The sequence below is a fragment of the Streptomyces sp. NPDC037126 genome, from assembly GCF_055605965.1.
In genome coordinates this window covers 55,204-107,346 of the sequence record NZ_JBVJTD010000025.1, presented here as the reverse complement: position 1 = coordinate 107,346, position 52,143 = coordinate 55,204, and the positions used below count along the sequence as shown (strand labels likewise).

The 52,143-nt window shown below is 71.8% G+C and carries 45 protein-coding genes and 3 pseudogenes (1 of these 48 only partly in view); 24 read left to right on the top strand and 24 right to left on the bottom strand.

Going from position 1 to position 52,143, the window contains the following annotated elements:
* The 4 genes and pseudogenes from ACZ7FF_RS37395 to glgB form a co-directional block, all read left to right on the top strand.
* Positions 1-440: pseudogene (locus ACZ7FF_RS37395) on the top strand (alpha-1,4-glucan--maltose-1-phosphate maltosyltransferase); the annotation flags it as partial.
* On the top strand, positions 437-2,137 hold the full coding sequence (treS, locus tag ACZ7FF_RS37390) for a maltose alpha-D-glucosyltransferase (protein ID WP_470818220.1): 1,701 nt from the start codon (positions 437-439) through the stop codon (positions 2,135-2,137). The pseudogene ACZ7FF_RS37395 and the gene treS, both read left to right, overlap by 4 nt.
* Before the next feature lie 94 nt (positions 2,138-2,231).
* Positions 2,232-3,644 (top strand): maltokinase N-terminal cap-like domain-containing protein, encoded by a 1,413-nt coding sequence (locus ACZ7FF_RS37385; protein ID WP_470818218.1) that lies wholly within the window; start codon positions 2,232-2,234, stop codon positions 3,642-3,644.
* Between the two features lie 27 nt (positions 3,645-3,671).
* Positions 3,672-5,999 (top strand): 1,4-alpha-glucan branching enzyme, encoded by a 2,328-nt coding sequence (glgB, locus tag ACZ7FF_RS37380; RefSeq protein WP_470818217.1) that lies wholly within the window; start codon positions 3,672-3,674, stop codon positions 5,997-5,999.
* A gap of 10 nt (positions 6,000-6,009) precedes the next feature.
* Here glgB and ACZ7FF_RS37375 read toward each other — a convergent pair whose 3' ends face one another.
* The 6 genes from ACZ7FF_RS37375 to ACZ7FF_RS37350 all read right to left on the bottom strand — a co-directional run bounded on the left by ACZ7FF_RS37375 (position 6,010) and on the right by ACZ7FF_RS37350 (position 12,462).
* On the bottom strand, positions 6,010-6,492 hold the full coding sequence (locus ACZ7FF_RS37375) for a CAP domain-containing protein (RefSeq protein WP_470818215.1): 483 nt from the start codon (positions 6,490-6,492) through the stop codon (positions 6,010-6,012).
* Positions 6,493-6,682: 190 nt separating this feature from the next.
* Positions 6,683-8,920, bottom strand: coding sequence for a HelD family protein (locus ACZ7FF_RS37370; RefSeq protein ID WP_470818213.1), 2,238 nt, complete (start codon positions 8,918-8,920; stop codon positions 6,683-6,685).
* Between the two features lie 186 nt (positions 8,921-9,106).
* Entirely contained in the window at positions 9,107-9,439 is a 333-nt protein-coding gene (locus ACZ7FF_RS37365) for a thioredoxin family protein (protein ID WP_470818211.1), read from the bottom strand.
* The gene (locus ACZ7FF_RS37360) at positions 9,436-9,864 is read right to left on the bottom strand and encodes a MerR family transcriptional regulator (protein ID WP_470818210.1); all 429 of its coding nucleotides are present in this window, start codon (positions 9,862-9,864) and stop codon (positions 9,436-9,438) included. The genes ACZ7FF_RS37365 and ACZ7FF_RS37360 overlap by 4 nt, the downstream gene beginning before the upstream one ends.
* 58 nt (positions 9,865-9,922) lie before the next feature.
* A complete protein-coding gene (locus ACZ7FF_RS37355) occupies positions 9,923-10,687 on the bottom strand; it encodes a DUF2127 domain-containing protein (RefSeq protein WP_470818208.1) in 765 nt (254 codons plus the stop codon).
* 101 nt (positions 10,688-10,788) lie between these two features.
* A complete protein-coding gene (locus ACZ7FF_RS37350) occupies positions 10,789-12,462 on the bottom strand; it encodes a DHA2 family efflux MFS transporter permease subunit (protein WP_470818206.1) in 1,674 nt (557 codons plus the stop codon).
* 118 nt (positions 12,463-12,580) lie between these two features.
* Between ACZ7FF_RS37350 and ACZ7FF_RS37345 the strand changes: the two genes are divergently transcribed.
* Complete coding sequence (locus ACZ7FF_RS37345) at positions 12,581-13,204, top strand: TetR/AcrR family transcriptional regulator (protein ID WP_470818205.1); 624 nt, start codon at positions 12,581-12,583, stop codon at positions 13,202-13,204.
* 73 nt (positions 13,205-13,277) lie between these two features.
* Here the strand turns inward: ACZ7FF_RS37345 and ACZ7FF_RS37340 are convergent, their stop codons facing one another.
* A complete protein-coding gene (locus tag ACZ7FF_RS37340; RefSeq protein WP_470818203.1) occupies positions 13,278-14,654 on the bottom strand; it encodes a cation:dicarboxylate symporter family transporter in 1,377 nt (458 codons plus the stop codon).
* Between the two features lie 154 nt (positions 14,655-14,808).
* On the opposite strand from ACZ7FF_RS37340, the gene ACZ7FF_RS37335 reads away from it, so the two are divergent.
* From ACZ7FF_RS37335 to ACZ7FF_RS37325, 3 genes are all read left to right on the top strand, one after another.
* On the top strand, positions 14,809-16,446 hold the full coding sequence (locus tag ACZ7FF_RS37335; RefSeq protein ID WP_470818201.1) for a sensor histidine kinase: 1,638 nt from the start codon (positions 14,809-14,811) through the stop codon (positions 16,444-16,446).
* Positions 16,443-17,132, top strand: coding sequence for a response regulator (locus ACZ7FF_RS37330; protein ID WP_470818199.1), 690 nt, complete (start codon positions 16,443-16,445; stop codon positions 17,130-17,132). Before ACZ7FF_RS37335 ends, ACZ7FF_RS37330 begins: the two co-directional genes overlap by 4 nt.
* 239 nt (positions 17,133-17,371) lie before the next feature.
* Positions 17,372-18,067 (top strand): XRE family transcriptional regulator, encoded by a 696-nt coding sequence (locus tag ACZ7FF_RS37325; protein WP_470818197.1) that lies wholly within the window; start codon positions 17,372-17,374, stop codon positions 18,065-18,067.
* 19 nt (positions 18,068-18,086) lie between these two features.
* Here the strand turns inward: ACZ7FF_RS37325 and ACZ7FF_RS37320 are convergent, their stop codons facing one another.
* Positions 18,087-19,112: an ATP-dependent 6-phosphofructokinase gene (locus ACZ7FF_RS37320; protein ID WP_470818196.1), complete on the bottom strand. Its 1,026-nt coding sequence runs from the start codon at positions 19,110-19,112 to the stop codon at positions 18,087-18,089.
* 209 nt (positions 19,113-19,321) lie between these two features.
* Between ACZ7FF_RS37320 and pta the strand changes: the two genes are divergently transcribed.
* From pta to pyk, 3 genes are all read left to right on the top strand, one after another.
* Entirely contained in the window at positions 19,322-21,412 is a 2,091-nt protein-coding gene (gene pta / locus ACZ7FF_RS37315) for a phosphate acetyltransferase (RefSeq protein WP_470818194.1), read from the top strand.
* Positions 21,409-22,620: an acetate kinase gene (locus tag ACZ7FF_RS37310; RefSeq protein ID WP_470818192.1), complete on the top strand. Its 1,212-nt coding sequence runs from the start codon at positions 21,409-21,411 to the stop codon at positions 22,618-22,620. The genes pta and ACZ7FF_RS37310 overlap by 4 nt, the downstream gene beginning before the upstream one ends.
* A gap of 99 nt (positions 22,621-22,719) precedes the next feature.
* Positions 22,720-24,150 carry a pyruvate kinase gene (gene pyk, locus ACZ7FF_RS37305; protein ID WP_470818190.1) on the top strand — a complete coding sequence of 477 codons (1,431 nt, stop codon included), beginning with the start codon at positions 22,720-22,722 and terminating at the stop codon, positions 24,148-24,150.
* 97 nt (positions 24,151-24,247) lie between these two features.
* Here pyk and ACZ7FF_RS37300 read toward each other — a convergent pair whose 3' ends face one another.
* The 4 genes from ACZ7FF_RS37300 to ACZ7FF_RS37285 form a co-directional block, all read right to left on the bottom strand.
* Positions 24,248-25,600, bottom strand: a complete 1,353-nt coding sequence (locus ACZ7FF_RS37300; protein ID WP_470818189.1) for a hypothetical protein — start codon at positions 25,598-25,600, stop codon at positions 24,248-24,250.
* A complete protein-coding gene (locus ACZ7FF_RS37295) occupies positions 25,590-26,147 on the bottom strand; it encodes a DUF6114 domain-containing protein (RefSeq protein ID WP_470818188.1) in 558 nt (185 codons plus the stop codon). Before ACZ7FF_RS37295 ends, ACZ7FF_RS37300 begins: the two co-directional genes overlap by 11 nt.
* A 116-nt stretch (positions 26,148-26,263) precedes the next feature.
* Positions 26,264-26,896, bottom strand: a complete 633-nt coding sequence (locus ACZ7FF_RS37290; protein WP_470818187.1) for a DUF6230 family protein — start codon at positions 26,894-26,896, stop codon at positions 26,264-26,266.
* Between the two features lie 622 nt (positions 26,897-27,518).
* Positions 27,519-28,490, bottom strand: coding sequence for a tetratricopeptide repeat protein (locus ACZ7FF_RS37285; protein ID WP_470818185.1), 972 nt, complete (start codon positions 28,488-28,490; stop codon positions 27,519-27,521).
* Between the two features lie 209 nt (positions 28,491-28,699).
* Here ACZ7FF_RS37285 and ACZ7FF_RS37280 point away from each other — a divergent pair, with 209 nt between their 5' ends.
* Positions 28,700-29,317, top strand: a complete 618-nt coding sequence (locus ACZ7FF_RS37280; RefSeq protein WP_470818184.1) for a TetR/AcrR family transcriptional regulator — start codon at positions 28,700-28,702, stop codon at positions 29,315-29,317.
* Positions 29,318-29,323: 6 nt separating this feature from the next.
* On the opposite strand, the gene ACZ7FF_RS37275 is transcribed toward ACZ7FF_RS37280, so the two are convergent.
* From ACZ7FF_RS37275 to ACZ7FF_RS37240, 8 genes and pseudogenes are all read right to left on the bottom strand, one after another.
* Complete coding sequence (locus tag ACZ7FF_RS37275) at positions 29,324-31,024, bottom strand: acyl-CoA mutase large subunit family protein (RefSeq protein WP_470818183.1); 1,701 nt, start codon at positions 31,022-31,024, stop codon at positions 29,324-29,326.
* 74 nt (positions 31,025-31,098) lie between these two features.
* Positions 31,099-31,440: a DUF3817 domain-containing protein gene (locus ACZ7FF_RS37270; RefSeq protein ID WP_470818181.1), complete on the bottom strand. Its 342-nt coding sequence runs from the start codon at positions 31,438-31,440 to the stop codon at positions 31,099-31,101.
* 43 nt (positions 31,441-31,483) lie between these two features.
* Positions 31,484-31,993 carry a MarR family winged helix-turn-helix transcriptional regulator gene (locus ACZ7FF_RS37265; RefSeq protein WP_470818179.1) on the bottom strand — a complete coding sequence of 170 codons (510 nt, stop codon included), beginning with the start codon at positions 31,991-31,993 and terminating at the stop codon, positions 31,484-31,486.
* A gap of 11 nt (positions 31,994-32,004) precedes the next feature.
* Positions 32,005-32,766: pseudogene (locus ACZ7FF_RS37260) on the bottom strand (MFS transporter); the annotation flags it as partial.
* Positions 32,767-32,919: 153 nt separating this feature from the next.
* On the bottom strand, positions 32,920-33,567 hold the full coding sequence (locus ACZ7FF_RS37255; protein ID WP_470818177.1) for a TetR/AcrR family transcriptional regulator: 648 nt from the start codon (positions 33,565-33,567) through the stop codon (positions 32,920-32,922).
* On the bottom strand, positions 33,564-34,325 hold the full coding sequence (locus tag ACZ7FF_RS37250; RefSeq protein WP_470818175.1) for a hypothetical protein: 762 nt from the start codon (positions 34,323-34,325) through the stop codon (positions 33,564-33,566). The genes ACZ7FF_RS37255 and ACZ7FF_RS37250 overlap by 4 nt, the downstream gene beginning before the upstream one ends.
* Positions 34,326-34,477: 152 nt before the next feature.
* A complete protein-coding gene (locus ACZ7FF_RS37245; RefSeq protein ID WP_470818173.1) occupies positions 34,478-34,771 on the bottom strand; it encodes an MTH1187 family thiamine-binding protein in 294 nt (97 codons plus the stop codon).
* Positions 34,768-35,112 (bottom strand): DUF3817 domain-containing protein, encoded by a 345-nt coding sequence (locus ACZ7FF_RS37240; protein ID WP_470818171.1) that lies wholly within the window; start codon positions 35,110-35,112, stop codon positions 34,768-34,770. The genes ACZ7FF_RS37245 and ACZ7FF_RS37240 overlap by 4 nt, the downstream gene beginning before the upstream one ends.
* Positions 35,113-35,304: 192 nt before the next feature.
* On the opposite strand from ACZ7FF_RS37240, the gene ACZ7FF_RS37235 reads away from it, so the two are divergent.
* From ACZ7FF_RS37235 to ACZ7FF_RS37220, 4 genes are all read left to right on the top strand, one after another.
* Positions 35,305-35,937, top strand: a complete 633-nt coding sequence (locus ACZ7FF_RS37235; protein ID WP_470818228.1) for an AIM24 family protein — start codon at positions 35,305-35,307, stop codon at positions 35,935-35,937.
* The gene (locus tag ACZ7FF_RS37230) at positions 35,938-36,588 is read left to right on the top strand and encodes an AIM24 family protein (protein WP_470818170.1); all 651 of its coding nucleotides are present in this window, start codon (positions 35,938-35,940) and stop codon (positions 36,586-36,588) included.
* Positions 36,585-37,391 (top strand): AIM24 family protein, encoded by an 807-nt coding sequence (locus ACZ7FF_RS37225; RefSeq protein ID WP_470818169.1) that lies wholly within the window; start codon positions 36,585-36,587, stop codon positions 37,389-37,391. The genes ACZ7FF_RS37230 and ACZ7FF_RS37225 overlap by 4 nt, the downstream gene beginning before the upstream one ends.
* Positions 37,392-37,483: 92 nt before the next feature.
* Positions 37,484-37,960, top strand: coding sequence for a MarR family winged helix-turn-helix transcriptional regulator (locus ACZ7FF_RS37220; RefSeq protein ID WP_470818167.1), 477 nt, complete (start codon positions 37,484-37,486; stop codon positions 37,958-37,960).
* Between the two features lie 53 nt (positions 37,961-38,013).
* Here the strand turns inward: ACZ7FF_RS37220 and ACZ7FF_RS37215 are convergent, their stop codons facing one another.
* From ACZ7FF_RS37215 to ACZ7FF_RS37205, 3 genes are all read right to left on the bottom strand, one after another.
* Positions 38,014-39,279, bottom strand: a complete 1,266-nt coding sequence (locus tag ACZ7FF_RS37215) for an MFS transporter (protein WP_470818166.1) — start codon at positions 39,277-39,279, stop codon at positions 38,014-38,016.
* Positions 39,280-39,423: 144 nt separating this feature from the next.
* The gene (gene meaB, locus ACZ7FF_RS37210) at positions 39,424-40,380 is read right to left on the bottom strand and encodes a methylmalonyl Co-A mutase-associated GTPase MeaB (RefSeq protein ID WP_470818164.1); all 957 of its coding nucleotides are present in this window, start codon (positions 40,378-40,380) and stop codon (positions 39,424-39,426) included.
* Between the two features lie 32 nt (positions 40,381-40,412).
* Positions 40,413-41,612 (bottom strand): acetyl-CoA C-acetyltransferase, encoded by a 1,200-nt coding sequence (locus ACZ7FF_RS37205; RefSeq protein ID WP_470818162.1) that lies wholly within the window; start codon positions 41,610-41,612, stop codon positions 40,413-40,415.
* 148 nt (positions 41,613-41,760) lie between these two features.
* On the opposite strand from ACZ7FF_RS37205, the gene mce reads away from it, so the two are divergent.
* The 7 genes and pseudogenes from mce (at position 41,761) to ACZ7FF_RS37170 (ending at position 50,688) form a co-directional block, all read left to right on the top strand.
* Positions 41,761-42,201, top strand: a complete 441-nt coding sequence (gene mce / locus ACZ7FF_RS37200; protein WP_470818160.1) for a methylmalonyl-CoA epimerase — start codon at positions 41,761-41,763, stop codon at positions 42,199-42,201.
* 207 nt (positions 42,202-42,408) lie between these two features.
* The gene (gene scy / locus ACZ7FF_RS37195; RefSeq protein ID WP_470818158.1) at positions 42,409-46,323 is read left to right on the top strand and encodes a polarized growth protein Scy; all 3,915 of its coding nucleotides are present in this window, start codon (positions 42,409-42,411) and stop codon (positions 46,321-46,323) included.
* A gap of 184 nt (positions 46,324-46,507) precedes the next feature.
* Positions 46,508-47,443 (top strand): cellulose-binding protein, encoded by a 936-nt coding sequence (locus tag ACZ7FF_RS37190; protein ID WP_470818156.1) that lies wholly within the window; start codon positions 46,508-46,510, stop codon positions 47,441-47,443.
* 281 nt (positions 47,444-47,724) lie between these two features.
* Positions 47,725-47,985, top strand: coding sequence for a DUF3253 domain-containing protein (locus tag ACZ7FF_RS37185; RefSeq protein ID WP_470818155.1), 261 nt, complete (start codon positions 47,725-47,727; stop codon positions 47,983-47,985).
* Positions 47,986-48,082: 97 nt separating this feature from the next.
* Positions 48,083-48,397, top strand: a pseudogene (locus ACZ7FF_RS37180) (ATP-binding cassette domain-containing protein); the annotation flags it as partial.
* 138 nt (positions 48,398-48,535) lie between these two features.
* Complete coding sequence (locus ACZ7FF_RS37175; RefSeq protein WP_470818153.1) at positions 48,536-49,825, top strand: ABC transporter ATP-binding protein; 1,290 nt, start codon at positions 48,536-48,538, stop codon at positions 49,823-49,825.
* Positions 49,822-50,688 (top strand): ABC transporter permease, encoded by an 867-nt coding sequence (locus ACZ7FF_RS37170; protein WP_470818152.1) that lies wholly within the window; start codon positions 49,822-49,824, stop codon positions 50,686-50,688. Before ACZ7FF_RS37175 ends, ACZ7FF_RS37170 begins: the two co-directional genes overlap by 4 nt.
* 13 nt (positions 50,689-50,701) lie before the next feature.
* Here ACZ7FF_RS37170 and ACZ7FF_RS37165 read toward each other — a convergent pair whose 3' ends face one another.
* A complete protein-coding gene (locus tag ACZ7FF_RS37165) occupies positions 50,702-51,034 on the bottom strand; it encodes an ATP/GTP-binding protein (protein ID WP_470818151.1) in 333 nt (110 codons plus the stop codon).
* Between the two features lie 221 nt (positions 51,035-51,255).
* Here ACZ7FF_RS37165 and ACZ7FF_RS37160 point away from each other — a divergent pair, with 221 nt between their 5' ends.
* Positions 51,256-52,143: the 5' portion of an LLM class flavin-dependent oxidoreductase gene (locus ACZ7FF_RS37160; RefSeq protein WP_470818149.1), read on the top strand. It continues 141 nt past the right edge of the window; 888 of the gene's 1,029 nt are visible here — the first part of the coding sequence; the start codon lies at positions 51,256-51,258; its stop codon lies off the right edge, out of view.

Here is a 52,143-nt window from a genome sequence, read left to right as displayed (position 1 = left end):
TGGACTCGGAGAAGTACCAGCTGAGGCCCCGCGACTGGGAGGCGGCCGAGAAGGAGGGCCGCACCATCGCCCCCCTCGTCACCCGGCTCAACGACGTCCGGCGGCGCAGCCCGGCCCTGCGGCAGCTGCGCGACCTCCACTTCCACCACGCCGACAAGGACGCGGTGATCGCCTACTCGAAGCGGAGCGGTTCGAACACGGTTCTGGTGGTCGCAAACCTCGACCCCCACCACACCCAGGAGGCCACGGTCTCGTTGGACATGCCGCAACTCGGCCTGGACTGGCACGAGTCCGTGCCGGTGCGCGACGAGCTCACCGGCGAGACCTACTACTGGGGCAGGGCCAACTATGTGCGCCTCGAACCGGGTCACAGGCCCGCGCACGTCTTCACCGTCCTGCGACCGTCCAACCCGCAGATCGGAGGGTCACCCACAATATGATCGTCAATGAGCCCGTACCGGACACCTTCGAGGACACTCCCGCCAAGGACCGGGACCCGGATTGGTTCAAGCGCGCCGTCTTCTACGAGGTCCTGGTCCGCTCCTTCCAGGACAGCAACGGCGACGGCGTCGGCGACCTGAAGGGCCTGACCGCCAAGCTCGACTATCTGCAGTGGCTCGGCGTGGACTGCCTGTGGCTGCCGCCGTTCTTCAAGTCCCCTCTGCGGGACGGTGGTTACGACGTGTCCGACTACACCGCGGTGCTCCCGGAGTTCGGCGACCTCGCCGACTTCGTGGAGTTCGTGGACGCCGCCCACCAGCGCGGCATGCGCGTGATCATCGACTTCGTTATGAACCACACCAGCGACCAGCACCCGTGGTTCCAGGAGTCGAGGCGCGATCCGGACGGACCGTACGGGGACTACTACGTCTGGGCCGACGACGACAAGCAGTTCCAGGACGCCCGGATCATCTTCGTCGACACTGAGGCCTCCAACTGGACGTACGACCCCGTACGCAAGCAGTACTACTGGCACCGCTTCTTCTCGCACCAGCCGGACCTCAACTACGAGAACCCGGCCGTGCAGGAGGAGATGATCTCCGCGCTGAAGTTCTGGCTGGATCTCGGCATCGACGGGTTCCGGCTGGACGCCGTGCCGTACCTGTACCAGCAGGAGGGCACCAACTGCGAGAACCTGCCGGCGACCCACGAGTTCCTGAAGCGGGTGCGCAAGGAGATCGACGACCAGTACCCCGACAAGGTGCTGCTGGCCGAGGCCAACCAGTGGCCGGAGGACGTCGTCGACTACTTCGGCGACTACCCGAGCGGCGGCGACGAGTGCCACATGGCGTTCCACTTCCCCGTCATGCCGCGCATCTTCATGGCCGTACGGCGGGAATCCCGCTACCCGGTCTCCGAGATCCTCGCCAAGACCCCCGCGATCCCGTCCAGCTGCCAGTGGGGCATCTTCCTGCGCAACCACGACGAGCTGACCCTCGAGATGGTCACCGACGAGGAACGCGACTACATGTGGGCGGAGTACGCCAAGGACCCCCGGATGCGCGCCAACATCGGCATCCGGCGGCGCCTGGCACCGCTGCTCGACAACGACCGCAACCAGATCGAGCTGTTCACCGCGCTGCTGCTGTCCCTGCCCGGCTCGCCGATCCTGTACTACGGCGACGAGATCGGCATGGGGGACAACATCTGGCTCGGCGACCGCGACGCCGTCCGCACCCCCATGCAGTGGACACCCGACCGCAACGCCGGCTTCTCGTCCTGCGACCCGGGACGCCTCTACCTGCCCACGATCATGGACCCGGTCTACGGCTACCAGGTCACCAACGTCGAGGCCTCGATGTCCTCGCCGTCCAGCCTGCTGCACTGGACGCGCCGCATGATCGAGATCCGCAAGCAGAATCCTGCCTTCGGACTGGGGTCCTATAACGAGCTGCAGTCCTCGAACCCGGCCGTGCTCGCCTTCCTGCGCGAGTACGAGGACGACCTGGTGCTGTGCGTGCACAACTTCTCCCGCTTCGCACAGCCCACGGAGCTGGACCTGAGCCGGTTCGGCGGGCGGCACCCGGTCGAGCTGTTCGGCGGGGTGCGGTTCCCGGCGATCGGCGAGCTGCCGTACCTGCTCACGCTCGCGGGGCACGGCTTCTACTGGTTCCGGCTGCGCCGGGACGGCGTATAACGGCCGCCGGGTGGGGCGGTGGTCGGTTTCCACCGCCCCACCCGGGGCACGCATCAGTAACACCCCGACGACCCGGGGAAAGGACGCGACGCCCATGGCGGAAACGGTCACCCCCTTCGGCACATCCCCGAACACCGGCACCACCGGCACGCTCCTCGAATCGCTCAACCCCTTGCTGCGCACCTGGCTGCCGAGGCAGCGCTGGTTCGCGGGCAAGGGCCGCCCGGTCACCGGGTTCACCCCCGTGGCCGCAACCGAACTGCTGCCGCCCGACGGCAGGCTGGGCCTGTACCACCTGCTGCTGCGCGTCCACCAGCCGCCCGTGCCGGGCGCGCCGCCGCACCCCGGCGACTGCTACCAGCTCCTCATAGGCGTGCGCGAGGCGCTACCGCCCCGGCTGGCGCCCGCGCTGATCGGCCATGCGGAGGAGGGCCCGCTCGCCGGACGCACGGTGTACGAGGCCCTGTACGACCCCCGGCCCGCCGAGGTGCTCCTGGAGGCGCTGCGCACCCGGGCGCACGTCGGCGGGCTGCGGTTCGATCGGGACCCGCGCCAGGAGATCCGGGAGGGTCTCGTGGCCCGGCTGCTGACCGCCGAGCAGTCCAACTCGTCGGTGGTCTACGGAGATACGTTCATCCTGAAGCTGTTGCGCCGGGTCGTGCCCGGCACCAACCCCGACCTGGAGATACCCCTGGCGCTGGCCCGCGAGGGCTGCCCCCGGGTGCCCGCGCCGACGGCGTGGCTGCACGCGGAGGCGGACGGCGAACCCGAGGGGCCGTACGTGCTGGCGGTGCTCCAGCCCTTCGTGAACGGCGCCGCGGACGGCTGGGAGCTGGCGCTGAGCGAGCTGGCCAAGGGCGAGGACTTCGCCGCCGAGGCACGCGCGCTGGGCCGGGCCACCGCCGAGGTGCACACCGCCCTCGCCCACGCCCTGCCGACGGTCACCCTCGGCCACGCCCAGCTGCGGCAGCTGGCCGACGGCATGACCGAGCGCCTGACGGCCGCCGTCCAGGCGGTACCGGCCCTGCGCCCGTACGAGGAGGGGCTGCGGTCGGCGTACACCGCGCTGGCCGACCTGGCCGCCGAGGGCCGTACCTGGACCGCCCAGCGCGTCCACGGCGACCTGCACCTCGGTCAGTGCCTGCGCTCGCCGTCCGGCGACTGGTCGCTGATCGACTTCGAGGGGGAGCCGGCCCGGCCGCTGGCCGAGCGGCGCATGCCGCAGCCCCCGGTGCGGGACATCGCGGGGATGCTCCGCTCCTTCGACTACGCGGCCCGTTCGGTGACCCCGCCCGCGCCGGGCTGGGCGCACGCCTGCCGCGCCGCCTACTGCTCCGGATACGCGGAGGTGGCCGGCCGCGACCCGCGCACGGATCCGGTTCCGCTGCGGGCCTACGAGACCGACAAGGCGGTCTACGAGGCCGTCTACGAGGCCCGGCACCGCCCCGACTGGCTCCCCGTACCGATGTCGGCGATCCGCCGTCTCGCCGCGTCCGACCCGACCTGACCCGTTCCTCCCCCGGGAGACTCGCTCGTGACGTCCAAGAAGTCAGCCACTGAGAAGAACAAGTCCGGCAAGGCCAAGGCCAGGCCCACGGTGGACAGGGCCGGCAAGAGGGCCGCCGACCGGCCGGAGGCCGCCGGCGTCCCGAAGGCCCGCTCGCCCGAGCCCGAGCCGGTGGCGGAGACCGCCGCCTCCCCCGCGTTGGACGCGGGCGACCGCGAACGGCTGCTGCACGGCACCCACCACGACCCGCACTCCGTGCTGGGCGCCCACCCGGTGCCGGGCGGGGTGGCCCTCCGGGCCTTCCGCCCGTACGCCCGCTCGGTCACCGCGGTCTCGGGCGAACTGCGCACGGAGCTGCACGATGACGGCGACGGCTTCTTCTCCGGGCTGCTCCCGCTCGCCTCGGTCCCCGCCTACCGCCTACTGGTGGAGTACGACGGCACGGTCCACGAGACCGAGGACGCCTACCGCTTCCTGCCCACGCTCGGCGAGCTGGACCTGCACCTGATCGGCGAGGGCCGGCACGAGCAGCTCTGGCGCGCGCTCGGCGCCCATGTGACCACCCACCAGGGCGTGACGGGCACCCGGTTCGCGGTGTGGGCTCCGAATGCGCGGGGCGTGCGGATCGCGGGCACCTTCGACTTCTGGGACGGCACCGCGTTCCCGATGCGCTCGCTCGGCTCCTCCGGGATCTGGGAGCTGTTCGTGCCGGGGATCGGCGAGGGCGAGCTGTACAAGTTCGAGATCACCCGCTCCGACGGCTCCCGCACCCTGCGCGCCGATCCGCTGGCCCGCCGCACCGAGGTCCCGCCCGCCACCTCCTCGATCGTGTGCGCCTCGCACCACGAGTGGGGCGACGACGAGTGGATGGCCCGCCGGGCGGGGACACCGGTGCACGAGGCGCCCTTCTCCGTCTACGAGGTGCACCTGCCCTCCTGGCGGCCCGGCCTGACCTACCGCCAGCTGGCCGAGCAACTGCCCGGATACGTCTCGGAGATGGGCTTCACCCATGTCGAGCTGATGCCGGTCGCCGAGCACCCCTTCGGCGGCTCCTGGGGCTACCAGGTGACCGGCTTCTACGCCCCGACGGCCCGCCTCGGCACCCCCGACGACTTCAAGTACCTGGTGGACCGGCTGCACCAGGCCGGCATCGGCGTGCTGATGGACTGGGTACCGGCGCACTTCCCGCGCGACGACTGGGCGCTGGCCGAGTTCGACGGGCGCCCGCTGTACGAGCACCACGACCCGCTGCGGGCCGCCCACCCCGACTGGGGCACGCTGGAGTTCGACTTCGGGCGCCGCGAGGTGCGCAACTTCCTGGTGGCGAACGCCGTGTACTGGTGCGAGGAGTTCCACATCGACGGCCTGCGGGTGGACGCCGTGGCCTCCATGCTCTACCTCGACTACTCGCGCGAGCCGGGCCAGTGGACGCCGAACGAGCACGGCGGCCGGGAGAACCTGGACGCGGTGGCCTTCCTGCAGGAGATGAACGCCACCGTGTACCGGCGCTGCCCGGGCGTGGTCACCATCGCCGAGGAGTCCACGGCGTGGCCCGGGGTGACCCGGCCGACCGACGGCGGCGGGCTCGGGTTCGGCCTGAAGTGGAACATGGGCTGGATGCACGACTCGCTGGAGTACATGAGCCACGACCCCGTGCACCGCAAGTACCACCACGACGAGATGACCTTCTCGATGGTGTACGCCTACAGCGAGAACTACGTGCTGCCCATCTCCCACGACGAGGTGGTGCACGGCAAGCGGTCGCTGGTGTCGAAGATGCCGGGCGACTGGTGGCAGCAGCGGGCGAACCACCGCGCCTACCTCGGCTGGATGTGGGCCCACCCGGGCAAGCAACTCCTCTTCATGGGGCAGGAGTTCGCCCAGGGCGCCGAGTGGTCCGAGGCGCACGGCCCCGACTGGTGGCTGCTCGACCCGTCGTACGGCGCCGAGGCCGACCACCGGGGCGTACGGGACCTCGTGCGGGACATGAACGCGCTGTACCGGGCGACACCGGCGCTGTGGCAGCGGGACACCGATCCGGCGGGCTTCGAGTGGGTCGCGGGCGACGCGGCGGACGACAACGTCCTCGCGTTCCTGCGGTACGACGCCGACGGCAGCCCGTTGCTCGCCGTCTCCCACCTGGCGCCGGTGGTCCGCCACGACTACCGGATCGGGGTGCCGGACGACGTCCCGGCCTGGTCCGAGGCCCTCAACACCGACGCGGGCCGGTACGGCGGCGGCGACGTCGTGCGCCCCGAGCCGGTCAAACCGGAGCCGCGGGGCGGCCACGGCCGCCCCGCGAGCATCCGGCTGACCCTGCCCCCGCTGGCCACGCTGTGGCTGCGGCCGGCCTAGCGGGCCCGTGTCACGCGGGCGTCGCGAAGACCTGGACCGCGTAGTCACCGGCGACACCGACGCCGGTGTCCGTGAACGAGCAGTTGAGGATGGCCTCCCTGTGGCCCCTCGTGCTGCTCATCCAGCCGGAGACGATCGTGTTGGCGTCGGTGGTCCCCCAGGACATGTTCTCGGACCCCGACCTCGCGTTGTAGCCGCTGGCCGCGATGCGCGACTGGATGGTGGAGCCGTCGGAGCCGGTGTGGTTCGTCAGCCGGTGCGCGTTCGCGTCGTTCGCGAAGGTCTGTGCGGCCTGGGTCAGCTGCGCGTTGCTGCTCAGGGCGGCGCAGCCGGCCTTGGTCCGCTCGGCGTTGACCAGTTGCAGGATCTCGCCGGACGTGGCGCGAGGGGCGGCCGACACCGCGGCGCCGGCGCCGGCTGCTCCGGCGAACAGCAGGGGCGCCGCGAGGGTGGCGGCGCACAGGCCGCGTATGAGTGTGGTGGTGGTCCGCATGGAAGTGCCCTTCGGTCGGAAGAAGCGGAGAGAGATCCCCCCGGAACTCCATGAGGTGGTGTGAAGGGTTCGCGCGGTGGCGGGGGCACGGTGAGCGAGCGCCCGCGAAACCCTGGGTCACCGGCAGTTCCTCGGAATGTGCCCGGCGCCTGCGCTCATGCCTTTCCACGTTACGCCCGTCGCGATGGGCTCACGACCCGAGGGCATCGGCCAGCGCCTTCGGCAGTTCCCCGGTGTGCAGCACCCCCAGTCGCTGGGTCGCACGGGTCAGTGCCACGTACAGGTCGCTGGTGCCGTAGCCGCCGGGCTCCACCACCAGCACCGAGTCGAACTCGAGGCCCTTGGCCTGGCGCGGGTCGAGGAGCACGACGGCGCGCGTCAGGTCGGGTTCGGCGCCGGCCGTGACGCCGTCCAGCCGGGTGGCCAGGGAGCGGTGCAGCTCGCGCGGGGCGATGACCGCCAGGCGGCCCTCGGCCGGGGTGAGTTCGGCGACCGCCTCGGCCACCGCCGCGGGCAGAGCGCCGTCGGCCCGCCGCATCCAGGGCCGCACCCCCGTGGAGCGGACCGAGCTGGGCGGCTCGAAGTCCGGGTTCTCGGCGCGGACCACGGCCGCGGCGAGCTCCATGATCTCCGACGGCGTGCGGTAGTTGACGCCGAGACGGGTGTGTTCCCAGCGGTCCTCGACATAGGGGGCGAGGATGTCCGCCCACGAACCGACGCCGGCCGCCTCCGCGGTCTGCGCGGGGTCGCCGACCAGGGTCATGGAGCGGGTCGGGCTGCGCCGCATCAGCAGCCGCCAGGCCATCGGCGACAGCTCCTGCGCCTCGTCGACGATGATGTGCCCGAACGCCCAGGTGCGGTCGGCGGCGGCCCGCTCGGCGGCGCTGCGGTGGTCCGCCTCCTCGTGCCGCTCGGCGAACCGCTCGGCGTCGATGATGTCGTGGGCGGACAGCACCTCCGAGGACTCCGGGTCGCTGTCCTCCTTGTCCTCGAACTCGAAGGTCCGCGAGGCGTAGGAGACGTCCAGGACGCCCTGCGCGTAGGCGATCTGCGTCTCGCGCTCCCGCTCGGCGCGGGACCGGGCCAGCCGGTCGTCCTCGCCGAGGAGTTCGGCGGCCTCGTCGAGCAGCGGCACGTCGGCCACGGTCCAGGCGCGGGTCACCGGGCGGCGGATCGCGTCGGCGTCCTCCTCGGGGAGGTAGCCGTCGGGCTCCGCGAGAAAGTCGGCGAGCAGCCGCCGCGGGGTGATCCGGGGCCACAACTGGTCGACGGCGGACCAGACTTCCGGGTTCTCGGCGAGTTCGTCGCGGATCTGGGTGATGTCGGAGGCGTCGAGCAGGCTGCTGCCGTCGTAGGGGTCGGTGCCCACGCGCTCGGCGTACAGCTCGGTGAGCGTGTTGAGGATGTGGCCCTCGAAGTGCTCGCGGGCCGCGTTGTGCGGCAGCCCCGCGGCCCGTGTGCGCTCGCGGGCGACGCTCACCAGGCCGTCGTCCAGCATCAGCACCTCGCGGTCGTGCTCGATCGTGACGACCGGGTCGGGCAGGGCCTGCCGGTCGCGTACGACGGCGGCGAGCACGTCGGCCATGTCGGCGCGGCCCTTGACGGCGGCCGCCCGCGGGGTGTCGGCGGCGGTGGCCTTCACTCCGGGGAACAGCTCGCCGACCGTGGCCAGCAGCACGCCGGTCTCGCCGAGGGAGGGCAGCACCTCGCCGATGTAGCCGAGGAAGGCCGGGTTGGGGCCGACGATCAGGACGGCCCGGCGGGCCAGCAGGTCCCGGTGCTCGTAGAGCAGGTAGGCGGCGCGGTGCAGCGCCACCGCGGTCTTGCCGGTGCCCGGGCCGCCCTCCACGACCAGCACGCCCCGGTGCGGCGCCCGGATGACGCGGTCCTGGGCGGCCTGGATGGTCTGCACGATGTCGCCCATCCGGCCGGTGCGGGCCGAGTTCAGCGCGGCCAGCAGCACGGCGTCCCCGGTGGGGTCCTCGTGACCGGTGCGGGTGGCGTCGCCGAGGTCGAGGATCTCGTCGTGCAGGGCGGTGACGGTGCGGTCCTCGGTGGCGATGTGCCGGCGCCGGCGCAGCCCCATCGGGGTGTGGCCGGTGGCCAGGTAGAAGGGGCGGGCGACGTCGGCCCGCCAGTCGATGAGGACCGGCGTGCGCTCGGCGTTCTCCTCGCGCAGCCCGATCCGGCCGATGTGGTGGGTGGTGCCGTCGGCCAGGTCGATCCGGCCGAAGCAGAGCGAGCCGTCGACGGCGTTCAGCGCGGCGAGCAGCCCCGAGCGCTCGGCGACCAGGATGTCCCGCTCCAGCCGGGCCTGCATGGGCTTGTCGCCCTGGGCGAGCGCGTCCGAGACCGAGTCCTCGGCCTCGCCGCGCAGCACGTCCACGCGCGCGTACAGTCCGTCGATGAATTCCTGCTCGTGCCGCAATTCATCGTCCGGAAATTCACTGTTCCACCGATCCGCGTTTGACAATTCCACTCCAGCCCAGATATACTGTGGTCACTGAACTTCTCCGCGACCTTTTTCGAATTGAAGTCGCGAACCACTGAATATACGCACAGAAATCCCCCGGGCGCAATTGCCAGGGGGATTTCTTCGTGGGCGGCGGCCGCTTTACAGCACGTCGGCCAGTTCCTCCAGGAGCCGCCGCTTGGGCCGGGCCCCCACCATCGACCGCACCGGCCCGCCGTCCCGGAAGACCATCAGGGTCGGCGTCGACAGCACGCCGTAGGCGACCGTCGTCCCGGGATTGCGGTCCACGTCGATCTGCACGACCTTCAGCCGGTCGCCCTCCTCGAAGGCGATGTCCCGCAGTACCGGCGCGAGCTGCCGGCACGGCCCGCACCAGTCGGCCGTGAACTGCACCAGTACCGGAAGGTCGGCGCCGATCACCTCGGCCTCGAAGTCGTCGTCCGTGACCTCGTCGAGGCCGCTCACCAGACTCATCGCGAAAGCCCTCCCAGTTCGCATACGGGTTCCGGACCGCCCGGAACCACTGCGTCGGCGGCCAGCTCGTCCCGGGCCTCCTCGGCCCGCCGCAACTGCCCCGCGACCGTCTCCCGCACGGCCCGGAGCTGCCCGATGAGCGCGTCCAGCTCGTCGAGCTTGCGCCGGTAGACCACCAGCGAGGCCGGACAGGAGTCGCCCTCCGGGTGCCCGGCGCGCAGACACTCCACGAACGGCCGCGTCTCCTCCAGGTCGAACCCGAAGTCCTGCAGCGTCCGGATCTGCTCCAGCAGCCGGAGGTCGCCCTCGTCGTACGTGCGGTGCCCCTTGTCGTCCCGCCGGGCCGGCAACAGTCCCCGCGCCTCGTAGTACCGCAGGGCCCGCGCCGTGGTCCCGGCCCGCGCGGCCAGCTCACCGATTCGCATGCCCACGACGGTAGGCGTTGACGTCGGCGTCAAGGCAAGCGCGGGCCCGGCGGGCGCCCTAGACGGTCACCCCCGCCGACTCCTCCACCTCCAGCAGGGACGCGCTCTGGCGTTCCTCGTCGAACTTGCGGCGGCCGCCGCGCAGGCCGAAGAGGCGTTTGGCGAGGGCGATGTAGAGGACGGCGAGGATGTTGAGGACCAGCGTGGCGATCTTCAGGTAGCTGACCTTCTCGGTGAGTTCGTAGATCTCCAGGGGCAGGAACGCGGCGGTGGCGACCACCGTCAGGTACTCCGCCCAGCGCTTGGCGTACCAGAGGCCGCCCGCCTCGACCAGCTCGATCAGCGCGTAGGCCAGCAGCAGGGCGGCCACCAGCAGCAGCGTGGAGTGCTTGTAGCCGAAGGCCTTCTGGATGGAGCCGACCACGGGCGAGTGGTCGAGGTCGTAGTGGAAGTGCCGGAAGACCGGGCGGAAGACGTCCACGTTCTGGTTGAACAGCCGCCGCACGGCGTCCTGGCTGTTGCTGAACTTCCACACCGCCACCGCGACCAGCACGATGAACACCCCGCGCACCGCCCGCTCGACGGCCAGGAAGCGGAGGATGAACAGGTCCCGCAGCACCTTGCCGCGCGGCACCAGCGGGGCGTCCCCGGCCGGCCCCGAGCCGTGCGGCTCGCCGAGCACGAAGTCCCCGCAGCGCAGACACCGCCACACGTCCCCGAGCGCGGTCTCGGCGTGCAGCCGGATCCGCAGCCGGGGATCGTCGGGCGCGTAGGTCACGTGCCCCTTGCGCGCGCAGGTCCGCCTGTCCCAGTCGATCTTCATCCCCCGTGCCTCCAAACTGACTCACACGTACTGACGCCACGCGCCGACGTGCCGTTCCGGTTGTCCGGAGCGGCACGTTAATGGATCGGGGCGCGAAGGTGTCAGCCGACCGCGCTTTCCGTCAGTTCCTTCTGCTCTTCCTTCACCTGAGGTACGGCGCTCTCGCGGCCCGGCAGCAGGACGGCCACCAGGACCGTGCCGATGCCGAGGACGACCGCGCCGACCAGGCTGGTGTGGGCGACCGCGTCGGAGAAGGAGGAGCCGACCGCGTCGGCCATCCTGCGGGCGCCGGCGGCGAGCTCGCCGGCCTGCTGCTTCAGCTGTGCGGCCTGGTGGGGGTCGCTCGTGCGGCCGGCCCTCGTGGCGAGCTGCTGCGCCTTGTCGGCGATGCCCTGGGCGACGGCGTACCCGGCGCCGACCGAGTCCCGGGCGGTGTCGAGGGCGCTCGCCGGGAGCCTGCTGCCGGCCGTGGCGTCGGAGAGGTGGTTGCCGTACGAGGTGGCGAGGAGCGAGCCGAGGATGGCGATGCCGAGCGAGCCGCCGAGTTCCAGCGAGGTGTCGTTGACGGCGCCGCCGACGCCCAGCTCGGACTCGGGGAAGGCGCCCATGATGGCGTCGGTGCAGGGCGAGAGGGCGAGGCCGATGGCAAGGCCGAGGATGATCAGGGGCGCCACGAAGTCGCCGTAGGTGGAGCCCGCCTCCACCCGGGTCAGCAGGGCGAGGGCGGTGGTGCCGCCGACCATGCCCGCGGTGACGGTGATCCTCATGCCGACGCGCGGGGTGAGCCAGCCGGTGAGGGCGGAGCCGACGAAGACGGCGCCGGCCAGCGGCAGCATGCGCACGCCGGTCTGCAGGGCGTCGTAGCCGAGGACGAACTGGAGGTGCTGGGTCAGGTAGTAGAAGGCGCCGAAGACGGCGAGGAAGAACAGGGCGACGGCCAGGTTGGAGCCCGCGAACCGGCGGCCGGCGAAGCGGCGCACGTCGAGGATCGGGCGGGGGTGGCGCAGCTCCCACAGGACGAACGCGACCAGTGCGGCGCCCGCGACGGCCGCGGCGGTGACGGCCTTGACGCCCCAGCCGAAGTGCGGGCCCTCGATGATCATGTAGACGAGCGAGCCGGTCCAGATCACGGACAGCAGGCCGCCGACGTAGTCGATGCGGTCGTGGTGCCCGGCCCTGGACGGCGGTATCAGGACGAAGGCGGCGACGATCGCGAGGGCCGCGACGGGCACGTTGATCAGGAAGGTCGAGGACCAGCCGTGGTCGCGCAGCAGCGCGCCGGCGACGACCGGTCCCGCGGCGATGGCGAGGCCCGCGGTGGCGGTCCACAGGGTGATCGCCTTGGCCCGCTCGGCCCGCGGGAAGGTCGCGGCGAGCAGCGAGAGCGTGGCCGGCATGATCAGCGCCGCGCCGACGCCCATGACGGCACGGGCGGCGATGACGGTGGCCGCGCTGTCGGCCAGGTAGCCGAAGACGGCGCCGCCGCCGAAGACGACGAGTCCGAGGACGAGCGCCCCGCGCCGGCTGTACTTGTCGCCGATGGCGCCGAGCAGCAGCATCAGCGCCGCGTAGGGGACGGTGTAGCCGTCGATCACCCACTGCAGGTCGGCGCTGGAGAGCCCGAGGTCCTTCGTCATGTCGGGCGCGGCGACCGTGAGGGCGGTGTTCGCCATCACGATGATCAGCAGGCTCAGGCAGAGCACCAGCAGCGCCCACCAGCGCCGGGGGTAGGGGCGCTCCATCTTCTCGACCGGTTCGGTCATGACGAGTCGCATGGCAGGGGTCGCCTTCCTCGGGTACGCGACAGTACTTGCACAGTGGCGTGCAATTGCACAACCATGTGCAATGTACGTCGTTGCACAGCGCTGTGCAACTCAAGGAAGGGCGTGCAGAATGACTGCCATGACCACGGGTAACCCCAGCCGCGCCGACGCCAACCGGCGCCGCATCCTCGACGTCGCCCTCGCCGAGCTGCTGCGCGACCCCGACGCCTCCATGGACCAGATCGCGCGCGCCGCCGGTGTCGTACGACGCACGGTGTACGGCCACTTCCCCAGCCGTGAGGCGCTGATCAGCACCCTCGTCGACGAGGCGGTCCAGGCGCTGACGGACGCCGACGCGGCGGTGCGCACGGGCGTGGCGGACCCGGCGGAGGCGGTGGCCCGGTCGGTCCTCGCGATCTGGGCGACCGCCGACCGCTACCGGCTGCTGATCGCCCTGGCCCAGCGCACGGTCACCGTCCAGGGCATCCGGGAACGCCTCGCGCCCCTGCGCGAGGCCAAGCTGCGGGTGCTCCGGGAGGGCCTGGAAGCGGGCGTCTTCAGCTCCCCGCTGCCCGCGCCGGCCCTGGCGTACGTGCACGAACAGATGCTGTTCGCCGTGATGGAGGCCGTGAACGACGGCCTGCTCACGGCCGAGGAGGCGGGCCGCGCCGCCACGGTCACGGTGCTGACCGCGGCGGGCGTGCCCGCCCAGCGGGCCACCGCGCTGGTGGCCGAGGTGAGTGCGCCGTCGTAGACCCGGCGCACGGACGGCCGGACGCCCGGCCCGGGGTCAGGCGGGGCCGGGCGTCCGGAGCTCGTTCGGTGGGTCAGGCCGTGACCGGCTCCTCCCGGGGCTCGGGCAGGTCGGTGACCGGCGGCCGCTCCTCGTCGAGCCGGGTCGTCTCGTCGAACGGCAGCTCACCGGCGAGCACCCGGCCGACCCGCTCCTTGTCGATCTCCTTGGTCCAGGTGCCGACCAGCACGGTGGCGACCGCGTTGCCCGCGAAGTTGGTCAGCGCCCGGGCCTCGCTCATGAACCGGTCGATGCCGACGATCAGGCCGACCCCGTCGACCAGCGCGGGCTTGTGCGACTGCAGACCGCCGGCCAGGGTGGCCAGGCCCGCGCCGCTGACGCCCGCCGCGCCCTTGGACGCCAGCAGCAGGAACAGCAGCAGCGGGATCTGCTCGCCCACCGACATCGGCGTGCCGAGCGCGTCCGCGATGTACAGGGACGCCATGGTCATGTAGATCATCGTGCCGTCGAGGTTGAAGGAGTACCCGGTCGGCACGGTGATGCCGACGACCGGCCTGCTGACGCCCAGGTGCTCCATCTTCGCGATCAGCCGCGGCAGCGCGGACTCGGAGGAGGAGGTGGACAGGATCAGCAGGAACTCCCGGGCGAGGTACTTGCACAGGGCGATGACGTTCACCCCGGCGACGATCCGCAGCAGCGCGCCGAGCACCACGAACACGAACAGGAAGCAGGTGACGTAGAAGCCGAGCATCAGCACGGCGAGGCTCTTGAGCGCGTCCAGGCCCGCGGAGCCGGTGACGGCGGCGATGGCGCCGAAGGCGCCGATCGGCGCGGCCCACATCACCATGGACAGGATGCGGAAGACGAGCCGCTGGATGTGCTCGATGCCGCGCAGCACCGGCTGCCCGGTCTGCCCCAGGGCCTGGAGCGCGAACCCGGCGAGCAGGGCGACCAGCAGCGTCTGCAGGACCTGGCCCTCGGTGAAGGCGGACACGAACGTCGTCGGGATGATCGACAGCACGAAGTCGACGGGGGGCAGCGCGTCGCTGGAGACCTGGGCGTGCCCGGTCTGCCGGAGCGCGTTCGTCAGGTGCAGCCCGTCACCGGGGTGCAGCACGTTGCCGACGACCAGGCCGATGGCGAGCGCCACCAGTGACATCACGAGGAAGTAGCCGAGGGCGATGCCGCCGACGGCGCCCACCTTGGCCGCCTTGCGGACCGATCCGATGCCGAGCACGATCGTGCAGAAGATGATCGGCGAGATCATCATCTTGATCAGGTTCACGAATCCGGTGCCCAGCGGCTTCAGCTGGACCGCGGCATCCGGCCAGATCAGGCCGACGGCGATGCCGAGCGCGACCGCCACGATGACGGCGATGTACAGATAGTGGGTCCGGTCCCGCTTCACGCGGGGTGCGGCAGGTGCCGTGCCGGGGGTGCTGGCGGCCACGACTGCCCTCCTTGACGTCTTCGTCGGTGAACAACCGGCGTGCGGCTCACGTCCGGGAGTTGCTGGGGAATGCCGTGACTATCTCCCGGCCTGTGAGGGCGGTCACCCTTCCGTTCATTTAGTTCACGCCGAACCGGGGAGGCACACTGCTGGCATGCGCTTTCCGTCCCTCGCCCGACCCCGCAGCCTCGCGGGCCAGCTCTTCGCCATGCAGGCGGTGCTGCTGGCGGTGGTCGTGGCCGGGTACGCGCTGTTCACCTACGTGAGCGACCGGCGCCAGGCCGAGGACGCGGCCACCCGGCAGGCCACGGCGGTGGCCCGCTCGATCGCGGACTCCCCCTCGGTCCGCACGGCCATCCGCACCGCGGACCCGAGCGCGCGCCTGGAGCCGTACGCCCTCCAGGTCACCCGGGACACCAACGTCGACTTCGTCACGATCATGAACACGTCCGGCATCCGCTGGACCCACCCGGACCGGCGGCAGATCGGCAGGCGCTTCCTCGGCACCATCGACCCCGCCCTGCACGGCCACACCTTCACCGAGACCTACACCGGCACGCTCGGCCCGTCCGTGCGCGCGGTGACCCCCGTGACCGACGACGGCCGGATCACCGGCCTGGTCAGCGCCGGCATCAAGGTGGAGACGATCAGCGAACGGGTCCAGGACCAGGTCACCGCCCTGCTCGGGGTGGCCGGCGGAGTCCTGCTGCTCGGCGCCGTCGGCGCGTACGTCGTCAACGCGCGGCTGCGCCGGCACACCCACGGCATGAACTCCACCGAGCTGAGCCGGATGCACGACTACCACCAGGCGGCACTGCACGCGGTCCGCGAGGGCCTGCTGATGCTCGACGGGCAGTACCGGGTGGCGCTGATCAACGACGGCGGGCGGGAACTGCTCGGCGTCGGCGGGGAGCGGGACGTGGTCGGGCGCACGGTGGCCGACCTGGGCCTGCCGGTGCCGCTGACGGGCGCGCTGCTGTCCTCGCGGCCGCGGGTGGACGAGGTGCACCTGACGGCGTCCCGGGTGCTGGTGGTGAACACCTCCCCGGTCTCCGGCGGAGAGCGGCGCGGCACCGTCGTGACCCTGCGCGACGTGACCGAACTCCAGTCGCTGATGGGCGAGCTGGACTCGGAGCGGGGCTTCGTGCAGGCGCTGCGCTCGCAGGCGCACGAGGCGGCGAACCGGCTGCACACCGTCGTGTCGCTGATCGAGCTGGGCCGGGCCGAGGAGGCGGTGGAGTTCGCCACGGCCGAGCTGGAGCTGGCGCAGGCGCTCACCGACCAGGTGGTCGCGGCGGTGAGCGAACCGGTGCTCGCCGCGCTGCTGCTCGGCAAGACCGCCCAGGCCAACGAGCGGGGCGTGGAGCTGGTGGTGTCGGCGGACAGCCGCCTGGACGACGGCCTCCTCGGCGACCTCCCGGCGCGCGACCTGGTGACGATCCTCGGCAATCTGATCGACAACGCGGTGGACGCGGCACAGGGCGGCGCCCGGGCCCGGGTGACCGTCACGGCGTACGCCTCGGACGCCGAGCTGGTGCTGCGGGTGGCGGACACCGGACCCGGCGTCGACCCGGACCACGCCGACCTGGTCTTCCAGCGGGGGTTCTCCACCAAGCCGGCCGGCCCCGGCGGGCGGGGCCTGGGCCTGGCCCTGGTCCGGCAGGCGGCGGCCCGGCACGAGGGCACGCTGACGGTGGCGGAGTCGGCCGAAGAGGGCGGGGGCGGTGCGGTGTTCGAGGTGCGGCTGCCGTTGCGCGCGGCGTCCCCGGTGCCCTCGGGCGGTGCCGCGTGACGGGCTCCCGGCCGATCAGGGTGCTGGTGGTGGAGGACGACCCGGTCGCCGCCGACGCGCATGTGATGTACGTGGGCCGGGTGCCGGGCTTCGTCGCGGTCGGAAAGGCGCACACCGGCGCCGAGGCCCGCCGCGTCCTGGACCGCACGGCCGTGGACCTGCTCCTGCTGGACCTGCACCTGCCGGACGTGCACGGGCTGCAGTTCGCGCGCTCGCTGCGGGCGGCCGGGCATCACGCGGACGTGATAGCGGTGACGTCGGCACGGGACCTGGCGGTGGTCCGGGAGGGCGTCTCGCTGGGTGTCGTCCAGTACGTCCTGAAGCCCTTCACGTTCGCGACCCTCCGCGACCGCCTGGTCCGCTACGCCGAGTTCCACGCGGCGGCGGGCGAGGCGAGCGGCCAGGACGAGGTGGACCGCGCGCTCGCGGTGCTGCGCGCGCCGGCGCCCGCCGCCCTCCCCAAGGGGCTCAGCGGGCCCACCCTGGAGCGGGTGACCGGCGCCCTGCGCGAGGCGCCCGAGGGGCTGACCGCCGCCGGGGTCGCCGAGTCCGTCGGCATCTCGCGGATCACCGCACGCCGCTACCTGGAGCACCTGGTCGAGGCCGGCCGGGCAGGCCGGAGCCCGCTGTACGGGCAGGTGGGGCGGCCGGAACTGGTCTACCGCTGGGTCTCCCAGGCGCGCTGAACCCGCGCCGGGCGGTCATGGTGCCGGGGTACGCCCTGTTCGTGCGGGTGAACCTGATCGACACCCCGCAGGGCACGACCCTCTTCGGTCGAGGGATGAGCGCGGGCCGTCAAGGGATACGCGACGGAGGAGTTCCGTCCGTTACATACCGAACGGCCGGAACTGTACGTTCCGACAATCCGTGATCCTGTCCGAACAGACCGTAGCCATCCGGTCACCGCACCCCTAGCTTGTGCGGGGTGCGCCAACCCTCAGCTCCCCCGTTCAACGCCCCGGCCGCCCGCAGGCTGCGCGCCGCGCTCGGCATGGGACCCGAGCACGTCGCCTACGGCATGCGGGCCTCGTACGGGCTGCCATACGTCACACCCGATCTCGTGATCGCCTGGGAACGCGGCACCGCCTCCCCGAGCAGCCCGGAACTCACCGCGCTCTCGGGGGTGTTGTGGTGTTCCCCGGGTGAGCTGATCGGCCGGCCCCGCACCCTGCGCGAGCACCGCATCGCGCGCGGGGCCGCGCCGGAGGACGTGGCCCGGGCGGTCGGCCTCGACCTGCCGGCGTATCTGCGGATGGAGGAGAGCGGGTCCTGGCGGGGCAACGAGCGCCAGTCGGCCGCGCTGGCGCAGACGCTGCGACTGGCCCTGCCCGACTTCGTGGCCGTCACGGGCCGCGAGGCGAAGCTGGCCGAGTTGCTGCACAGCGCGGTGACCACCCGCTGGCAGGCGTATGTGCGCCCGGTGGCGAAGCTGGCACCCGTCGACCGGGAGGTCCTGGAGGACGTCCTGCAGGAACTGCACCAGGACTACCAGGGCCACATGGCCGCCACCCTCAGCTGGGGCGGCGGCAGCAGCAGCGCGAGCGAGTCGGGCCGTGAGTTCCTCGACCGGATCGTGGAGAACTTCTGGGCGTCGGTCGAGAAGGCCGGCGGAGCCGTCTGAGACCGGCCGCGAGCGGCTCCTAGAACACCGACTCGGCCTCGTCCATGCGGTCCTTCGGCACGGTCTTCAGCTCGGTGACCGCGTCCGCGAGCGGCACCATCACGATGTCGGTGCCGCGCAGCGCCGTCATCCGGCCGAACTCGCCGCGGTGCGCGGCCTCGACGGCGTGCCAGCCGAAGCGGGTGGCGAGGACGCGGTCGTAGGCGGTGGGCACGCCGCCGCGCTGGACATGGCCGAGGATGACCGGCTTGGCCTCGGTTTCGAGGCGCCGCTCCAGCTCGTACGCGAGCGCGGTGCCGATGCCCTGGAAGCGCTCGTGGCCGTACTGGTCGATCTCGCCCTTGCCGTAGTCCATCGTGCCCTCGGCGGGGTGGGCGCCCTCCGCGACGCAGACGACGGCGAACTTCTTGCCGCGGGAGAAGCGTTCCTCGACCATCTTGACCAGATCGGCCGGGTCGAAGGGGCGCTCGGGCAGGCAGATGCCGTGGGCGCCGGCTGCCATGCCGGACTCCAGGGCGATCCAGCCGGCGTGCCGGCCCATGACCTCGACGACCATCACCCGCTGGTGGGACTCGGCGGTCGTCTTCAGGCGGTCCATCGCCTCGGTCGCGACGCCGACGGCGGTGTCGAAGCCGAAGGTGCGGTCCGTGGAGGAGATGTCGTTGTCGATGGTCTTGGGCACGCCGACGACCGGGAGGCCGGCGTCGGAGAGCATGCGGGCCGCCGTCAGCGTGCCCTCGCCGCCGATCGGGATCAGCGCGTCGATGCCGAACTCCTCGACCATGTCGGTCGCCTTGTCGCAGGCCTCGCGCAGCCGGTCGCGCTCCAGCCGGGAGGAGCCGAGGATGGTGCCGCCGCGGGCCAGGATGCCGCCGACCGCGTCCAGGTCGAGGGAGCGGTAGTGACGGTCGAGCAGACCCCGGTAGCCGTCCTCGAAACCGATGACCTCGTCGCCGTACTGCGCCACCGCACGGTGCACGACCGACCGGATCACGGCGTTCAGGCCGGGGCAGTCGCCGCCTGCGGTGAGAACTCCGATGCGCATCGTGCTGTGTCTCCTGCTCGCTGTCGGTGCCGGTGAGCCGGTTCCGATTGTTTCACGTCCGCCGGGGCGGTGAGGGCCTGACGGGCGCCTTATCCGGCGGCGGGGGTATTGTCAAGAGGGTTCCGCTCACCCCGGTGGGCGATTTTTGTGCCGAGAACGCGCCGTACAGGGCATCGCGCCGTACAAGACATGAGGAACGGAGTGGACACGTGACGCGCAGCGTGTACGTGACCGGGATCGATCGCGGCGACGGCCGCCAGGTCGTGGAGCTGGGGGTCATGGAACTCCTGACCCGGCAGGTCGACCGGGTGGGGGTCTTCCGGCCGCTCGTCCACGACGGACCCGATCGCCTGTTCGAGTTGCTGCGGGCGCGCTACCGCCTCTCGCAGGACCCGGCGACCGTCTACGGCATGGACTACCACGAGGCGTCCGCGCTCCAGGCCGAGCAGGGCACCGACGAGCTGGTCTCCACCCTCGTCGACCGCTTCCACCTGGTGGCCCGCGACTACGACGTCGTCCTCGTCCTCGGCACCGACTTCGCCGACACCCAGCTCCCGGACGAGCTGTCCCTCAACGCCCGCCTGGCCAACGAGTTCGGCGCCTCGGTGCTGCCCGTGGTCGGCGGCCGCGGGCAGACCGCCGAGTCGGTGCTGGCCGAGACCCGCAACGCCTACCGCGCCTACGACGGCCTCGGCTGCGACGTGCTCGCCATGGTCGCCAACCGGGTGACCCGCGAGGACCGCGACGAGATCGCCCGACGGCTGGCCGACCGGCTGCCGGTGCCCTGCTACGTCCTGCCCGACGAGCCCGCGCTCTCCGCACCGACCGTCTCCCAGATCGCCCAGGCCCTCGACGCCCGGGTGCTGCTCGGCGACGACTCCGGGCTCGCCCGGGACGCCCTCGGCTTCGTCTTCGGCGGTGCGATGCTGCCGAACTTCCTTCCCGCCCTGACCCCGGGCTGCCTGGTCGTCACCCCCGGGGACCGCGCCGACCTGGTCGTCGGCTCGCTGGCCGCGCACAGCGCCGGCACCCCGCCGATAGCCGGCGTGCTCCTCACCCTCGACGAGGTGCCGAGCGAGGAGATCCTCACCCTGGCCGCGCGCCTCGCCCCGGGCACCCCGGTCCTGTCGGTGACCGGCAACAGCTTCCCCACCGCCGAGCAGCTCTTCTCCCTGGAGGGGAAGATGACGGCGGCCACCCCGCGCAAGGCGGAGACGGCGCTCGGCCTGTTCGAGCGGTACGCCGACACCGCCGGCCTGGCCGGCCGGGTCTCCGCGCCGAGCAGCGACCGGGTCACCCCGATGATGTTCGAGCACAAGCTGCTCGAACAGGCCCGCTCCGACAAGCGCCGGGTCGTCCTCCCCGAGGGCGGCGAGGCACGGGTGCTGCACGCGGCCGAGGTGCTGCTGCGCCGGGGCGTGTGCGACCTGACCCTGCTCGGGCCCGTCGACCGGATCCGCAAGCAGGCGGCCGACCTCGGCATCGACCTCGGCGACACCCAGCTGATCGACCCGGCCACCTCCGAACTGCGCGACGCCTTCGCCGAGAAGTACGCGGAACTGCGCGCCCACAAGGGCGTCACGGTCGAGCTGGCCTACGACGTCGTCTCCGACGTGAACTACTTCGGCACCCTGATGGTCCAGGAGGGCCTGGCCGACGGCATGGTCTCCGGGTCGGTGCACTCCACCGCGGCCACCATCCGGCCCGCCTTCGAGATCATCAAGACCCGCCCGGACTCCTCCATCGTCTCGTCCGTGTTCTTCATGTGCCTGGCCGACAAGGTGCTGGTCTACGGCGACTGCGCGGTCAACCCGGACCCGGACGCCGAGCAGCTCGCGGACATCGCCGTCCAGGCGGCGGGCACGGCCGCGCAGTTCGGGGTGGAGCCGCGGATCGCGATGCTGTCGTACTCCACCGGGACCTCGGGCTCGGGCGCGGACGTGGACAAGGTGCGCGAGGCGACCGAGTTGGCGCGCTCGCGCCGCCCCGACCTGAAGATCGAGGGGCCGATCCAGTACGACGCGGCCGTGGAGCCGACCGTGGCCGCCACCAAGCTGCCCGGCTCCGAGGTCGCCGGCCAGGCCAGCGTGCTGATCTTCCCCGACCTCAACACCGGCAACAACACCTACAAGGCCGTGCAGCGTTCGGCCGGCGCGATCGCCGTCGGCCCGGTCCTGCAGGGCCTGCGCAAGCCGGTCAACGACCTGTCCCGGGGCGCGCTCGTGCAGGACATCGTGAACACCGTCGCCATCACGGCGATCCAGGCCCAGAACTCCAGCGAGAAGGCGTACCAGCAGTGACCCCTCCCACCCGCGTCCTCGTCCTCAACTCCGGCTCCTCGTCGGTGAAGTACCAGCTGCTGGACATGCGGGACCACAGCCGGCTGGCGGCGGGACTGGTCGAGCGCATCGGCGAGCGGACCTCACGGCTGAGGCACACCTGCCTCACCAGTGGTGACACCCGCGAGCACACCGGGCCGATCGCCGACCACGACGCCGCCCTCAAGGCGGTCGCCGGCGAGCTGGGCCGCGACGGCCTCGGCCTGGACTCGCCGGAACTGGCCGCGATCGGGCACCGGGTGGTGCACGGCGGGATGTTCTTCACCGAGCCGACGGTCGTCGACGACACGGTGATCACCGAGATCGAGCGGCTGATCCCCGTCGCCCCGCTGCACAACCCGGCCAACCTCACCGGCATCCGCACCGCCCGGTCGCTGCGCCCCGACCTGCCGCAGGTCGCCGTCTTCGACACCGCGTTCCACACGACCATGCCGGAGTCCGCGGCCCGCTACGCGATCGACCCGAGGCTCGCCGACCGGCACCGGATCCGCCGCTACGGCTTCCACGGCACCTCGCACGCCTACGTGGCCCGGGAGACCGCGCGGCTGCTGGGCCGGGACCCCTCCGAGGTCAACGTCATCGTGCTGCACCTCGGCAACGGCGCCTCGGCCTCCGCGGTCGAGCGGGGGCGCTGTGTGGACACCTCCATGGGACTGACGCCCTTGGAGGGGCTGGTGATGGGTACGCGATCCGGTGATCTGGATCCGGCGGTCATCTTCCATTTGGCCCGTGTTGGCGGAATGTCCATGGATGAGATCGACACTCTTCTCAACAAGAGGAGCGGTCTGCTCGGTCTGTGCGGGGACAACGACATGCGGGAGATCCGCCGCAGGATCGACGAGGGCGACGAAGAAGCCGCTCTCGCCTTCGACATTTACATTCACCGGCTCAAGAAGTACATCGGGGCCTATTACGCCGTCCTGGGCACCGTGGACGCGGTCGCCTTCACGGCCGGGGTGGGCGAGAACGCGGCGCCGGTGCGGGAGGCCGCGATCGCCGGCCTGCGGGGTCTGGGCCTGGCGGTCGACCCGGAGCTGAACGCCGTGCGAGCGGACGGGGCCAGGCTGATCTCGCCGCAGGACGCGCGTGTCGCGGTCGCCGTGGTGCCGACGGACGAGGAAATGGAGATCGCCACCCAGACGTACGCACTGGTCGGAAAGAACAACTGAGCAATACACCGCAGTAACACGCCTGAGCGCGAGTCCGCCCATTTGTATCTTCCGCCAGACGGAATATTCCGTAGCGAAACAAACCGATAGGATCGCCCCATGCGCCGTTCGAAAATCGTCTGTACTCTCGGCCCCGCGGTCGACTCCCACGAGATGCTCGTCGCCATGATCGAGGCGGGCATGAATGTAGCCCGCTTCAACTTCAGCCACGGCTCCCACGCCGAGCACCAGGCGCGGTACGACCGCGTCCGGGCCGCTTCGAAGGAGACCGGCCGGCCCATCGGTGTCCTCGCCGACCTGCAGGGCCCGAAGATCCGCCTGGAGACCTTCGCCGAGGGTCCGGTCGAGCTCGAGCGCGGTGACGAGTTCGTCATCACGACCGAGGACGTGCCGGGCGACAAGCACGTCTGCGGTACGACGTACAAGGGGCTGCCGGGCGACGTCTCGCGCGGCGACCAGGTCCTCATCAACGACGGCAACGTCGAGCTGAAGGTCCTGGACGTCGAGGGCCCCCGGGTGAGGACGATCGTCATCGAGGGCGGTGTCGTCTCCGACCACAAGGGCATCAACCTGCCCGGCGCGGCCGTGAACGTGCCCGCGCTGAGCGACAAGGACGTCGAGGACCTCCGCTTCGCCCTCCGCATGGGCTGCGACATGGTCGCGCTGTCCTTCGTCCGGGACGCCAAGGACGTCGCCGACGTCCACCGCGTGATGGACGAGGAGGGCCGCCGGGTCCCGGTCATCGCCAAGGTGGAGAAGCCGCAGGCGGTGCTGAACATGGAGGACGTCGTCGCGGCGTTCGACGCCGTGATGGTGGCCCGTGGCGACCTCGCCGTCGAGTACCCGCTCGAGAAGGTCCCCATGGTGCAGAAGCGCCTGATCGAGCTGTGCCGGCGCAACGCCAAGCCGGTGATCGTGGCGACCCAGATGATGGAGTCGATGATCACCAACTCCCGCCCGACCCGCGCCGAGGCCTCCGACGTGGCCAACGCGATCCTGGACGGCGCCGACGCGGTCATGCTGTCCGCCGAGTCCAGCGTGGGCGCGTACCCGGTGGAGACGGTCAAGACGATGTCGAAGATCGTCCAGGCGGCCGAGCAGGAGCTGCTCTCCAAGGGCCTGCAGCCGCTGGTGCCGGGCAAGAAGCCGCGCACGCAGGGCGGTTCGGTGGCCCGCGCGGCCTGCGAGATCGCCGACTTCCTCGGCGGCCGGGGCCTGATCGCCTTCACCCAGTCCGGTGACACCGCGCGCCGGCTCTCCCGCTACCGGGCGGTCCAGCCGATCATCGCCTTCACCACGGACGAGGGCACCCGCAACCAGCTCACGCTGAGCTGGGGCGTGGAGCCGCACGTGGTGCCGTTCGTGAACACCACCGACGAGATGGTCGACCTGGTGGACCAGGAGGTCGCAAGGCTGGGCCGCTTCGACGCGGGCGACACGGTCATCATCACCGCCGGCTCGCCCCCCGGCGTGCCCGGCACCACCAACATGCTCCGCGTGCACCACCTGGGCACCCAGCAGGGCAACTGACGGTCCCGCAAGGGCCTTTGAACGCGCCGAGGGCGCCCCCTGGGACCAGGGGGCGCCCTCGGCCGTGTGCGGCTCCCGAACGGGCTTGCAGGACCGGTCAGTCGGTCGTGTACACGTGCATCCCGGGCACGTGCAGGTTGCCGCCGAACTGGGCCGCCTGGGTCACCTTGACGTTGGTGAAGTAGATCAGCGGCAGGTTCAGCGGGGGCGGGCTGTCGGGGCTGAAGGTCATCGGGATCAGACCGAACAGGTTTCCGGAGATCTTCTCGGTGTACATCACCGTCGAGCCGCCCCGGATGGTGGACGTCGAGCCCTTGGCCGCCTGGACGTGGTACGTCTTGCCGGACAGCGAGTCCTTCACCGTCTGGTGCAGGTCGCCGATGTCCGTGCCGTCGGAGATGACGTACTTCAGCACCTTCTTCGTGGTGCCGCTCGCCGTCCGCACCTCGACGATGCCCTGGTAGTCCGAGCCCTTGAGGAGCAGGGAGCTGGCGTCCAGGTACCAGGGGTCGTCGGCCACCGGCACCTTGTTGTCGACGCCGCTCTCGTCGGTCGTGGCCGCCGGGCAGTCCTGGGCCGAGGCGCCGGAGCTCGCGGACGGGCTCGGCGTGGCCGAGGCGGCCGCGTCCTTGACCGCCTTGGCGGCGTCCCCGGTCGTCTTCGAGACGGTGTCGGTGGTCTTCTTCACCGTGTCCGAGACCGTCTTGGTCGCCTTGGAGGCGGTGTCCTTGACGGTGTCGGCGACCTTGGAGCCGGCCGAGCCCGCCGAGGAGTCCGACGACGGTGACGCGGACGACGACGGGGTCGCCGAGGGCGCCGGGCTCGCGGACGTGCCGCCGGTGTCCTTCTTGCCGCCGGTGAGGATGCCGCCGAGCGTGTCGCCGATGGTGTCCAGCAGACCGCCGCCGCTGCTCTGGGAGGCCGACGGGGACGGCGAGGCCGTGGCACCGCCGGAGCCCGAACCCGAACCCGTGTCCGAGGAGCCGGAACCGGAGGTCGCGCTCGGCTCGGGGGAGGCCTTGTCGCCGGAACCTGAATCCGACGAAGAGGTCTTGCCCGAGTCCTGCGCGCCCTTGCCGGTGTCGGCGCTCGCCGAGGGCGTCGGCGTGGCCTTGTCGGGCGACGTGCTCGCGGAGGCGGACGGCGACGGCGAGGCCGAGGGGTCCTTGGCGTCGTCCAGCGCCTTCACGCAGTCCTTGTACTCGTCCGCCGTCAGGCTCTTGGCGGTCGGCGCCGTGGAGGGGCTGCTGTTGCCGTCGGCCAGGGCCAGGGTGGACGTGAAGCCCATGCCCATGATCACCGCCGTCGGCATCGCCACGGAGGCTATCGCCTTGCCGGCCGGCATGTGGAACCTGGTGAACAACGGCTTCTTGGCTGCCGCGTGGCGGGGCCCGGTTCTCGCGCGGGACCCGTCCACATCGGTCGCGCGGGTCACCTCGTCAGCCGGCACTGTGCCTCCCGTTCGCCCCGTTGGCCGGGCTCGTTCCTGACAGGTCGTTCGCCTCGGGCACCCCGTCGACGCCCTTGCCGGGCATCGGCGCCGCCTCCGGCGCACCGCCCACGCCCGGGGCCGCCTCGGCCGGCGGCTGCGGCTGCTCGGGCGCGCCCGGCGCCCAGGCCACGGCCATCGCACCGCCGATGAGGGCGAGCAGGAAGCCGATGACGAAGCCGCCGAAGTTGGACACGGGGATGGACACCAGCGCCAGCAGGATCGCCGCGACACCCGCGAAGACCCGTACGTGCTTCTGGAACCAGAGGCTGATGCCCAGGACGATGAGCAGCACACCGATGATCAGGGACCCGGCTCCCGCGGTGGTCGCCATCGCCAGCGTGAGATGGCCGAGCTGGAGATGCGCGTACGGGAAGTACATGATCGGCAAGCCACCGAGCAGGACGAACAGACCAGCCCAGAACGGACGCGTGCCCCGCCATGCGCGGAACTGCAGCCTCCGGTGGGTGAACTGGCCGGATGCGGCGGCAGAAGTCTCGGCGCTCATGGAAAACAGCTCCCTGGTGCGGTGTTGCTGTGGTGGTGATGTGTGCCGCGCGTGAACACGCGGCCGGAGCAGTGACGGGCGGGGTGCCATCGGCGCCCCCGCCCGTCAGTGAGTGCTCAGTAGCACTCGTGCGTTCCCGTCTGCACCGACATGTGCAGACCGCTGAGCTTGAAGGTTCCGGCCGTGGTCGCCCAGGCCGTCTGCTTCACGTTGGTCAGTGTGGCCGAGTCGGCCTGCTGCGCGAAGCCGTACGGGTTGGACTGCTCCTTCCCGCCCTTCATGCCCGGACCCTTGGAGGCGTCCTTGGCGGCAACACCGATGTCGATGTTGTTGAAGGTCGCGTCGGCGTCGAGGTCGGAGACGTCGATGTAGAGGTTGTCGGCCTCCACCGGCTTGTCCCCGCCCGCCTTCAGCACGAGGCTGACGGAACCGAACACCGGGATGTTCGGCGTGACGACCGACTGGCACATGTTGTTGATCGTGGCCGACTTGAAGGCCGAGACCGCGACCGGGTGGGCCGTCTGGTCACCGCTGAGCGTGTAGCCGTTGTCGATCGCGCCGTACTGCTCGAAGCCATTGCCGACCAGCTTGTCCGCGGTCACCTTGAAGGACTGACCGGACACGCTGAACGAGGCGGCGAGAGCGCCCTGCGCGAGGGCGACACCTATACACGCCGTGGCGGCAACGCTGGGCACCATGACCACAGCGAACCGCTTCCATCTGGTCCCGCCACGCACCTGGGACTCCATATTTCCTCCTTCTCGGACGTACATCTCCTGGCCCGGACTCGCCCCAGTCGAGGGCTCGGTCGGGCAGGGATGGGAGAAGTGCTACGTCCTCGGGAAGGAGAGCGCCCGCGCTCGGTGGCGCGAACCGCGCCCGAATCACCGGCGATCACCCCCGAGCGACAACCACTGGTCGCGCCTGACACGCATCACGCACAACCCTGCTGGACAGGCTTCGCCGTTCGGCGAAGACCCCCCTGCCCAAGAGCCGGCGCCACTGCCGCCGGCTCTGCTCGGTGGGGACCCAGAGTCTCCCGCGACCCGACCGGCTGCCGGGGTATGGGAACGGACCGAGCGTCGCCGATCGTGGTGCATTCTGGCCGCCCGCACAAGGGGGTTCGTTACTGGCTAGTAACGGCCGGATAACCGAGAAACGACCGGGCGGTCTCGCAGTGCCACGCTCGGTGCCGTTCAGGGGCAGAACAAAGCCGTTGATCCTTGGACGAAACCAGACAGATCAACGGCCCTGATTTACTCGGAGTAACAGCGGCTCCGATTACCAAGATTTGGTAAAGCGGAGCCGCCCTAACGCCACGTCGGCAAATCTTTCACCCCGGCATCACAAGCCGTGGCGTTTAGTGACTGGTCAGAACAAGGCGCGCGCCAGTGCCCTGCGCGCCCCGATCACGCGCGGATCGTCGGGGCCCACGACCTCGAACAACTCGAGCAGCCGGCGCCGCACCGTGTCCCGGTCGTCACCCGCGGTGCGCTGCACGGTCTCGATCAGCCGGCCGAAGGCGTCCTCGACATGACCGCCCACCAGATCCAGGTCCGCGGCGGCGATCTGCGCGTCCACGTCCTTGGGCTTCTCGGCCGCCTCCCGGCGCACCCGCTGCGGGTCCATGCCCTGCACCCGCTGCAGCAACTCGGCCTGCGCGAGACCGAGTTGCGCCTCGGGGTGGGTCGGGTCGTCGGCCAGCACGTTCTTGTAGGCCTGGACGGCGCCGCCCAGGTCGCCGGCGTCCAGGGCCTGGGCCGCGGCGTTCAGGACCGCCTCGTGCGGCCCCACCGGCGCCTCGGTCTGCGCCGGGCCGCCCGGCTCGGCGTCCGGGTCGACGGTCAGGCCGGTCAGCCCGAAGCGCTCCTCGGCGACCTGCACCAGCTGGTCGAGGGTCCCCCGGATCTGCTGCTCACCGGCCGCCCCCTGGAACAGCGGCAGCGCCTGTCCCGCCACGACGGCGAACACCGCCGGGATGCCCTGCACCCCGAACTGCTGCATCAGCATCTGGTTGGCGTCGACGTCGATCTTGGCGAGGAGGAAGCGCCCGTCGTACTCGACGGCCAGCCGCTCCAGGACCGGACTCAGCTGCTTGCAGGGCTGACACCACTCGGCCCAGAAGTCGATGACGACCGGGACTTCGGCGGAGCGCTGGAGGACTTCACGCTCGAAGCCCGCCTCATCGACGTCGATGACGAGATCGGCCGGGGAGACGGCCCCCGCGCCGCCCTGCCGGGCGGCTTCGGCGCGCGCCTGCTCGGCCTTGGCCTTGGCCTCCTGGGCCGCCTTCACCGCGGCGAGGTCGACGACGCCGCTCATGGACATGTTCCGTGGCTGCATGCGTCTATCCTCCCCCGATCCCGCCTCTGAAGAAAAAACCGATGTGGTCCGGCGCCGGGTCCCCACCCCACGCCGCGGTACTCGCCCGCGTACGTCCGTCGCGCGCTTTCGCTACGAGTCGTAGCGTAATGGCAACAGGGGTGCGCGCGACACCACACGCCGGTGATCTCCCTCACGGCCCCACAGGACCTGCCGGTTATGGTCGTGGGATGCAGAGCCGCACCCCCGCCAGCCGTACCGGACGCCCGCGCAGCGCCGCCGCGGACGCCGCGATCCTGGCCGCCACGCGGGAGGCCCTGGTGGACCTCGGCTGGTCCAAACTGACGCTGGGGGACGTGGCGACGCGGGCCGGGGTGGCGAAGACGACCCTCTACCGCAGGTGGGCCGGGAAGCCCGAGCTGGTGGTCGACGCGGTGGCCGAGCTGTTCGACGAGCTGGAGCTGCCCGACCGGGGCAGCCTCGCGGCCGACATCGAGGGCGTGGTCCTGCAGTTCGCGGCGATCCTGGCCCGTCCGGAGGCCAAGAGCGGCCTGATGGCGGTGGTCGCCGAGTCCACCCGGGACGACGCCCTGCGCGAGCGCATCCGCGCGTCCATCGTCGAGCGGCAGATGCGCCTGGTCCTGGAGGGCCGCGCCCGCGCACAGCAACGGGGCGAACTCCCCCCGGAGCCCGACCCGGAGGAGTCCGCCCGCACGGTGGACCTCATCTTCGACGTGGTGGCCGGCGCCGTGGTCCACCGCACCCTGGTGAGCGGCAAGCCGGCGGACGAGGACTGGGTCCGCAGCTTCACCCGGGTGCTGCTGCTGGGCCTGACCTCGTCCGCCTGAGCCCGCTCAGAAGCCGGCCGGCTCGGTGTACACCCCCCACTCGTCGCGCAGCACCCCGCAGATCTCGCCGAGGGTCGCCTCCGCGCGGACGGCGTCCAGCATCGGCTCGATCATGTTCGCGCCGGACCGGGCCGCGGCCAGCATGGTGTCGAGCGCGGCGCGCACCGCGGACTCGTCCCGCGCGGACTTGCGCCCGGCGAGCGCCCGCACCTGCTCCCGCTCCACCTCGTGGCTCACCCGCAGGATCTCCAGGTCGCCGGTGACGGAGCCGGTGTTGACGTTGACGCCCACGACCCGCTTCTCGCCCTTCTCCAGCGACTGCTGGTAGCGGAAGGCGGACTCGGCGATCTCGCCGGTGAACCAGCCGTCCTCGATCCCGCGCAGGATGCCGGAGGTGATGGGCCCGATCGGGTGCTGCCCGTCCGGGTGCGCCCGCAGGCCGCGCTCCTTGATCTGCTCGAAGATCTTCTCGGCGTCCGCCTCGATCCGGTCCGTCAGCTGCTCGATGTACCAGGAACCGCCCAGCGGGTCGGCCACGTTGGCGACCCCGGTCTCCTCCATCAGTACCTGCTGGGTGCGCAGCGCGATCTCCGCGGCCTGCTCGCTCGGCAGCGCGAGGGTCTCGTCCAGGGCGTTGGTGTGCAGCGAGTTGGTCCCGCCGAGCACCGCGGCCAGCGCCTCCACGGCCGTACGGACGACGTTGTTGTACGGCTGCTGGGCCGTCAGCGACACGCCTGCCGTCTGGGTGTGGAACCGCAGCCACTGCGCCTTGTCGGACTTCGCGCCGTACACCTCCCGCATCCACCGCGCCCAGATCCTGCGGGCGGCACGGAACTTGGCGATCTCCTCGAAGAAGTCGAGGTGCGCGTCGAAGAAGAAGGACAGGCCCGGTGCGAAGACGTCCACGTCGAGCCCGCGGGAGAGGCCCAGCTCCACGTACCCGAAGCCGTCGGCGAGCGTGTAGGCGAGCTCCTGCGCGGCCGTGGCCCCGGCCTCACGGATGTGGTAGCCGGAGACGGACAGCGGCTTGTAGGCGGGGATGCCGGCCGCGCAGTACTCCATCAGGTCGCCGATCAGGCGCAGGTGCGGCTCGGGCTGGAAGAGCCACTCCTTCTGGGCGATGTACTCCTTGAAAATGTCCGTCTGGAGGGTCCCGTTGAGCACGCCCGGGTCGACGCCCTGACGCTCCGCGGCGACCAGGTACATGCAGAAGACCGGCACGGCCGGGCCGCTGATGGTCATGGACGTGGTCACATCGCCCAGCGGGATGTCCTTGAACAGGACCTCCATGTCGGCGGCCGAGTCGATGGCGACCCCGCAGTGGCCGACCTCGCCGAGGGAGCGCGGGTCGTCCGAGTCGCGGCCCATCAGGGTCGGCATGTCGAAGGCGACGGACAGGCCGCCGCCGCCCGCCGCGAGGATCATCTTGTACCGCTCGTTGGTCTGCTCGGCGTTGCCGAACCCGGCGAACTGGCGGATGGTCCAGGTGCGGCCGCGGTATCCGGTGGGGTGGAGCCCGCGCGTGAAGGGGTACTCCCCGGGCCAGCCGATCCGTTCGAACCCCTCGTACGCGTCGCCCGGCCGTGGTCCGTACACCGGTTCCACGGGATCGCCGGAGAGCGTGGTGAAGTCTGCGTCGCGCTTGCGGGCGGCGTCGTAACGGGCCTGCCAGCGTCGGCGGCCCTCCTCGATGGCGTGAGCGTCCATACCGTCGAATTTACTTGGACGTCCTAGTAAATGTCGATGGGGTACCGCCGTACGGCACCCGCACGGCGGTAGCCTCAGGCCTTGGCGACGGCCGGGGCCGCCTGGCCCTCGACCTTGGCCTCCAGCTCGCGGCTGATCCGGCGCTCGACGAAGAAGGCCGCGGTGGGGATCGTCCCCGCGAGCAGCACCCACAGCTGCTTGCCGATCGGCATCTTCGTCTTGGAGCCCAGGTCGAAGGCGACGACGAGGTAGACGACGTACAGCCAGCCGTGGGCGATGGCGACGACGCGGGTGACGTCGGCCGCACCGCTGATGTCCAGTCCGTACTTCGCGATCATGCTCAGGCACAGGAGCACCAGAAGGACACCCGTGGTGTAGGCCATGACCCGGTAGCGGGTCAGCACGCTCTTCTTCATGCCGTCGAGCGTAACCACCCGTTCCGGGAGATCTTGCCCGGGGTCAGTCCTCGTCGAAGTCGTGGGCCGAAACCCGCAGCGGACGGAGCATCGCGAAGATCTCCCGGCACTCCTCCGCGTCGTACACGCCGAGCCCGAAGTCCATGGCCATGAGGTCGCGGGTGGCCGCGTCGACCACCTCGCGGCCCTTCTCGGTGATGACCGCGAGCGTGCCACGCCCGTCGTTGGGATTGGGCCGCTTGGCGACGAGCCCGGATCTCACCAGCCGGTCCACGGTGTTCGTCACCGAGGTGGGGTGCACCATGAGCCGCTCGCCGATCTTGGACATCGGCAGCTCCCCGGCCTTGGAGAAGGTGAGCAGCACCAGGGCCTCGTACCGGGCGAAGGTCAGTCCGTACGGCTTGACCACCGCGTCCACCTCGGCGAGCAGGATCTGCTGGGCCCGCATGATCGAGGTGATCGCGGCCATCGAGGGCACGGTCCCCCAGCGCTGCTTCCAGAGTTCGTCGGCACGCGCGATGGGGTCGAACGGGAGACTGAGAGGCTTCGGCACGGCACCAGACCCTACCGGCCGGTCATATGCCGGGCAGCTCCGTCTCGGCTTTCGGTCGCCCGGGCGGCCGGGGCGAGCCCGCAGCAGCACAGCGCGCCCGTCACACCGGCCCCGGCGACGGCCGTGCGGACCCCCGTGACCTGGGCCGTCACCCCAGCCAGCGTCATGCCCACGCCCTGGACGGTCATCAGCCCCGCGCTCAGCACGGTCATGGCCCGCCCGCGCAGCTCGTCCGGCACCGCACGGACGAACCACTGGTCCAGGCCCAGCGTGGACGCCGACCCCGCCCCGGACAGCAGCAGGAGCAGCAGCGAGGCGGGCAGCCCGGGGCGCAGGGCGAAGCCGAGGTAGGGCAGCAGGGTCAGGCAGAGCAGCGGCAGGGCGACGCGTTCACGGGCCGCGGGCGCGAGCCGGGCCCCGGCGAACAGCTCGCCCACCACCGTGCCGACGGGCAGGGCGCACATGAGCAGGCCGAGGCCCGTGGAGCCGCCGCCCGGCTCGTCGGCGTAGGGCGCGGCCAGCGCCTCCGGCACGACGGAGAAGGCCGCCGGGATCCAGAAGAGCAGGAGCAGGACGCGGACGCGGGGAAGCCGCAGGAGGCTCCGGGCGCCGGCCGGTGCGGCCCCCGGGGTCCGTGCGCGGGCAGGGCGGCGCCGGGTGCCGAGGCGCAGCAGCGCGGCGGAGGCGAGGAAGGTGCCGACGGTGATCAGCAGGGCGTGGCGGGGGCGGACGGCCGCGAGCAGCAGGCCGCCGAGGCCGTAGCCGGCGGGCAACCGGCCCAGGAACACGGAGAACCCCGCCGACGCGGCCGCCGAGTGCTCCGGCGGCCGCACCCCGGTGGGCACGGCACTGACCGCGGGACGGCCTGACCGGCGGCACGGAGAACCACGCTGACCGCACCCTCGGGCCCGGCGGCCGGCCGCTCCCTACCGGCCCGTGCGCCGCAGCTGGTGCCGTACCGCCCGCTGGGCCACCGGTCCCAGCGACTCCAGCGCGCCCACGAGGGCGCCCAGTTGCTCCAGGGCGTCCAGCGCCGCGTGCGCCCCCGCCCCGTCGACGCCCTCGTACAGCTCGATGCCCACGAAGGACGCGGCCACCGTGCGCGCGAGCCCCGCCGGATCGACGAACTCGGCGAACGGCGTGGCCGCGAGCAGCCGCGCGAGCACCCGCTCGATCTCGTCGACCCACAGGCGCAGGCCCGCCGCCGTGGCCGGTCCCAGCGCCGCGTGGGTCGATGCGCCGGCCAGCAGCTGCCCGAGCAGGGCCACGTGCCCGCCGTCCCGCTCGCGCTCGTGGATCTCGCGTCCGAGCGTGAGCAGCTCGGCCAGGGAGGTGACGGCTACGAGCCGGTCGCGGTACCGCGCCACGGCCTTCTCGGCGCCGTACCGGCAGGCGGCGGCGAGCAGTTCGTCCACCGTGCCGAAGTGGTAGAAGACGAGCGCCTGGTTGACGCCGGCCGCCGCCGCCACCGACCGGGCCGAGGTCTTCGCGATGCCCTGCTCGGTGAGCGTGCGCAGGGCGCCCTCCAGCAGCTTGGTCTTGGTCTCCTGGGCCTTCGCCGTCTCGGGGCTCACGCGGGCGCCTCCCGCTGCTCCAGGGTGTGCAGCAGGCGGGGGGTGCGGACCTGGGTGACGGGGGCGCGCAGGCAGCGGCGGGCGGCCGGGGTGCACGCCAGCGGGGACTTGAACAGGGCGAGGCAGACGCCGACGAGCAGCAGCACCGGGCACAGGTAGGCGACGGCGGCGGCGAACGAGCCGAAGAAGCGCAGCAGCCGCTCCAGGGCGAGCCCGCCCAGGCACACGGTGAGCAGGAGCGCGCGTACGGCCAGCTCGGCCAGCCAGTTGACCAGGGCCCGCTCGGGTGTGATGCCCCGCTCCACCCAGAGTCTGAGCCGGTCGAAGGACCAGGCGGTGGCCCAGCGCAGCAGCGGGCGCAGCAGCAGGCGGTCGCCGACGGCGCCGAGGGCGCCCCAGCGGGGGCGGTAGTCGCAGCCGGTGAGGAAGCGGACGCCGTGCGCGTCGGGCACGTAGCGCCAGTAGCCGCTGCCCCCGGTGATCAGCGACAGGGGGTGCGTGGAGGAGAAGCGCAGGGCGGAGATGCGGGTGCCGTCGGGACGGTCGTTCTCGCCCGCCGCGATGCCGGTGCCGGACACGGTGAGGAAGGGCAGCAGGCGCGCGGTGTACCGGAGGCGCCGGGGCTCGCCCGCCGCGCGCGGGAGGTACTCGATCCCGATCACGCGCAGGTCCCAGCGCTGGTGGTGGGCCGGGTCCTGGGTGTGCGCCCACACGGTGTCGAGGTCGGCGCGTATGTGTGTCTCTATGTAGAGACCCATGGTGTTCCCCCACGTCAGGAATCTATTTGAGCGAATGCTCAAATGATCTTCCGAACAAGGTACTCCCCTTTGAGCGATCGCTCAAACCGCGGGGACGAGGAAACCCCGGCCGCTGCGGGCCGGGGTTCACCGGGGGCGGGAACGCGCACGGGCTAGGGCCTGAGGTGCCGCTCCACGGTCTCGACCTTGGAGGTCAGAGCGTCGGTCACGCCGGGCCGGATGTCCGCCTTGAGGACGAGCGACACCCGCGGGGCGCGCTCCTCCACCACGGCGACGGCACGCCTGACGACGTCCATCACCTCGTCCCACTCGCCCTCGACCGATGTGAACATCGCGTCGGTGCGGTTCGGCAGGCCCGACTCTCGGACCACGCGCACGGCGTCGGCGACGTACTCCCCCACGTCCTCGCCGACGCCGAGGGGCGTCACGGAGAAGGCGACGATCACGCGTTCACGACGCCTTCCTTGCGGGCGCGGGCGGCGATGACCGCGCTCTCGGCCTCGCGGCGCAGCTTGCGCTCGGCGAAGAAGCCGCCGGTGGGCAGCACCGAGAGGACGAAGTAGAGCGCCGCGGTCTTCAGCGGCCACTTGGCCCGGTTCCAGGCGTCGGCCCAGAAGATCACGTACAGGATGAACAGGACACCGTGGACCGCGCCCATCACAGGGACCGCGTTGAAGTCCGTGGTCCGCTTCAGCACCGAGCAGACGAGCAGGACGATGAAGGACACGGCCTCGGGGGCCGAGACCAGGCGGAGGCGGCGGAGGGCGGTGGCGGTCTTGATGTCCACGGGTCACCTTCGGTGGGGTCGCGGCGAGTCCGCCGGTTACGGACTGCCGATGGGGGCTGCCTGTTTGTGAACGCACGCACAAGCGTTCACCCATTGAAGCAAACGACGCCCCTAGGGGTCCGCTCAGGGTGGGTGTCCACCCGAGGGCCCTGTTCCGCCCACCCGTCCGGCCGCTACTTTCCCAGCGTGGCGATGTTCCGACTCCAAGGCAGCAAGGTGCTCGCCGTCGAGATGACCGGGGATGCCGTGAAGGCGAAGAACGGCTCGATGGTCGCGTACGACGGTGAGATGTCCTTCAAGAAGCTGAGCGGCGGCGGTGAGGGCCTGCGCGGGATGGTGACCCGGCGCCTCACCGGCGAGCAGATGACGGTGATGGAGGTGAAAGGGCACGGGACCTGCTGGTTCGCCGACCGGGCGACCGAGATCAACCTCGTCGTCCTCCAGGGGGACAAGCTGTACGTGGAGTCGAGCAACCTGCTCGCGACCGACGCGGCCCTCAGGACGGGCACGACGTTCACCGGGCTGCGCGGCGCCTCGCAGGGCAACGGCCTGTTCACCACGACCGTCGAGGGCCACGGTCAGGCGGCGATCATGTCCGACGGCCCGGCGGTCGTGCTGCGCGTCACCCCGCAGTACCCGCTGACGGTCGACCCCGGCGCCTACATCGCCCACCAGGGGAACGTCCGGCAGTCCTTCCAGTCCGGTGTGACGTTCCGCACGTTCCTCGGGGAGGGCGGCGGCGAGGCCTTCCAGATCCGCTTCGAGGGGGACGGCCTGGTGTACGTGCAGCCGAGCGAGCGGAACACGATCGCGGGGGACCTGTAGATGACCTTCCGGGAGATCAACTCCAAAATGATCGAGGCGACCGTGCTGCCGGGCGCCCGCCTGTTCAGCCAGCGGGGCGCGATGCTCGCCTACAAGGGGGACGTGTCCTTCACGCCCAGCATCCAGGGCGGCCAGGGCGGCGTGATGTCCATGCTCGGGCGCCGGGTGGCCGGCGAGGCGACCCCGCTGATGACCGTCGAGGGCAGCGGCACGGTCTTCTTCGGGCACGGCGGCCATCACGTGCACGTCATCAACCTCCCGGGCGACACCCTCTACGTGGAGGCGGACCGCCTGCTCGCCTTCGAGGGCACGCTCCGCCAGGGCACGATGTTCATGGGCTCGCAGGGCGGGGTGATGGGCCTGGTCCGGGGCCAGGTCACCGGCCAGGGGCTGTTCACCACCACCCTCCAGGGGCAGGGAGCCGTGGCCGTGATGGCACACGGCGGCGTCTTCGAGATCCCGGTCACCCCGCAGCGCCCGGTGCACGTGGACCCGCAGGCCTACGTCGCCCACCACGGCGACCTCCGCAACAGGCTGACCACCGCGCTCGGCTGGCGCGAGATGGTGGGCCGGGGCTCCGGCGAGGCGTTCCAGCTGGAGCTGAGCGGAAACGGCACGGTGTACGTACAGGCCTCGGAGGAGAAGCTGTGAGCGCGTACGGAACCCCCGGCGGCCCGGTCGTGCACGACCCGATGACGCTGCCCGCCGACGACAACGTGAACAACTACACGTTCTGCGTGGAGCTCAAGAGCGGGCAGTGGTTCCTGCAGAAAGGGAAGATGATCGCCTATTACGGGGCGATCGACTTCAACGGCATCGGACACGGGCAACTCGACCACCTGGTGCGAACCTCGTTCCATTCGCCACTGCACGCGGCCGACTGGGTCGTGGCCCGCGGCTCGGGCAAGATGCTGCTCGCCGACCGGGCCTTCGACGTCAATTCGTACGACCTGGACGACGGGAACTTGACCATTCGCGCGGGCAACCTGCTCGCTTTTCAGCCAAGTCTCGCGCTCAAGCAGTCGATCGTGCCGGGTTTTCTGACCCTTATCGGAACCGGAAAGTTTGTCGCCGCATCTAACGGTCCGGTGGTGTTCATGGAACCTCCCATTCGGGTGGACCCCCAGGCACTCGTCGGCTGGGCCGACTGCCCCTCGCCGTGCCATCACTACGACCACGGCTACCTGACCGGTGTACTGGGCGGACTACGTGCGATGACGGGCCTCGGCGGGGTTTCCGGCGAGGAGCACCAGTTCGAGTTCGTGGGCGCCGGGACGGTGCTGCTGCAGTCGACCGAGTCCCTCATGGCGGAGGTCGACACGGGGGTGATTCCGTCCGATCCGGGGACTCCCGGCGGTGGCGGAGGGGCGCCGGGCGGACACGTTCCGCAATCGGCGGGGGCACCGCGCCTTCCCGGACAGCCGGGAGACCTCCAGCGTCGCTTCGGGCTGTGAGCGGTAGTCTGCGGAGTGTGACGTCGAACGCGTGCGCACTGTCACACCACCCGAAGTAGTTCGTCATTCAACTTCTTAGGTAGACTTCATTCATGGAGACCGAGACGGCCACGCGCTGGCTGACCGATGCGGAGCAGTGCGCCTGGCGCACCCACCTGGAGGTCAACAGGCTGTTGACGTACCAGCTGGAGAAGGATCTGCAGCCGTTCGGCCTGACTATGAACGACTACGAGATCCTCGTGAACCTGTCCGAATCGGACGACGTACGGATGCGGATGAGCGACCTCGCCTCCGCGACCCTGCAGTCCAAGAGCCGGCTCTCGCACCAGATCACGCGGATGGAGAACGCGAACCTGGTGCGTCGCGAGAACTGCGAGTCCGACCGCCGGGGACTGTACGCCGTGCTCACCGAGCACGGCATGGAGACGATGAAGAAGGTCGCGCCGCACCATGTGGCGTCGGTGCGGCGCCATTTCATCGACCTGCTGTCACCCGAGGCCCTGATAGAGCTGGACAAGGCCCTCAAACCGATCGCCGACCATCTGAGGGGGCAGCGGGGGCGTCCGTGAGCCCCTGAGCCTCCGGGGAAGCCCGGGGTGCCGCGCCGGACGGGGCGCGGCGCCTACCGGCCCTGACCAGGCACCCCCTCCACTCGCGGTTTCACCCGGATGGAGGCATGCCCGTCATCCGTCCCGGCCGCCCCGGCGCCGCGGCCGCCCACGGCCGCGGCGGCCAGGGCCGCCGCCAGGGCGGTGGCACCGGCCGCGGCGAAGCACACCGCCAGGGGGAACCGGCCGATCAGCAGCCCCGTCACCAGCGCTCCACCGGAGCTGCCGGCGTTGACGGCGGTGTTCACCCACGCCCCGGCCTGCGTGCGGGCCCCCTCGGCCGCGCTCTCGTCGGCCAGGAGGTACGCCGTGGTCAGCGCCGGGGCGATGAACGCTCCCGCGAGCGCCATGGCCCCGGTGAGCGCCCAGGGACCGGACGCCAGGCCCGCGGCCGCGACCACCGCTCCCAGGCCCCCCGCGAACCAGCACAGCCGGGTGCGGGCCGGCGCCCGCCAGGCCACCGCCCCGTTGACCAGCCCGCCCACCGCGCTGCCCGCGGAGAGCGCGCCCAGGACCCAGGGCAGCAGCGCGCTGTCGTACGACCGTCCGGTGACGAAGGCCGCCGCCAGCAGCTCCGCCCCGCTCAGGGCCAGTCCGACACCGAGGGCCACCGCGACCGGCGGCAGCAGGCCCCGGGGCCCGCCGCCCCGCTTCCTGGCGCGCGCCGGACGCGGTCCCGGCACCGCCGGGGACGTGACGAAGACACAGGTGCCGCCCACGACCAGCAGCGCGCTCAGCAGGACGCCGGAGGCCGGCGGCGCGAACCCGACCAGCGCGGCGACCAGGACCGGGCCCAGGACGTACAGCAGTTCCTCGGCGACCCCGTCGAGGCTGTAGGCGCGCTGCAACAGGGACCGGTCGGGGACCAGTCCGGCCCACAGGGCGCGCATGGTCGGGCCCAGCGGGGGCGCACAGGCACCGGCGAGGGCGGCCGCCCCGGCGACGGCGGCCGAAGGGGCCCCGGGGCGCCAGGTGAGGGCGGCGAGGACGCACAGCAGGGCGCCGTACAGCGTCGCCGTGACGGGCAGGGCCCGGCGGGGTCCGTACCGGTCGATCAGCGAGGCCCGCAGGGGCATCAGGAACACCGTCATGGCCCCGAACAGGGACATCACGGCGCCGGAGACGGCGTAGGACCCGGTGGCGCGGGTGACGGACAGCAGGAGGGCCGGCGAGACCGTGCCGTAGGACAGGCGCGCGGCCAGGGCGGCGGCGAAGGTGCGGCGCGCGTGCGGGACGCGCAGGACGGCGGCGTACGAGGGCCGCGAAGGGTGCGTGGACACGCGGGAGTTCCTCTGTGGGAGGCGGAAGAGGGGACACCGAGGGACGCGGGGCCGGTGGTCGGCCTCGCGGTCCGGTGCGCGCTCTACGCCAGGAGGAGGAACATGTGGATCAACGTACCAAAGGGGCCGGGGACCGGCCAGGGGTCAGCCCTCGGTCAGGCCCGCCACCAGTTCGTCCGCCGCCCGGTAGGGGTCCAGCTCGCCGGTGACGATGCGCTCGGCGAGCGCGCTGAGGCGGCGGTCGCCGTGCAGGTCGCCGATGCGCTCGCGCAGCGCGGTGACGGCGATGGTCTCCACCTCGCGGGCCGCGCGGGCCAGCCGGCGCTCGGCGAGGACCCCGCGCTCCTCCATCCACGCACGGTGCTTCTCCAGTGCCTCGACCACCTCGTCGACGCCCTGGGCGCGGGCCGCGACCGTCTTCACGATCGGCGGGCGCCAGTCGCCGGGGCCGCGGGACTCGCCGAGGCCCAGCATGTGGTTGAGTTCGCGGGCCGTGGCGTCGGCGCCGTCCCGGTCCGCCTTGTTGACGACGTACACGTCGCCGATCTCCAGGATGCCCGCCTTCGCCGCCTGGATGCCGTCGCCCATGCCAGGCGCCAGAAGGACGACGGAGGTGTCGGCCTGGGAGGCGATCTCCACCTCCGACTGGCCGACGCCGACCGTCTCCACGAGGATCACGTCGCAGCCCGCCGCGTCCAGGACGCGGATCGCCTGGGGCGCGGACCAGGCGAGACCGCCCAGGTGGCCCCGGGTCGCCATCGACCGGATGTACACACCGGGGTCGGAGGCGTGCTCCGACATGCGCACCCGGTCGCCGAGCAGCGCGCCGCCGGAGAACGGCGAGGACGGGTCGACGGCCAGGACGCCGACCCTCCTGCCCTGCTTGCGGTAGGCCGTGACCAGGGCGGAGGTCGAGGTCGACTTGCCGACGCCCGGTGAGCCCGTCAGGCCCACCACGTAGGCGTTGCCGGTCAGCGGGGCCAGCGCCGCCATGACCTCCCGGAGCTGCGGGGACGCCCCCTCCACGAGGGAGATCAGCCGGGCCACGGCCCGCGGCCGGCCTTCCCTGGCCTGGGTCACCAGAGAGGAGACGTCCTGCATCACAGCTCCGTTCGCTCGCAAGAAAGTAAAGCTCAGGCCTTCGGTACCCGCACGATCAGTGCGTCACCCTGGCCGCCGCCACCGCACAGCGCGGCCGCGCCGGTGCCGCCGCCCCGCCGCTTCAGCTCCAGCGCCAGGTGGAGCACGAGCCGGGCGCCGGACATGCCGATCGGGTGGCCCAGCGCGATGGCACCGCCGTTGACGTTCACCTTTTCCGTGGACACGCCGAGGTCCTTCATTGACTGCACGGCCACGGCGGCGAAGGCCTCGTTGATCTCGACGAGGTCCAGGTCGGAGACCTCCAGGCCGTCCTTCTTCAGGGCGTGCAAGATGGCGTTCGACGGCTGGGACTGCAGGGAGTTGTCCGGACCGGCCACGTTGCCGTGCGCACCGATCTCGGCGAGCCACTCCAGGCCCAGCTCCTCGGCCTTGGCCTTGCTCATCACGACCACGGCCGCGGCACCGTCGGAGATCTGCGAGGCGGAGCCCGCGGTGATCGTGCCGTCCTTGGTGAAGGCCGGGCGCAGCTTGCCGAGGGACTCGGCGGTGGTGTCGCCGCGGATGCCCTCGTCCTTGCTGAACAGGACCGGGTCGCCCTTGCGCTGCGGGATCTCCACCGGGGTGATCTCGGCCTCGAACAGGCCGTTCTTCTGCGCGGCTGCGGCCCGCTGGTGGGACAGGGCGGCGATCTCGTCCTGCTCGGGGCGCTTGATGCCGAGCCGGGTGTTGTGCTTCTCCGTGGACTCGCCCATGGCGATGCCCTCGAAGGAGTCGGTCAGGCCGTCGTGGGCCATCGCGTCGAGCATCTGCACGGCGCCGTACTTGTAGCCCTCACGGGAGTTCGGCAGCAGGTGCGGGGCGTTGGTCATGGACTCCTGACCGCCGGCGACGACGATGTCGAACTCACCCGCGCGGATCAGCTGGTCCGCGAGCGCGATCGCGTCGAGGCCGGAGAGGCACACCTTGTTGATGGTGAGCGCCGGGACGCTCATCGGGATGCCGGCCTTGACCGCCGCCTGGCGCGCCGGGATCTGGCCCGCGCCGGCCTGGAGCACCTGGCCCATGATCACGTACTGCACCTGGTCGCCGCCGATTCCCGCACGGTCGAGGGCTGCCTTGATCGCGAAGCCGCCGAGATCGGCCCCGGAGAAGGACTTGAGGGAGCCCAGCAGACGTCCCATGGGCGTACGGGCGCCCGCGACGATCACAGAGCTGGTCGTTCCAGAAGACATGAGCTGCGATCCCCTTACCGGCCTGCACAGCCGAGGAGTGAACGAGGGTTTACTTCGAATGTACTGATGGCACTCCGTGCCGTCATCGCCCCGTCGGTGTGATCGCGCGCACGTTGCGTAACCACGGCATGAGCGCTGCACTGATTCCATGCTGACGCGAATCGACCACATCGGGATCGCCTGCCACGACCTCGACACGACCGTCGAGTTCTACCGGGCCACGTACGGCTTCGAGGTGTTCCACACCGAGGTCAACGAGGAACAGGGCGTGCGCGAGGCCATGCTCAAGATCAACGAGACGTCGGACGGCGGCGCCTCCTACCTCCAGCTGCTGGAACCGACCCGCGAGGACTCCGCGGTCGGCAAGTGGCTGGCTAAGAACGGCGAGGGTGTCCACCACATCGCCTTCGGTACGGCGGATGTGGACGCGGACTCCGAGGAGATCCGCGGGAAGGGCGTACGCGTTCTGTACGACGAGCCCCGGCGCGGTTCGATGGGGTCGCGGATCACCTTCCTGCACCCCAAGGATTGCCATGGTGTCCTCACAGAACTGGTCACTTCGGCGCCTGTTGAGTCGCCCGAGCACTGACCCCCGTACATAAGGGCCGGTAGGGTTGGGGGCGGTCGTCTCCGAATGCCGGGGCGACCGCATGCCGGGGTCCGGGTTTCGGGGGACGAGCGTCGGGGCAGCAGCCCGTGCTCCGCCGTTGATCTGACACCATTCCCCGGGGGCCCCGTCCGGCGGATGGACGGTGCTCGTTGCAGAAGCTGACCAGGGGACGGATGGGACCGCGCAGTGCGGGGCTACGAGAGCCAGGAGCGAGAGCCGGCGGCTGACGTCGACCACCTCTCTCGGTTCGAGGCCGAGATGAAACGGCTGAGGACCGAGCGGGAAAAGGCGATCCAGCACGCCGAGGACCTCGGCTACCAGGTCGAGGTGCTGCGCGCCAAGCTGCACGAGGCGCGCCGCACCCTCATGACCCGGCCCGCCTACGACGGCGGCGACATCGGCTACCAGGCCGAGCAGTTGCTCCGTAACGCCCAGATGCAGGCCGAGCAGCTGCGCCAGGACGCCGAACGCGAGCTGAGCCAGGTCCGGGCGCAGACCCAGCGCATCCTCCAGGAGCACGCCGAGCAGGCCGCGCGGCTCCAGGCGGAGCTGCACCAGGAGGCGGTGACCCGGCGCCAGCAGCTCGACCAGGAGCTGGCCGAGCGCAGGGCGACCGTCGAGTCGCACGTCAACGAGAACGTGGCGTGGGCCGAGCAGCTGCGGGCCCGTACCGAGCAGCAGGCGCGCCGGCTGCTCGACGAGTCCCGCGCCGAGGCCGACCAGGCGATGGCCGCCGCGCGCGCGGAGACCGAGCGGCTGACCCGCGAGGCCCGGGAGCGGGTGCAGGGCGACGCCGAGGCCGCCCGCGCCGAGGCCGAGCAGATCCTGCGCCGGGCCCGCACGGACGCCGAGCGGCTGCTGAACGCCGCCTCCACGCAGGCCCAGGAGGCCACCGAGCACGCCGAGCAGCTGCGCTCGGCCACGGTCACCGAGTCGGACGCCGCCCGCCGGCAGTCCGGCGAGCTGAGCCGGGCCGCCGAGGAGCGCATGGCGCAGGCCGAGGAGGCGCTGCGCAAGGCGCAGGCCGAGGCCGAGAAGGTGGTCACGGAGGCCAAGGACTCCGCCGCCAAGACCCTCTCCAGCGCCGAGGCCGCCAACGAGACGCGGACGCGGACCGCCAAGGAGCAGGTCGCCCGGCTCGTCGAGGAGGCCACCAAGGAGGCCGAGAACACCCGGTCCGAGGCCGAGCAGCTGGTCGCCGACGCGCGGGCCGAGGCCGAGCGGATCGTCGCCGAGGCCGGCGAGCAGGCCCGCTCGGTCACCGCCGAGGAGACGGCCAGCCAGCTGTCCAAGGCGGCCCGGACCGCCGAGGACGTCCTCAACAAGGCGTCGGAGGACGCCCAGAAGACCACGAAGGCCGCCGCCGAGGAGGCCGAGCGGATCCGTACCGAGGCCGAGGCCGAGGCGGACCGGCTGCGCGCCGAGGCGCACGACATCGCCGCCCAGCTCAAGGGCGCGGCCAAGGACGACACCAAGGAGTACCGCGCCAAGACGGTCGAGCTGCAGGAGGAGGCCCGCCGGCTGCGCGGCGAGGCCGAGCAGCTGCGCGCCGACGCGGTCGCCGAGGGCGAGTCGATCCGCTCCGAGGCCCGCCGGGAGGCCGTGGCGCAGATCGAGGAGGCGGCCAGGTCCGCCGAGGAGCTGCTGGCCAAGGCCAAGGTGGACGCCGACGAACTGCGGCAGAAGGCGACCAGCGACAGCGAGAAGGTCCGCACCGAGGCCATCGAGCGCGCCACCTCGCTGCGCCGCCAGGCCGAGGAGACCCTGGAGCGCACCCGCAAGGAGGCCGAGCGGCTGCGCGCCGAGGCCGACGAGCGGGCCGAGACGGTCCGGGCGGACGCCGAGAAGGCGGCGCGCGAGCTGCGCGAGGAGACCGAGAGGGCCGTCGAGTCCCGGCATGCCGAGGCCGCCCAGGAACTGACCCGGCTGGGGACCGAGGCCCAGGAGCGGCTGGAGTCCGCAGAACAGGCGCTCACGGACGCCCGCGACGAGGCCGGCCGGATCCGCCGGGAGGCCGCCGAGGAGGCCGAGCGGCTGCGCGCCGAGGCCGCCGAGCGGATCCGGACGCTCCAGCAGCAGGCCGAGACCGAGGCCGAACGGCTGCGCGACGAGGCCGCGTCCGACGCCTCCGCCTCCCGCGCCGAGGGCGAGGCCGTCGCCGTGCGCCTGCGCTCGGACGCGGCCGCCGAGGCCGAACGGCTGAAGGTGGAGGCCCAGGAGACCGCCGACCGGGTGCGCGCCGAGGCGCAGGCCGCCGCCGAGCGGCTGGGCACCGAGGCGTCCGAGACCCTGGCCGCCGCACAGGAGGAGGCCGCACGGCGGCGCCGCGAGGCCGAGGAACTGCTCGGCGCGGCCCGCGAGGAGGCCGAGGAGGAGCGCCGGCGGGCCCGCGAGCAGAGCGAGGAGCTGCTCGCCTCCGCGCGCAAGCGTGTGGAGGAGGCGCAGGCCGAGGCGACCCGGCTGGTCGAGGAGGCCGAGCGGCGCGCCACCGAGATGGTCTCCGCCGCCGAACAGCACGCGCAGCAGGTGCGGGACTCCGTCGCCGGGCTGCACGAGCAGGCGCAGGAGGAGATCACCGGGCTGCGTTCGGCCGCCGAGCACGCGGCGGACCGTACCCGCCGGGAGGCCGAGGAGGAGGCGGACCGGGTCCGCGCCGACGCCTACGCCGAGCGGGAGCGGGCCGGCGAGGACGCCTCCCGGCTCCGGCGCGAGGCGAGCGAGGAGACGGAGGCCGCCAAGGCGCTGGCCGAGCGCACGGTCGCGGAGGCGATCACGGAGGCCGAGCGGCTGCGCGCGGACGCCTCCGAGTACTCCCAGCGGGTGCGCACCGAGGCCTCCGACGCGCTGGCCGAGGCCGACCAGGCGGCGTCCCGGACCCGGGCGGACGCCCGCGAGGACGCCAACCGCATCCGTTCGGACGCGGCGACCCAGGCCGACACGCTCATCACCGAGGCCCGCAACGAGGCCGAACGGCTGCAGACCGAGACCATCGCCGAGGCCGAGCGGGTGCGCACGGAGGCCCTCACCGAGGCGGACCGGCTGGGGACCGAGACGCTCGCCGAGGCGGACCGGGTCCGCGCGGAGGCCCTCGCGGCCGCCGAGCAGCTCATCGGGGACGCCACCGGCGAGGCGGAGCGGCTGCGCGCCGAGGCCGCCGAGACCGTCGGCACCGCCCGGCAGCACGCCGAGCGGATGCGGGCCGAGGCCGACCAGGTCAGGGTGGACGCGGAGGCGGCGGCCGAACGGCTCGTGAGCACCGCGCGCGAGGAGGCCGAGCGGACCCTGGACGAGGCCCGCAAGGACGCCAACAAGCGGCGCTCGGAGGCGGCCGAGCAGGTCGACACCCTCATCACCGAGACCGCGGCCGAGGCCGACAAGCTGCTCACCGAGGCCCAGGCACAGGCGCTGAAGACCACCGCGGACGCCGAGTCGCAGGCCGACACCATGGTCGGCGCGGCCCGCAGCGAGGCCGAGCGGATCGTGGCCGAGTCGACGGTGGAGGGCAACTCCCGGGTGGAGAAGGCCCGCACGGACGCCGACGAGCTGCTGGTCGGGGCCCGCCGGGACGCCACCGCCATCAGGGAGCGCGCGGAGGAGCTGCGCGACCGCATCACGGCCGAGATCGAGGAGCTGCACGAGCGGGCCCGCCGCGAGGCCGCCGAGACGATGAAGTCCACCGGCGACCGCTGCGACGCGCTCATCAAGGCCGCCGAGGAGCAGCTGGAGAAGGCCCAGGCGAAGGCCAAGGAGCTCGTCTCGGACGCCAGCTCCGAGGCGGGCAAGGTCCGGATCGCGGCCGTCAAGAAGGCGGAGGGCCTGCTCAAGGAGGCCGAGCAGAAGAAGGCCAGCCTGGTCAAGGAGGCCGAGGAGCTGAAGGCGGAGGCGATCCGCGAGGCCCGCCGCACCGTCGAGGAGGGCAAGCGCGAGCTGGAGATCCTGGTGCGCAGGCGCGAGGACATCAACGCCGAGATCTCCCGGGTCCAGGACGTCCTGGAGGCGCTGGAGTCCTTCGAGACGCCGGCGTCGGGCAAGGACGGCGGGGTCAAGGCCGGCGCGAGTGTCGGCGCCCCTCGTTCGGGTGGCAAGCCGTCAGAGGGCTAGCGCGTAAGGTACGTTCCGGTGTCTTCTGGGTGGCTTTGCCCGTCTGATTGGCAAGCCTTCCGGCGGTCAGCCACCCAAAAGAGGTGTCATTCTCCAGATCAAACACGTATCCGCTCGATGACACACCGCTTCGGCCCCTAGGATTCCACCTATCACCTCACCGGTCTCATTCGACAGGAACCCCATGAGCGACACTTCCCCCTACGGCTTCGAGCTTGTGCGGCGTGGGTACGACCGCGCTCAGGTGGACGAACGTATCTCCAAGCTCGTCTCCGACCGTGACAGCGCTCTCGCCCGCATCACCGCCCTGGAGAAGCGCATCGAGGAGCTGCACCTCGAAACGCAGAACGCCCAGGCTCAGGTCAGTGACGCAGAACCGTCCTATGCGGGTCTCGGCGCCCGCGTCGAGAAGATCCTTCGCCTGGCCGAGGAAGAGGCCAAGGAACTGCGTGAGGAGGCCCGGCGCGCGGCCGAGCAGCACCGCGACCTCGCCGAGTCGGCGGCCCAGCAGGTCCGCAACGACGCCGAGTCCTACGCCGCCGAGCGCAAGGCCAAGGCCGAGGACGAGGGCGTCCGGATCGTCGAGAAGGCCAAGTCCGAGGCCTCCCAGCTGCGCTCCGAGGCGCAGAAGGACGCGCAGTCCAAGCGGGAGGAGGCGGACGCCCTCTTCGAGGAGACCCGCGCCAAGGCCGCGCAGGCCGCCGCCGACTTCGAGACCAACCTCGCCAAGCGCCGCGAGCAGTCCGAGCGCGACCTGGCCTCGCGCCAGCAGAAGGCCGAGAAGCGCCTGGCGGAGATCGAGCACCGCGCCGAGCAGCTGCGCCTGGAGGCCGAGAAGCTGCGCACCGACGCCGAGCGCCGTGCGCGCCAGACGGTGGAGACGGCCCAGCGCCAGGCCGAGGACATCGTGGCCGACGCCAACGCCAAGGCCGACCGCATCCGTTCGGAATCCGAGCGGGAGCTGGCGGCGCTCACCAACCGCCGCGACAGCATCAACGCCCAGCTGACCAACGTTCGCGAGATGCTGGCCACGCTGACCGGTGCCGCGGTGGCCGCGGCCGGCACGTCCACCGAGGACGAGCCGATCTCCCGCGGGGTCCCGGCCCAGCAGTCCCGCTAGTTCCACTCAGGACAGCCGTACGACACCGCGAAGGGGCGGTGGGACCAGATCCCACCGCCCCTTTTGCGTGCCCGGACCCCACGTCCGCCCTCGCCGTCCCGGCACACCATCCGTGTGCCCGGGGCCCGGGGCGGCGTGCCGCCGGGGCGTGCCGCCGGCCCTCTTCGTTTCGCCCCGTCGGGTCCGATGGGTGGTGCGTAGGCTGGCGGGAGGAGCGTGGGTGCCGGCCGGTGGGGCGCGCCGGAGGCGCGTGCGCACGGCCCGGCCCAGGAAGTGGTCCCATGCGCGTCACCGACCGGTCCCTCGAGAACGCCGTCCTCGACCTGCTCGGCCGCAGGGCGCCCGGCGCCTCGGTCTGCCCCTCGGAGGTGGCCCGCGCGGTGCACGGGTCCGGCGACGAAGGATGGCGGGAGCTGATGGAACCCGTCCGCCGGGCCGCCGCCCGGCTCGCGGCGCGCGGCCGGGTGGAGATCACCCGGCGCGGTGTCCCCGTCGACCCCGCCGAGGCCCGCGGGCCGATCCGGATCCGGCGGCCGTCCTGAGGCCCGGCGCGGACCCTCGCGCCGACTGTCCCCGCGGCCCGCGCCCCGGCCGTCCCTTCGAGTGGCAGGCCCACGGCGGCGGTCCTGGCGTGGCCGCATGATCGAGCTGGCGGGGCTGGCCAAGCGGCACGGCGCGAAGGTCGCGGTCGACCGGCTGACGTTCACCGTGCGGCCGGGCATCGTCACCGGGTTCCTCGGTCCCAACGGGGCCGGGAAGTCCACGACGATGCGGATGATCCTCGGGCTCGACCACCCCACCGCCGGTGACGTACGTATCGACGGCATGCACCACCACCAGCTGAAGGACCCGCTGACGTACATCGGCGCCCTGCTGGACGCCAAGGCCGTGCACGGCGGGCGCAGCGCCCACAACCATCTGCTGTGCCTCGCGCAGAGCAACGGCATCCCGCGCCCAGTGAACGCGACGGACACTCAGCGTCAACCTTTGGCTTTACCGTCCTTTGGGCGGAACCGTCAGCTCCTCGATATCCTCCTAACCCTTACGGGGGCGTGTGCCCCGCTGTCCTGAACCTTCCGATGGGTGCGGAGCATGATCGAGGCTGTAGGCCTGACGAAGCGGTACGGCGACAAGACCGCCGTGTACAACCTTTCCTTCCAGGTGCGACCGGGTGCCGTGACCGGCTTCCTCGGACCGAACGGCTCGGGCAAGTCCACGACGATGCGGATGATCCTCGGGCTCGACAACCCGACGTCCGGTTCCGTGACCATCGGCGGCTACCCGTACCGCAGACTGCCCAACGCCCCCCGTCAGGTCGGCGCGCTACTCGACGCCAAGGCCGTGCACGGCGGCCGCAGTGCCCGCAACCACCTGCTGAGCCTCGCCCAGCTGTCGGGCATCCCGGCCCGGCGCGTGGACGAGGTGCTGGGCGTGGTCGGTCTGCAGGAGGTGGCGAAGAAGCGGTCCAAGGGCTTCTCGCTCGGCATGGGACAGCGGCTCGGCATCGCCGCCGCGCTGCTCGGCGACCCCCAGGTGCTGCTGTTCGACGAGCCGGTCAACGGCCTCGACCCCGAGGGCATCCTCTGGGTGCGCAACCTGATGAAGGCCCTGGCCGCCGAGGGCCGCACGGTCTTCGTCTCCTCGCACCTGATGAGCGAGATGGCGCTGACCGCCGACCACCTCGTCGTCATCGGGCGCGGCCAGCTGCTCGCCGACATGAGCGTGAAGGACTTCATCTCGGCCAACTCCGCCGACTTCGCGCGCGTGCGCACCCCCGACTCCGACCCGCAGCTGCGCGAGAAGCTGAGCGGCGCGCTCACCGAGGCGGGCGGCCACGTACTGCCGGAGCAGGACGGCGCGCTGCGCGTGACCGGGCTGCCACTGCCCCGCATCAGCGACCTCGCGCACGAGGCGGGCGTCCGGCTGTGGGAGCTGTCGCCGCACCAGGCCTCGCTGGAGGAGGCGTACATGCGGATGACCCAGGGCGCGGTGGACTACCGCTCGACCGTGGACCAGCGGACGGGTCTGCAGCAGCCGCTGCCGCCCGGCGCCCAGCCGCCCATGCCGGTGCCCGGCCAGGGCCAGCCCGGCTGGTACGCCCCGCCGCCGCCCCAGCAGGGCGGTCAGCCCTTCGCGATGCCGGCGCCCGGTCCCGGCGCGCCCGGGGGGCCGTACGGCGGTGCCCCGGCGGGCGGGTACGGCGCCCCGGCCGCTCCCGCCGCTCCCGGTGGTGCGCCGAACCCGTACGCCCAGCCGGCCCCGCAGGCTCCGCAGGCCGCCCCGCAGCAGGCGCCCTCCGCTCCCCCGGCCCCCGCACCGGCCGCCCCCTCCGCGGACGACTCCGCCTCCGCCGAACCGACCCAGCCCGAGGACGCCCGATGAGCACCCACCAGCCCCCGATGCCGCAGGCACCCGCAGCCGCGCCCGGCGGCTCGTACCCCGGCTACACCTCGCCGATCCCGGTCGTACGCACCCACCTCGGGCACGCGCTGGCCTCCGAGTGGACGAAGATCAAGTCGGTCCGCTCGACGATGTGGACGCTCGGTGTGTTCGTGTTCCTCGTCGTCGGCATCGGCCTGCTGACCGGCGCGGTGGTGAAGTCGCACGCGAGCGACCAGTCCCTGCAGGGCCAGAACCCGCTCTCCTTCGGGTTCTTCGGCCTGCTCCTCGGCACCATGTGCATCATGACGCTCGGCGTGCTGACCACGGCCTCCGAGTACGGCACCGGCATGATCCGTACGACGATGACCGCCTGCCCGAGCCGGGTCCGGGTGCTCACCGCCAAGTCGATCGTGTTCTTCCTGGTCGCCTTCGTGGTCACCCTGGCCGCGTCCGGCTTCGTGGCCATGGTCCACGCGTCCATGCTGTCCGGCAACGGCGCGCGCACCCCCTCCGCCGGGGAGTGGTTCAAGGACACCGTCGGCGTCAGCCTCTACATCGCGCTGCTCGGGCTGCTCTCGCTGCTGGTCGGCTCGATCATCCGGCACTCGGCCGGCGGCATCACCATCATGATCGGCGCGGTGCTCGCGCCGCTGGTGATCGCCCTGTTCATGGGAACGTCCTCCCTGCACAAGGTGCAGGAGTTCCTGTTCGAGTACTCCATCCCGAGCCAGCTCGGCGTCTTCTACGACAACACCCTGAGCGGTTCGGGCCCCACCGGCTGGGAGCCGCTGTGGATCATGCTGGGGCTGGCGGCCGTCGCGTACGCCGGCGCCTTCGCGCTCCTGCAGAAGCGGGACGTGTAGCCGCCCGCCGGCTTCAGAACCTGGGCGCGTTCCTGGACCGCTGCACCCTCGTGGCGCGGCGGTCCTTCGCGTTCCAGCACGCCTTGTGCCAGTGCCGGCGGTCGTCCACGCCCGCGTGCTCCGGCCAGGCCACGACGTGCGGCACCCCCGAGGCGATCGACTGGTCGCAGCCCGGGCAGCGGTAGGTCTTGCCCTCGGCGCTCGCCCCGGCGACATGGCGCACGCTCCACTCCTCGCCCTGCCAGCTCTCCGTGGACTGCCAGCCGCCGTACCGGCCGGCGCGGTCGTCCTCGGCGCTCGGGCCGGACGCGCCGGCGGCCTTCGGTCGGTTGCGACGCGGGGACACGGGACACCTCTCGGGGCTATACAGGAAGCACGGTATGGATCCAGCCTACGCGCCGCCGAGAGGGGTACGCGTACGGCGCCAACCGGTGCAAGTCCCCCTCCTGGGCGACCCATTCTGAAGACAATCCGCAAATTACTCCGCCAGGCCGTGTCCTGCGCACGTGTCAGACGGTTATGCCGGTGGGGGAGCTCCGGGTCGGAGCCAAGGAAGCAGGAAACGAGATGTACGTAGGAAGCTTTGTGCTGGCCGCCCAGTTTCCGGGCCAGGGCCAGGGGGAGGCCCTGCACCGGGCGGTCCGCTCGGCGGAGGTCGCCGAGGAGGCCGGGCTGGACTCGCTGTGGCTGGCGGAACACCACTTCGTGCCGTACGGCACATGCCCGTCGGCGGTCACCCTGGCCGCCCTGCTGCTCGGCCGCACCCGACGCGTCCGGGTGGGCACGGCGGTCAGCGTACTGCCCACCGCCCACCCGGTCGCGCTCGGCGAACAGGCCGCGCTGCTGCACCTGACGAGCGGTGGACGGTTCACGCTGGGAGTCGGGCGCGGTGGGCCCTGGGTGGATCTGGAGGTGTTCGGCACCGGTCTCGGGGCGTACGAACACGGGTTCCCGGAGTCGCTCGATCTGCTGCTGCGCTGGCTGCGCGAGCCGTCCGTGGCGGCCGACGGCGAGCGGTACTCCTTCCGCGAGGTGCCCGTCGTGCCCCGCCCTTCGGAGGCCCTGACGGACACCCCGGGGCCGGAGGTCGTCGTCGCGTGCACCTCCCCGGGGAGCGTGCGGCTGGCCGCCGAGCGCGGTCTGCCGATGCTGCTCGGCATGCACGTCGGGGACGAGGAGAAGGCCGAGATGGTCGCCCTGTGGCGGCGCTGCGCCCGCGCGGCGGGCCGGCCGGCCGAGGAGATCGCGGGCGCCGGCCATGTCTCGGCCGGGGTCTGCCAGCTCGCCGACCGGCGCACGGACGCGGTGGAGACCCTGCTGAAGGCGATGCCGGGCTGGCTGAAGCAGGGTCTCGAGGCGCATGTGACGGTGGACGGCCGGGCGCGCTCCATGCGCGACCCCCACGCCTACACCGAACTGCTCTGCGGGCTGCACCCGGTGGGCACCCCGCGGCTC

Excerpts from the sequence above, each read along its gene's own strand:
- ACZ7FF_RS37220 (WP_470818167.1), top strand. The coding sequence starts at position 37,484 with ATGGAGACCGAGACGGCCACGCGCTGGCTGACCGATGCGGAGCAGTGC.
- treS (WP_470818220.1), top strand. The coding sequence starts at position 437 with ATGATCGTCAATGAGCCCGTACCGGACACCTTCGAGGACACTCCCGCC.
- ACZ7FF_RS37320 (WP_470818196.1), bottom strand. The coding sequence starts at position 19,112 with ATGCGCATCGGAGTTCTCACCGCAGGCGGCGACTGCCCCGGCCTGAAC.
- ACZ7FF_RS37350 (WP_470818206.1), bottom strand. The coding sequence starts at position 12,462 with ATGCGACTCGTCATGACCGAACCGGTCGAGAAGATGGAGCGCCCCTAC.
- ACZ7FF_RS37270 (WP_470818181.1), bottom strand. The coding sequence starts at position 31,440 with ATGAAGAAGAGCGTGCTGACCCGCTACCGGGTCATGGCCTACACCACG.
- ACZ7FF_RS37280 (WP_470818184.1), top strand. The coding sequence starts at position 28,700 with ATGCAGAGCCGCACCCCCGCCAGCCGTACCGGACGCCCGCGCAGCGCC.
- ACZ7FF_RS37285 (WP_470818185.1), bottom strand. The coding sequence starts at position 28,490 with ATGCAGCCACGGAACATGTCCATGAGCGGCGTCGTCGACCTCGCCGCG.
- ACZ7FF_RS37295 (WP_470818188.1), bottom strand. The coding sequence starts at position 26,147 with ATGAGCGCCGAGACTTCTGCCGCCGCATCCGGCCAGTTCACCCACCGG.
- ACZ7FF_RS37205 (WP_470818162.1), bottom strand. The coding sequence starts at position 41,612 with ATGTCTTCTGGAACGACCAGCTCTGTGATCGTCGCGGGCGCCCGTACG.
- mce (WP_470818160.1), top strand. The coding sequence starts at position 41,761 with ATGCTGACGCGAATCGACCACATCGGGATCGCCTGCCACGACCTCGAC.
- ACZ7FF_RS37335 (WP_470818201.1), top strand. The coding sequence starts at position 14,809 with ATGCGCTTTCCGTCCCTCGCCCGACCCCGCAGCCTCGCGGGCCAGCTC.
- ACZ7FF_RS37375 (WP_470818215.1), bottom strand. The coding sequence starts at position 6,492 with ATGCGGACCACCACCACACTCATACGCGGCCTGTGCGCCGCCACCCTC.
- ACZ7FF_RS37360 (WP_470818210.1), bottom strand. The coding sequence starts at position 9,864 with ATGCGAATCGGTGAGCTGGCCGCGCGGGCCGGGACCACGGCGCGGGCC.
- ACZ7FF_RS37275 (WP_470818183.1), bottom strand. The coding sequence starts at position 31,024 with ATGGACGCTCACGCCATCGAGGAGGGCCGCCGACGCTGGCAGGCCCGT.
- ACZ7FF_RS37250 (WP_470818175.1), bottom strand. The coding sequence starts at position 34,325 with ATGGGTCTCTACATAGAGACACACATACGCGCCGACCTCGACACCGTG.
- ACZ7FF_RS37190 (WP_470818156.1), top strand. The coding sequence starts at position 46,508 with ATGAGCGACACTTCCCCCTACGGCTTCGAGCTTGTGCGGCGTGGGTAC.
- pyk (WP_470818190.1), top strand. The coding sequence starts at position 22,720 with ATGCGCCGTTCGAAAATCGTCTGTACTCTCGGCCCCGCGGTCGACTCC.
- ACZ7FF_RS37230 (WP_470818170.1), top strand. The coding sequence starts at position 35,938 with ATGACCTTCCGGGAGATCAACTCCAAAATGATCGAGGCGACCGTGCTG.
- ACZ7FF_RS37185 (WP_470818155.1), top strand. The coding sequence starts at position 47,725 with ATGCGCGTCACCGACCGGTCCCTCGAGAACGCCGTCCTCGACCTGCTC.
- ACZ7FF_RS37355 (WP_470818208.1), bottom strand. The coding sequence starts at position 10,687 with ATGAAGATCGACTGGGACAGGCGGACCTGCGCGCGCAAGGGGCACGTG.
- ACZ7FF_RS37385 (WP_470818218.1), top strand. The coding sequence starts at position 2,232 with ATGGCGGAAACGGTCACCCCCTTCGGCACATCCCCGAACACCGGCACC.
- ACZ7FF_RS37290 (WP_470818187.1), bottom strand. The coding sequence starts at position 26,896 with ATGGAGTCCCAGGTGCGTGGCGGGACCAGATGGAAGCGGTTCGCTGTG.
- ACZ7FF_RS37175 (WP_470818153.1), top strand. The coding sequence starts at position 48,536 with ATGATCGAGGCTGTAGGCCTGACGAAGCGGTACGGCGACAAGACCGCC.
- ACZ7FF_RS37235 (WP_470818228.1), top strand. The coding sequence starts at position 35,305 with ATGTTCCGACTCCAAGGCAGCAAGGTGCTCGCCGTCGAGATGACCGGG.
- meaB (WP_470818164.1), bottom strand. The coding sequence starts at position 40,380 with ATGCAGGACGTCTCCTCTCTGGTGACCCAGGCCAGGGAAGGCCGGCCG.
- ACZ7FF_RS37345 (WP_470818205.1), top strand. The coding sequence starts at position 12,581 with ATGACTGCCATGACCACGGGTAACCCCAGCCGCGCCGACGCCAACCGG.
- ACZ7FF_RS37365 (WP_470818211.1), bottom strand. The coding sequence starts at position 9,439 with ATGAGTCTGGTGAGCGGCCTCGACGAGGTCACGGACGACGACTTCGAG.
- ACZ7FF_RS37170 (WP_470818152.1), top strand. The coding sequence starts at position 49,822 with ATGAGCACCCACCAGCCCCCGATGCCGCAGGCACCCGCAGCCGCGCCC.